We start from the raw sequence: 56401 nt of genomic DNA, 5'->3' as shown, positions 1-56401 counted from the left end.
CGCACTCGGCGCGCAGCCGGTCGGCGGACATGGCCTGCGGGAGCTGCCGCCAGACGCGGCAGACGTCGGTGACGGTGGGGTCCTCCAGGGCCGCCTTGAGTTCGGTGAGGCCGGCGCCCCGGGTGACCTTCAGGCCGGGCCGTCCGGCGAGGTCGGCGGCGCGGGCGGGCGACGGGTCGAGCAGCACGATGTGCCGGGCGGGGGCGGTGGTCTGCGGTGCGGGCAGGGCGCGGCGGACCCACTCGGGGCGGTGCAGGAACCGGCGGCGGCCGGTGCTGCCCTCGGGGCGGGCCAGCCGGACGCCGAGCAGTTCGGCGACCGGGTCGCCGTTCTCCAGGAGCAGCACGTCGGCGGTGCGGCGGTCCTGGTCGCCGTGCACCCGGGCGAGGACGCGCAGCTCCTCGCCGCGGGGCTTGCGAAAGTGGCGGACCGAGGCGACGTCGCGGGGCACGAACACCGGGCCCTCGGGGTCGAGGACGACGCACGCCTGGACGGCGGCCTCCACGAGCTCCGCCGGCACGTGTTCGACGGCGGAGGCGTTCCGGCCGGTCAGCTCCCCGGTGACCAGGCCGTCGGCGTGCCGGGCGGCACGCAGCAGCAGCCGCATCCGGGGGCCGTGCGGGCGGCCGACGGAGGCGAGGTCGGTGTAGATGTCCTCATCGTCGATCTGCGTTCTGGCGGGGGCGAGGCCCGCGTCCAGTTCGGCCAGTTCGGAGACGGGGACCACCGGTTCGGGGTCGGCGGCGATCACCGCCGTGGCGTGCACGTCCTCCTCCCCGCCGACGACCGTGAACACCGCCACCTCGGCGCCCCCGCCCGGCAGCGGCCGCCAGCGGGTGGTCAGGGCAATCCTGGTCTCGGCGGGAACGTCGAGCGGCGCGAGCAGCCGGAGGTCGCGCACGGCGGACCGGGCGTGGCCCCGGACCGCGTCCTGGACCGCGAACAACAGGTCGACGTAGGCGCCGGCAGGCAGGGTTGTGCGTCCGCCGTCGGCGAGGTCGGCGAGCGGGCCGAGGTCCTCGGCGGTGAACTCCGCGGTGAACTCCCGTACCCCCGAGGCGAAGCGCTCCTCGGTGCCGAGCAGCGGGTGGCGGGCGGTGCCGCCCGCGGCGGCGCGGCGCGGTCCGGCGGCCGGCAGCCAGTAGCGCTTGCGCTGGAAGGCGTAGGTGGGCAGGTCCGCCTTGGCCGGCACGGCGTGCCCGGCGTGGTAGCCGGGCCAGGAGACGGTGAGTCCGGCGGCGTAGTACTCGGCGAGTGCGGTCAGGGTGGTGGTGGCCGTCCGGTCCCGGCGGCGCAGGCTGGCCAGCCACAGGTGGTCCTCGGCGGCGACGCCGCGCCGGGCGAGCGCGGTCAGCGCGGCCTGCGGGCCGATCTCGATCATGGCGTGCCGGCCGCGCCGGGCCACCGCGCGGATGCCGTCCAGGAAACGCACGGGTTCGCCGATGTGCCGTACCCAGTAGTCGGGGGTGGCGATGTCGCGGAACCGGGCGAGCCGTCCGGTCACGTTGGAGATCAGGCTGATGGCCGGCTCGTGGAACTCGATGCCGTCGAGTGCGGCGCGGAAGTCGTCGTAGACCTCGGCCATCTGCGGGGAGTGGAAGGCGTGCGAGACCGCGAGCCGGTCCACGCGCACGCCGCGCTCCTTGAGGATGCCGCAGACCTCGTCCAGGGCGGGGAGGGCGCCGGAGACGACGCACTGGTCGGGGGCGTTGACCGCGGCCAGGGCGAGGTCGGGGCGGCTCGCCAGGAGCGGCTCGACGTCCTCGGCGGGGGCGGCGACCGCGGCCATGCCTCCCTCGGCGCGCACCGCCTGCATCAGCCGGGCCCGCGCGGCGACCAGCCGCACGGCGTCGGGGAGGCTGAACAGGCCGGCGACCGCGGCGGCGACGACCTCGCCGATGCTGTGCCCGACGAGCACGTTGGGGCGCACACCCCAGGCCATCCACTGCCGGGCGAGGGCGTACTCGAGGGTGAACAGGGCGGGCTGGGTGTACTCGGTGCGGTCGATCGCCCCGGGGTCTTCGGCGGTGCCGAGCAGCAGGTCGCGCACGGAGCGGTCCAGGTGCTCCGCGAACAGCCGGTCGCACGCGTCGACGTGGGAGCGGAACTCCGGGAGGGCCTCGTAGAGGGCGGCGCCCATGCCGACGTACTGGGAGCCCTGGCCGGTGAACATGAAGGCCGTCTTGCGGATGCCGCTGGGGCCCTCGTGGTCCTGGCCGGCCGCCCGGTCCAGGAGCCGGGCCAGGGCGGCGCGGTCGGCGACCGGGGCGGCGACGCGGTAGGGGTGGTGGGTGCGGGCGACGTTGGCGGTGTGGCAGAGGGCGTCGAGGGGGAGGTCGGGCCGCTCGTCGAGCAGCCGCCGGTGGTTCGCGGCCTGCTCGCGCAGGGCGGCGGAGCTCTTGGCGGAGAGGGTGAACAGCGGGGCGGCGGACGTGCCGGAGGACTGCGGCGCGGGGCTCGCCTGCGGTGCCTGCTCCAGGACCACCGCGCCGATGGTGCCGGCGAAGCCGAAGCTGTTCACGACCGCGCGGCGCACCTCGGCCCGCCACGGCTCGCAGGCGGTCGGCACGCGCAGCGGGTAGAGGTCCCAGGGGATGCGCCCGGACGGGGTGGTGAGGTTCAGGTGCGGGTAGATGGTGCCGGAACGCAGCTGCAGCACCGTCTTGATGACGCCGACGATGCCGGAGGCCGGCTCCATGTGGCCCAGGTTGGTCTTCACCGACGCGGTGAGCACGGGGTTGTCGGGGGTGTGCGACTCGGCGAACACGTCCCCGATGGCGCCGAACTCGATCGGGTCGCCGAGCGGGGTGCCGGTGCCGTGCGCCTCCACGTACTGGATGTCCTCGGGGGCCAGGCGGGCCGTGGCCAGCGCGGCGCGGATCACCTTCTCCTGCGCGGGGCCGTTGGGCACGGTCAGTCCGGCGCTGTCGCCGTCCTGGCCGACGGCGGTGCCGCGCACCAGGGCGAGCACCCGGTCGCCGTCACGCTCGGCGTCGGAGAGCAGCTTGAGGACCAGGACGCCACAGCCCTCGGCGCGCGCGTAGCCGTCGGCCGACTCGTCGAAGGTCTTGCACTGCCCGTCCGGGGCGAGCATCTGCGCGTTGGAGAACATCACCGGGATGCGCGGGTGGTGCAGGGCGTTGACGCCGCCGCACAGCGCGATGTCGGTCTCGCCGGAGCGCAGGGCCTGCACCGCCAGGTGCAGTGCGACCAGGGAGGACGAGCAGGCGGTGTCGACGCTCATGCTGGGTCCGCGCCACCCCAGGAAGTACGACAGCCGGCCCGACAGCGGGAACATCGTGATGCCGGAGGCCAGGTGGCCGTCCATCTCCTCGTACGGCAGGGACTCCAGCTCCAGCGCGTAGTCGATGGAGCTGGCGCCGACGTAGACGCCGCCGTTGCCGCGGCGCAGCGGTGCCGGGTCGATGTTGGCGTGCTCCAGGGCCTGCCAGGCGGTCTCCAGCAGCAGGCGCTGCTGGGGGTCCATGTACCGGGCCTCCTTCGGGGAGATGTTGAAGAAGGCGGCGTCGAAGAGGTCCACGCGGTCGAGGAAACCCCCCGCGGTGGTGTGGATCTTCCCCTTGTCCTCGGGGGTCTCGGGGGTGAACGCGGCCACGTCCCACCGGTCCTGCGGGATCGGGCCGATCCCGCTGCGCCCCTCCCGCAGGAAGGCGTCGAACTCGTCGGGCGAGGTGCTGCCGCCGGGGAATCGCAGACCGATTCCGACGATCGCGACCGGCTCGGGCGGCTGCTGGGATTCCGCACGCGGCATGGAGGGACTCCTTAGCTTTCCTGGGAGGAACTGTCCTGGACGGCCTGGGTCAGGTGGTCCACCAGATGGGCGACCGTCGGCTCGTTGAAGAGCACGCTGACGTTGATGGAGAGATCAAGGAGCCGCTCCAGGCTCTGACGTATCTCGGTCAGCCGCAGTGAGGTGAGTCCGAGATCGAAATAGCTGATGTCGAGCGGGAGGTCCTCGGATTCGTCCATGAGGAGAACCGCCCTGAATTTCTTCAGGACGATCGACTCGATTTCTTCGGCGAGTTCGGCGCGCGGCAGATCACGCAGGCGCTGAACAGTGCTGTCGACGGGTGGCATGCGGTCATGCAAGCAACGCGGGCTGACGCCCCACTGACGGACGGCTGGGTCGGCTTGGCTGAATCAGCCCCCTGTCAGCGCCGGGTCAGATTCCACTGCCACGCTCGCACTGCTTCGAAAAATCCGCTCGCCACAGGTGAAAGGCTGAAGATGCTTCGCGAAGCCGCGCAGGAGGAGAGTGCCGAGGCACCTTCCGATATCAAGAGCTACGACCTCTACATCGCGGGCAAGGATGTCGCGGGTGACGGGTGGGTGTACACCGTCAGCGGCCGGTCCCTGCTGGAAGACGTGTTCACCAGCGTGAGCCTGAAGCGCGCCCTGGAGCAGGACCCGGAGTCGGAGGCTGCCAGGCACCCGTACGTCGTCGGGCGCTGCGCGATCGCGGACGACGCGTCCATCGACCTGGCCACGCAGGCCGCGGCCGCCGCCGCACCCGACTGGGCGGCCGTGCCGCTGGAACGGCGGATGCGGCTGGGCACCCGGTTCCGCGAGGAACTCATCAAGCACCAGGACGAGTTCCTGCGCATGCTGGTCGCCGAGTCCCACCCGGTCAAGCTGGCCCGCTGGGAGCTGAGCTGCCTGCTGCAGATCTACTCCCCGGGTTCCCTGCGCTGGTACACCAAGCAGATGCGGGTGGAGAAGGAGTACGCCGGCCGCACGCTGGTGCTGCACCGCCAGCCCGACGGTGTGGTGGCCTTCAACCCGCCGCAGAACGCACCCCTGCCGAGCGCCGCCCTGTGCGTGCTGGCGCTGATGGCCGGCAACGCGGTGGTGGTGCGGGCGCCGCGCAGCATCGCGCTGAGCACCATGTGGCTGCTGCGGGACGTGGTGGCGCCGCTGCTGGAGGAGATGGACGCGCCGGCCGGGGTGCTCAACGCGGTGTGCAGCAACCCCAAGCAGACCATGGACCGCTGGATCGCGGACCCGCTGATCAACGACATCTTCTACATCGGTGGCAGCCAGGAGGGCCTGCGCTTCGAGCAGCAGTGCGTGGCGCACGGCAAGAAGCCGATCCTCGAACTGGCGGGCAACGACGGCATCGTGGTGTGGAAGGACGCCGACGTCAAGTGGGCGGCCGAGGCCATCACCGAGGCCTTCTACGGCTCCGGCCAGATCTGCATGGTGCCCAACTACGTGCTGGTGCACCCGGACGTCGCGGACAGCCTGATCGCCGAGGTGAAGGAGCAGGTCAAGGGCATCCGCCCGGGCCTGCCCGAGGAGGAGGACGTGCTGCTGTCGCCGGTGCGGCGCAGCGAGCGGTTCTTCCGGCTGCTGCGGCAGGCGCTGGACAACGGCGCCGAGCTGGTCACCGGCGGCCACCGCACCGAACTGGACGGCACGCCCTCGGAGACGGGGGTCTTCCTCCAGCCGACGGTGGTGCGCGTGGACGGCCTGGACCGGGCGCGCACCTACGACGTGGTGCGCGAGGAGACGTTCTTCCCGCTGGTGCCGATCGTGGTCCCCGAGCGGGAAGACGACGACGCCCTCCTGGAGGCGTTCCTGCGCTTCGTCAACAACAACGACTACGGGCTGCGCAACTCCCTGTGGTCGCGTTCCGACCACGTCATCGAGACCTTCGTGCGACGGGTCGTCAACGGCGGCCTGCTGAAGGTCAACGACTCCCACATCGGCTTCCTGCCCTACCTGCCCAGCCACGGCGGCACCGGCCGCACCGGCGGCGCCTTCGGCGAGGCCAACTACCCGATGCTCAAGACCTCCCACGTGCAGGGCGTCAGCATCGCCCGCGGCGTCAGCCCGTACGACGCGGTGTTCGGCGCCTGACCGCCCTCCGCCCCTGAACCCCGCCGTTTCCGCTGGAGGCTTCCGTTGCGTTCCCTCGACCTCGCCCGCTCCGTATGCGAGCGCTTCCACCCCGGTCTGCTCAAGGAGCTGGACCAGATCCCGTACACCGACCGCGAGCGGCCCGGCAGCCCGGTGATCGACCTGTTCCGCATCCACGGCGGGGTCGGTCTGCTGATCCCCGAGGAGTACGGCGGCCACGGCGCCGACGCCCTGGACGCGCTGCGGGTCCAGCTGGCCCTGGGCGCCGTGTCCCCGTCGCTGGTGGCGGCCGTGTCGATGCACCACTTCACCATCGCGATGCTGTACTCGCTGGCCGTGAAGAAGGGCCGGCTGACCGACGAGCAGACGGCCCTGCTGCGCCGGATCGTGCCCGACCAGCAGGTGATGGCGTCCGGCTGGGCCGAGGGCCGGACGGCGCAGAACATTCTCAAGCCGGCCGTGACCGCCCGCCCGGTGCGCGACGGGTTCCTGCTCACCGGCGCCAAGAAGCCGTGCAGCCTGTCCCGTTCGATGAGCCTGCTCACGGCGAGCGTCGCCATCCACGGCGACGACGGCGAGCCGGAGCTGGCGCTCGCCCTGGTGCCGGCCGACGCGCCCGGCCTGACCGTGCACCCGTACTGGGGCAACGACCTGCTGGCGGGCGCGGAGAGCGACGAGGTGCGGCTGGAGGACGTGTTCGTGCCGGCCGGCATGGTCGTGCGGGCCGGCGCCGACGACCCGCACCGCCTCGACGACCTCCAGTCGGCCGGGTTCGTCTGGTTCGAGATGCTGATCTCCGCCGGGTACGCGGGCGGTGCGCTGGCGCTGGTGGAGCAGGTGCTGGAGCGCGAGCGCGGCAGCGTGGCGGAGCGGGCCTCCCTCGCCGTGGACATGGAGGCCGCGGTCGCGCTGCTGGAGGGCGTCGCGCGGGCGACCGGCCCGGAGCCCGGTGACGAGGAGTCGGTGGCCCGCGTACTGGTGGCCCGGTACGCCGTGCAGAACGCCCTGCCCGACATCGCCTCCCGTGCCCTGGAGCTGCTGGGCGGCCTGGACTTCATCAGCGGCTCCGGTCCGGCACAGGTCGCGGCGGCGCTGCGGGCCCTCGCCTTCCACCCGCCGTCGCGCGCCGCCGCCGCCGAGCCGCTGCTGCGCTGGTTCGACGGCGGCGAGCTCGTCCTCGCCTAGGGCCGCGGCCGGGACGGTTCGCCGGCCGGTGAACCCCCGGTCACGGCACCACCGCCGCGGCCGGACAGGACCCCGGCCGCGGCACGGTCCCGGTCCTGTCCGCACGACCCCACGACCCCTTGGAGTGAGCCACACGTGACCGTCATCCAGGAATCCCCGGCGGCTTCGTCCGCCGACGCCGAGGCGGAGGTCCTCGGCCTGTACCGCGCGCATCTGAGCAAGGGCCGGGCCACGCTCGCCGAGCTGTTCGGCAGCCACATGGAGGTGGCGTCCGAGGGCGCCTGGCTCACCACCAGCGACGGTGAGCGCTTTCTCAACGCCGGCGGCTACGGCGTGTTCGTGATGGGCGCCCGCCACCCGATCGTGATGGAGGAGGTGGAGCGCCAGCTGCGCACCCACCCCACCGCGACCCGCATCCTGCTGGAGCCCACCGTGGCCCGCGCGGCCGAGGCACTGGTCTCGGTGCTGCCGCCCGGTCTGGACCGGGTGCACTTCGCGCTGTCGGGGGCGGAGGCGGTGGAGACCGGCCTGAAGCTGGCCCGCGCAGGCGGTTTCAAGCGCACGGTCTCCATGCGCGGCGGCTACCACGGCAAGACCCTCGGCGCGCTGTCGGCCACCGCCAAGGAGGTCTACCAGCGGCCGTTCCGCCCGCTGGTGCCCGACTTCCTGCACCTGCCCTTCGGTGACGCCGACGCCCTGGAGGCCGAACTCGCCGCCCACCCGGGCGAGGTGTGCGTCATCCTCGAACCGGTCCAGGGCGAGGGCGGTGTGATCATCCCACCGAAGGGCTACCTCAAGCGCGTCGAGGAGCTGGTGCGTGAGTACGACGGCTTCCTGATCCTCGACGAGGTGCAGTCCGGCTTCGGCCGGCTCGGCGAGTGGTGGGGCGCCGACATCGAGGGCGTCCTCCCGGACGTCCTGCTCGCCGGCAAGGCACTCGGCGGCGGGGTGATGCCGGTCTCGGCGGCCGTCGCCACCCGCAAGGCCTTCCGTCCCTTCGACAAGGACCCCTACGTCCACACCGCCACGTTCTCCGGCCAGCCGGTGCTGATGGCCGCGGTTCAGGGCGCCATCCGGGCCGTGAAGGAGGAGCGCCTGGTCACCAGGGCGCTGGACCTCGGCGCCCGGCTGCTGCCGGCGATCACCGAGATCGCGCGCCGCAACATCCCCGACCTCGTGGTGGACGTGCGCGGCCGGGGCCTGCTGATCGGCGTCGAGCTCGTCGAGGCCGGGCTGGCCGGCGAGCTGCTGATCGAACTGTTCAACCACGGCGTGGTCGCCAACCATTCGATGAACGGCAGCTCGGTGGTGCGGTTCACCCCGCCCGCCGTGCTCGGCGACACCGACGTGGACTTCCTCCTCAACTCCTTCGACCTGGCCACCCGCGACCTCGTACGGGGCGCGGCCAAGATGCCGGAAGGCGGTAACTGATCGTGAGGCACGTCGAACTCGATGCCCTGATACCCGGGGAGCAGGCCAAGACGGTCCTGCACGCCGTACGGCGCTGGGAGCGGTACCCGGACCTGGCGCCCCACGTCAACGCGACCACGGTGCACGCCGCCTACCCCGACCCCGCGGCCTCCTCCAGCTGGGAGCTGCACTTCCGCAGCGGCCTGCTGCGCTGGACCGAGGACGACACCGTGCTGCCGGGGCAGGGCGAGATCCGCTTCGAGCAGTCCGACGGGGACTTCGACTCCTTCTCCGGGACCTGGTCGGTGACGCAGGACGGCGACGACGTCGCGGTCCGCTTCGACGCCGACTTCGACTTCGGCATCCCGAGCCTGGAGGGCATCCTCGACCCGATCGCCGAGCGGGTCATCAAGGAGACCGTGGCCTGGGCGCTGACCGGTCTGTTCCCCGCCGTGCGCATCAGCGGCGGCATCGAACTCACCCCGCCCGCCGCGGTCGGCGCCTAGCGCATCAGGGAGCTGCTGACCATGGACCAGGCAAACCCGTTCGAGACACCGCGCACGTACTCGCTGCACCGCGCCGAGTACCTGGTGGGCTTCGCCGTCACCACCGGCCTGATGATCGCCCACTTCGACGAGATCCGCTGGCTGCCGGCGGTCGCCCTCTTCCTCTACATCGACCTGATCGGCTACATCCCGGGCGCGATCGCGTTCCGGCGCAGTGGCGGGCGGCCGATCCACAAGGCGTACTACGTCCTCTACAACGTGATGCACAGCCTCATCACCCAGGCCGCCGTGGCCGCGCTGTGGTGCTGGCTGGTGAAGCCGGAGTGGGCGCTGCTGGTGCTGCCCTTCCACCTCTTCGGCGACCGCGGGCTGTTCGGCAACTTCATGAAGTCCTTCGCGCTGCCCTTCGAGCCGGTCCGCCAGCCCGGCTACCTGCGGCTCTTGGACGACCTGGGCCTGCCGCACCCCAAGCCGGTCGGGCATGTGACGGACCCGGTGCCGGTCGGGCACGTCCCGGTCCGCAAGCCGGTGCCGACGCCGCGGGCGGACGCCGCCGCGGCGCAGGAGGCCCCGGCCCGGGCCGCCGCGGCCGGAGAGTCCGCGGCCCGGCAAGCGGAGGCGCTGCGATGAGCACCGCGACCGCGACCGCGACCGGCCCGCGCACGCGCCGGCCCGTCCGCCAGGACCCGGCCGAACGGCGCCGGGCGCTCTATCACCTGGCGTCCCCGGTGTCGGTGCTGACCACCGGCCCGGAGAGCCGGATGCACGGCACCACCGCGAGCACGGTCACCCTGGTCTCGCGCGAGCCGCTCCTCGTCGGCGTCGTGCTGCGGGCCGGGTCGTCCTTCGCGCGGCGGGCCGCCGCCGAGGGCCGGTTCGCGATCAACGTGCTGGGCGGTGACCAGGCGGAAGTGGCCCGCCGGTTCGCCGACAGCGGGCGCCCCGACGGCAGCGCCCAGTTCGCGGGCCTGCCCTGGACGGCGGACCCGTACGCGCAGGCCCCGCTCATCGCGGGCGCGCTCGCCCACTACACCTGCCGCTTCCACTCCGCCCACGCCGCGGGCGACAGCGAGCTGCTGCTCGGCCACGTCGTGCGCGCCAGGGCGGACGAAGGGCTCCCCCTGCTGAGTTACGCCGGCCGCCTGCACGCCGGCACCCTGCATCCGGCGAAGGAGGCCGCCGCGTCATGACGCAGTCCAAGGTACTCGTGGCCCCCGAGGCCGACTGGGACAAGGCGCCCGGTCTGCTGGACGGGGCGAAGGAACTCACCCTCGGTCCCGAGGAGTGCGACCTCGCCTACTGGATCACCTCGGTTGCCCAGGGCACGCTGCGCGACCGCGGCGTGACCGGCCACCACGACGACGCGATCGTCCCGGACTTCCTGAAGGAGCCGGGCCCGCTGCGCGAGGCGCTGGTGCTGGAGTTCGGTCTGCGCGGGCTGTCCGAGGAGCTGGCCACCCGGCTGCTCGGCCACTACGTGTCGATCGCGCCCGGCATCCCCGAGATGGAGTTCTACGCCACCCAGCTGCTCGACGAGGCACGGCACGCCCGCGTGTTCCGCAACCACCTGGTGGAGCTTGGCATCCCGGCCGACACGCTCCTGAAGAGCATCGACGAGATGGCCCGGGACTACCGCGCCCGGGTGCTGGACCCGGTGGTCGACTTCACCCTCGACATCGTCCGGGACCAGGCCGACTTCCCCGGCGGTGTCGCCGTGTTCGCCATCGTCATCGAGGGCGTGCTGGCACCGGCCGCCGAGCTGAGCGAACGCAAGTGGACTCCCCTGTCCCCGGCCACCGGCGAGATCTCCCGCGGCACCGCGATCGACGAGATCCGCCATCTGACGGTGGCCAGCACCATCCTGCGCGACCACGTGGCCGCGCACCCCGAGTACCGTCCGCGCCTGCTGGAGATCCTGCGGGCCGGCGTGCGGCTGTGGGACGAGATCCCCGACCGGGAGTTCGTGATCCACCGCGAGGAACTGTTCCAGGAGGGCATGCTCCGGCACGCCGACCGGATCGGCGACTACGAGATCTGGCCCGGCGTGCGGATGCTCGACACCACTCCCGAGCAGCGCTACGACATGGCCGAGCGGTGGACCGACGAGATGGCCGAGGCCCGGATGGCCTACATGGGCCTGCCCCTGGAGGTCCTCAGCAGTCCGGGGCCGGCCGCGTGAGCACCCGACGGGCCGCCGTGGTCTGCGGGATCGGGTCGTACGTCCCGCCCGACGTGGTCACCAACGAGGACCTGGCCCGGCGCCTGGACACCTCGGACGACTGGATCCGCTCGCGCACCGGGATCGCCCGGCGCCGTGTGGTCGCCCCGGGCACGGCGACCAGCGACCTGGCGGTCGAGGCGGGCCTGCGGGCGCTGAAGTCGGCGGGAGACGCGCGGGCGGGCGCGGTGGTGCTGGCCACCACCACCCCGGACCAGCCGTGCCCGGCCACCGCTCCGCAGGTCGCGGCGCGGCTCGGACTCGGCGAGGTGCCCGCCTTCGACGTGGCCGCCGTCTGCTCCGGCTTCCTGTACGGCCTGGCCGGCTCGGCGGGCCTGATCGCCGCCGGGGTGACGGACCGGGTGCTGCTGATCGCCGCGGACGCGTTCACGACGATCATCAACCCCGAGGACCGCACCACGGCGGTGATCTTCGCGGACGGCGCGGGCGCGGTGCTGCTGCGGGCCGGCTCCCCCGAGGAGCCGGGCGCGGTGGGCCCGCTCGTGCTGGGCAGTGACGGCGGGCTGAGCCATCTGATCGAGGTGCCGGCCGGAGGGTCGCGGCAGCGGTCGTCCGGCCGGGAGCCCGCACCGGAGGACCGCTTCTTCCGGATGGTGGGCCGCGACACCTACCGGCACGCGGTGGAGCGGATGACGGCCACCTCCACCGAGGCGGCCGAGCGGGCCGGCTGGCGGCCGTGCGACGTCGACCGGTTCGCCGCGCACCAGGCCAACGCCCGCATCCTGGAAGCGGTCTCGGAGCGGCTCGGCATCCCCGGCGAACGGCGACTGAGCAACATCGCACAGGTCGGCAACACCGGCGCCGCCTCACTGCCGCTGCTGCTGGCCGAGAGCGCGGCGGACGGACGGCTCACCGCCGGGCACCGGCTGCTGCTGACCGCGTTCGGCGGCGGGCTGTCCTGGGGCGCGACCACGCTGGTCTGGCCCGAGGTGCAGACCGTCTGACGTCCCGTCACAAGCGGGGCCCGGGCCGGCCCCTCCCACAAGCGCTGTCCGACACAGCGGAGAACGGGCGCTTGCGCCTTCGAGAGAACTGTCGAAAGGAACCGACATGCTGGAGCAGCTCAAGGAAATCCTGTCCAACAAGCTCAAGGTGTCGCCCGAGGCCATCACCCCGGAGGCCACCCGGGAGGACATCGAGCTGGACTCGCTGGCCGTGGTGGAGCTGTCGCTGCTGCTGAAGTCCGAGCTCGGCCTGGACGTCAGCGACGACGACCTGCTGGAGGCGGAGACCGTGGCCGACATGGTCCGGCTGATGGAGGAGCGGAGTGCGAAGGTCTGATGGCCGGCATGGACATCGCCGTCACCGGGCTCGGCCTGGTCACCCCGGGTGGTATCGGGGTCGGGCCGAGCTGGGCGGCGGTCTGCGACGGCAGGCCGGCCGCCGCCCTCGATCCGCTGCTGACGGATAACCCCGTACGTATCTCCTGCCGGGTGCCCGGATTCGACCCCGAGCGCCTGCTGAGCGCACGGCGGGCCCACCGCCTGGACCGGTTCGTCCAGTTCGCGCTGGTCGCCGCGCACGAGGCGGTGGCCGACGCGGGCCTCGATCCGCAGACGTGGGACGGGGCGCGGGTGGGCGTGGTGCTGGGCTGCGCAGACGGCGGCCCGGGCACCGTCGAGGAACAGCACCACGTGCTGCGCGAGCAGGGCGCCGACCGGGTCTCGCCGCTGCTGCTGCCCATGCAGCTGCCGAACATGCTGGCCGGGCAGACGGCCATCGAGTTCGGGGCGACCGGGCCCAACCTGGTGGTGGCCACCGCCTGCGCCTCGGGCGCGACCGCCATCGGCACGGCCCGGGACCTGCTCGCCCTCGGCCGCTGCGACATCGTCCTCGCGGGCGGCAGCGAGGCCATGGTCACCCCCCTGGTCATGGCCGGCTTCGCCCAGATGGGGGCGCTGTCGAAACGGCACGACGACCCGGCCTCCGCGTCCCGGCCGTTCGACGCCGACCGGGACGGCTTCGTCGCCGGGGAGGGCGCCGGCATCCTCGTCATGGAACGGGTGGCGGACGCCCGCGCCCGCGGCGCCCATGTGCACGGCCGGATCATCGGCTACGGCGCCACCGCCGACGCCCACCACATGACGTCGCCGCACCCCGACGGCGCGGGCATCGAGGCCGCCGTCCGTGCCGCGCTCGCCGACGCGGGCGCGGACCCGGACGACGTCCAGCACGTCAACGCCCACGGTACGTCGACACCGCTGAACGACCTGGCGGAAGCCCGCATGATCGGCCGGACGCTGCGCGGGGACCCGCTGGTCACGTCCACGAAGGGAGTCACCGGACACCTGCTCGGCGCGGCCGGGGCGGTCGAGGCCGCCTTCACCGTGCTGAGCGTCGAGCACGAACTCGTGCCCCCCACCGCCAACCTCGTCATGCCCGACTCCAGGATCGACATCAAACTCGCGCAGACCGCCACCTACATGCCCATCGACCTCGCCCTGAGCAACTCCCTGGGCTTCGGCGGCCAGAACACGGCCCTGGCCATCGCGCCGGCCTGAACGGCCCGGCCACGTACCGGCAGCCGCCCGCGGAGCACCTCCGACGGGCGGCTGTTCCCGTGCGGCACCCGGCCGCACGGCGCCCACCCCGCCGGTCCGCGGGCCACCCCACCCCGCCCCACGTCAGGAGTCCACCGTGCACGATCCCCAAGAACTGCTGAAGGACGGGCCGCAGGCCGTACGGCGGCTGGCCCGCCGTCGCCACGACCTCGACCCGGCCGCGCTGGCCGACGCCCTGCGCGAGCGCAACGGCGCGCAGGCGGAGGTGACCCGGCTGCGCACCGAGCTGAACCGCACGGCCAGGGCCCGCCGCTCCGGCCCGCCCACCGAGGAGGAGAAGGCGTCCGCCCGGGCGCTGCGGGCCGAGGTGCAGCGGGCCGAGGCCGCCGCCCGCACGGCCGCGGCACACCTGACCGAGCTGCTGCTCTCCGTCCCCAACATCCCCTTGGACGCGGTCCCGGACGGCGACTCGGAGAAGGAGGCCGTGGAGATACGCCGGGGCGGTCCCGCTCCTCGTCCGGCGGACGGCGCCCGCCACCACGCCGACATCGGGGAGTCCCTCGGCATCCTCGACGGCCCGGCCGCGGCCCGGCTGTCCGGTGCCCGCTTCGCCGTCGCCCGCGGGGCCGGGGCACGACTGGAGCGGGCCCTGCGCGACTTCCTCCTCGACCTGCACACCCGTGAGCACGGCTACACCGAGCAGTCGGTGCCGTTCCTGGTCGACCGCGACACCATGACCGGTACCGGGCAGCTGCCCAAGTTCGAGGACGACCTGTTCCGCACTCAGGTCGGTGAGCGGGAGCTGTTCCTGATCCCCACCGCCGAGGTCCCGCTGACCAACCTGGTGGCCGGCCGGCTCCTCGACTCCCGCTCACTGCCGCTGGCCTTCACCGCCTGCACGCCGTGCTTCCGGGCGGAGGCCGGGGCGTACGGCCGGGACACCCGCGGCATCCTGCGGCTGCACCAGTTCGAGAAGGTGGAGCTGGTGCGCGTCTGCGCCCCCGAGGACGCCCCGGCGCAGCTCGAACTCATGGTGAACCACGCCGAGGAGTGCCTGAAGCGCCTGGAACTGGCGCACCGCGTGGTGCTGCTGCCGGCCGGCGACCTCGGGTTCTCCGCCCGGATGACCTACGACGTCGAGGTGTGGCTGCCGGGCAGCGGCTCCTACCGGGAGATCTCCTCGGTCTCCGACTGCGGCACCTTCCAGGCGCGTCGCGCGGACATCCGCGTCAAGCGGCCCGACGGGAGCAGGACGCCTGCGGTCACGCTGAACGGCTCGGCGCTGCCGATCGGCCGCACGGTCGCCGCGCTGCTGGAGCAGGGCGTGCGGGAGGACGGCTCGGTGGAGCTGCCCGAGGCCCTCGTCCCCTACACCGGCTTCCGCCGGATCCTGCCGGGCGGGGACACCGCGTAGGCGCCGGCGGGCGCCACCGCGAAAGGGGTCCTTTCACTATGAGCGTCCGATCAGGTCGCGTGGTCTGGTGCCGTGCATCGCAAGGCGCCGGGGCGCCCTCGTGGCGGAGCCACGTGGGCGTTTCGGCAACGCGGCGAGGTGCGGCACCAGACCACGCGACCTGATCGGACGCTCATAGTGAAAGGACCCCTAAGGGGCGGGAGCCGGGTCCGCGACCCGGCTCCCGCCCCTTTCGCCGCGCCCGGCCCGGGGCTCAGGCGCCCATCATGTGCACCCCTCCGTCGACGTGCACGATCTCCCCCGTGGTGCGCGGGAAGAAGTCCGACAGCAGGGCGACGACCCCGCGGGCCGCCGGGTCCGGGTCGGTGGGGTCCCAGCCCGCCGGGGCCCGGTGCTCCCAGACCCCGGCGAGGTCGGCGAACCCGGGGATGGACTTGGCCGCCATGGAGCGCAGCGGTCCCGCCGCGACGAGGTTGCAGCGGACGCCGCGACCGCCCAGGTCCCGGGCGAGGTAGCGGCTGGTCGACTCCAGGGCGGCCTTGGCGACGCCCATCCAGTCGTAGCGCGGCCAGGCGACCGCGGCGTCGAAGGTCAGCCCGACCACCGAGCCGCCGCGCCGCTCCATCAGCGGCAGGCAGGCCGTGGTCAGCGACTTCAGGGAGTACGCCGACACGTGCACGGCGGTCGACACGTCGTTCCAGTCGCCGTCCAGGAAGGAGAAGGCGCCCTGCGGTCCGTAGGCGATGGAGTGAACCAGTCCGTCCAGGGTGTCGGTGTGCTCGCGGATCCGGTCGCCGAGGCCGTCCAGTTGCCGCTGGTCGGTGACGTCGAGTTCGAGCACCGGGGCCGGCTTCGGCAGCCGTCCGGCGACGCGCTCGATCAGGGAGAGGCGCCCGAAGCCGGTGAGGATGACCTCGGCACCCTCCTCCTGGGCGATGCGGGCCGTGTGGAAGGCGATGGACGCGTCCGTGACGACCCCGGTCACCAGGATCCGCTTGCCGGCGAGGAGTCCGCTCATGTCCGGGTCACCGCCTCGGGCAGGGCTCGCACCATCGGGGAGTCGTGGCCGAGGGCGCCGAGTGCGGAGGCACCACCGGGCGAGCCCACTTCGGCGAAGAAGTCGGCGTTGGAGGCGGCGTGGTCGCCCCACTCGGCGGGCACGTCGTCCTCGAAGTAGATCGCCTCGACGGGGCAGACGGGTTCGCAGGCGCCGCAGTCGACGCATTCGTCGGGGTGGATGTACAGGGCCCGGCGGCCCTCGTAGATGCAGTCCACGGGGCACTCGTCGATGCAGGAGCGGTCCTTGACGTCGACGCAGGGCAGGGCGATGACGTAGGCCATCGTCAGCTCCTCTTCGTCACGGGGGTGGTCGGGGGGCCGGGGACGCCGTCGACCGGAGCCCCGGTGGTGCGCTCGCCCAGCAGCAGGACGGTCGCCGCCAGGGCCGCCATCGCCGCGGCGATGACCCCGAACAGGGCGCCGGGGCCGTGCGCGTCCAGGACCGGCAGCAGGACGAACGGCAGTGCGGCAGCGCTGAGTTTGGACAGCGAGTAGGCGGCGCCGGACGCGGTGGCGCGGATCGCGGTCGGATACTGCTCGGAGAGGTACACGTGCGAGACGCTGGAGAAGACGTTGCTGCACAGGGTGTAGACGAAGCCGAACGCCACGATGAGCGCGGGGGATCCGGCGTAGGCGAAGCCGAGGCCGGCGACCATCATCGCCGCCGCGGAGGCCGCGACCAGCGTCCGGCGCTCGAACCGGTCGACGATCGGCAGGGCCAGCGCGGAACCGACCGGGTAGCCCAGGAAGGACAGCGCGGTGAAGCCGATGCCCGCGACGATGCCGTAGCCCTTGGCCGCGACGATCTGGGGGGCCAGCGTGCCGAAACCGTAGTAGCCGACCACGGACAGCACGCAGAAGATCCACAGCACCACCGTGCGGCGCCGCATGCCGCGGCCGAACACGTCGCGCACACGGTGGCGCACCGCGGCCGGTTCCACCGCTCCGGCGGTGTCCGCGGCCACCGGGCGCACCGACGCGGGACGGTCCGGGTAGGCCTGCTTCTCCATCTCGGCGACCAGCAGCTCGGCCTCCTCGGTGCGGCCCTGGGCGGCCAGCCACCTCGGCGACTCGATCAGCCGGCGGCGCAGCACCCACACCACGGCGGAGCCCAGCGCCCCGATCACGAACAGCCAGCGCCAGCCGTCGATGCCCAGCGGAGACAGGGGCACCAGCCACAGCGCGGCGAAGCCGACGGCGGGCACCCCGCAGAAGGCGACGGTGTAGGCCCAGGCGATGTACCGGCCGCGCCGCTTGGCGGGCAGCACGTCGGCCAGGTAGCAGTCGGACAGCACCTGTTCGGCACCGATGCCGATGCCGGCCATGAAGCGGGTGACGATCAGCCAGGCGGCGTTCGGCGAGAAGGCGCCCAGCAGGGAGAAGCCCGAGTAGATGGCGAGGTTGATCAGGAAGGCCTGGCGCCGGCCGAACCGGTCGGCGATCCGGCCGAGCACCAGCGAGCCGATGAACTGGCCGATGAACACCGAGGCCAGGACGAGTTTGAGCTCGGTCGCCCCGAAGGCGAAGTCGCTCTGGAGCACCTTGGCGATGGTGCCCGAGAGGTTGTTCTCGAACGTGTCGAAGAGCAGGCCGATGCCGATGACCATGGTGAGTCTTCGGTGCATCGGGGTGATCGGCATGCGGTCCAGGCGGACCCCGATCGCGGCGGGAGCGGTGACACCGCCCGCCACCGTGGTGGTCTGGGACATGGGGAGGCTCTCCTTGGACTCCTGGTTCTCAGGGACTCCGGTGAGGGAACCGCCCGGGCCGACGGCGGGCCCGGGCGTGCGGCCCGGGGGCCGGGGCTGTGGACGCGTGGGGGTGCGGGGGCCGTGCGGGACCGGAGCGTGGGGGGCCGGACCGGCGGCGACCGAGGGGCGCGGGCCGGGTCAGGCCACCTGGGCTGCCCGGCGCCTGATCTCCTCCTCCACGGTCCCGGCCCGCACCGGCTCACTGACCTCGTGCAGGTAGGAGGCGACCTCCCGGTAGGACGCCCAGAAGCCGACCTCGTGGTACGGCACCCCGCGCTCGGCGCAGTAGGCGCGGGTCAGTTCCCGGGCGCGCGCCAGGTGCTTCTGCGGCATGGCCGGGAACAGATGGTGCTCGACCTGGTAGTTGAGGCCGCCGTAGAGGAAGTCGACCACCGGGTTCGGGCGGATGTTGCGGGAGGTGAGGACCTGGCGCTCCAGCCAGTCCAGGGTCTCCTCCTCGCCGTCGCGGACGTCCATGCCCTTGTGGTTCGGGGCGAAGATCATGCCGAAGTAGACGCCCAGGGCGGCGTGCTGCACGAGGATGAACGCGACGGCGAGGACCGGCGAGAGCACCGTGAAGACCAGGGCGCAGTAGACCGCGGCGCGCAGCACGATCAGGAACGACTCCAGCACGGGCCGCTTGGTCTTGCCCTGCGCGATGGACACCACGGCCGTCCGGAGCATCTTGAAGCCCTCCAGGACGAGCAGCACGAAGAACAGCACGCTCTGGTGGCGCACGACGAACTTCTGCGTGCCCCGCCGGCTGGGGTACTGCTTGACGTCGAAGATGACGGTGCGCCGGCCGATGTCCGGGTCCTTGTCCAGGTGGTTGGGGTTGCTGTGGTGCCGGTTGTGGTGGTTGACCCACCAGCCGTAGCTGACCCCGTTGACGAGGTTGGCGTGGATGTAGCCGACGGCGGAGGCAGCCTTCTTGCTGCGGAACATGGCCTTGTGTCCGGCGTCGTGCCACATGAACGCCGACTGGCCGCCGCACAGCCCCATCCACAGGGCCGTCAGCAGCTGCCACCAGGAGTCGCCCAGGGCGAAGAACGCGGCGAATCCGATCAGCAGCAGGGTGGTGTTGATCGCGAGACGGCCCACGTAGTAGCGCGGGTCGAGGTCGAGGAGACCTTCCGCCTTGACGCGTTTGAGGAGCTCGGCGAACGTCGCCGAGGCGCCGGTGCGCGGGCCGGCCGCGGAGGCGGCTGCTGCCCCGGCTTCTTGTGTGTGCGGACGCTGCATGCGTTGCTCTCCTTGGGAGAAGTGCCCGGTTCGGGCGGCGGCGCCGCTGCCCCGCGGACCTGCGGGCGCCGCGAGTCGACAGTGCTCCCGCGGGCGGTCGGGAACGCGCGGGCGTGCCCGCCCGGCGGTCCGGGAACGCCGGAGCACAGTGCGGTACTCCGCCGGGGGACCACCGGACGAACACGTGTCCAGCGTGCTGCGCCGCGCTGATGTGCCACTGATGCCGGTCTGATCGGCGACGGCCGTCAGGCGGCGGGCTCGGCGCGCAGCCGTTCGTCGAGCGCCAGGACGGCGGCGTCCGCGTCGCGCGCCACGTCCTCGTCGTCGGGCGCGCCGATGACGGCCATCAGCCGCTCGACCACGGTGTGCTGGAGGACTTCGGTGCTGGTGTCGGGTCCGTTGTCGCTCATCGCTGGTTCTCCTGTTCCGGAAGACGGGTGGTGCGTGAGGGCGGTGCGGGGAGGTGACCCGCGGCGCGCCGCGGCGCCGTGCCCCGTTGCGGGCACGGTCGGTCCGGAGTGCTCCACTGCGGGCGTGACAGGTGCCGAATCGTCAGAACGCCTTGCAGGCACGGAAGACGTGGGCGAAGGACGCCAGCGAGGCCTGCGGGCCGTCGAAGGCGACGTACTCCGGGATGACCACGTCCGGAGCCCACTTCTGCTTGTACGACAGCTGGGTCTGCGCCGGGTACAGCGCGGCCCCCTCGGCCCACAGGGCGTGCATCAGCCACTGGAACGCCGGGCTGTGGCCGTCGATCTCGTGGCCGGCGTCGAGGCCGGTGAACGGAGTGAAGCCGAAGTGCAGCCACTCGACGCCCTCCGAACGGAACACCTCGACGGCGGTCGCGTTGATGGCCTCCATCAGTCCCGGGGAGCCGTCCGGGACGCGTCGGCTCAGGTCGTGCATCCAGCCGGCCCGGCCGCCGTACACCGGCGAGTAGGAGATGTACGCCACGGGGCTGCCGTCGATGGTGCCGGTGAACAGCCGGCGGTGCGCCTGGGCCGGCCCGCCGATCTGGCCGACCAGGAACTCCAGTTGCTGGGCGCCGCCCTTGGAGCCGAGCCAGGCCCGGTCGATGGCGGCGATCGCGTCCTGCCAGTCGTCGGCGGGGACCTCCTGGACGACCAGGCCGTTGCGGCGGGCCCGGGAGATCTTGTTGCGCAGCTGCATGAAGCGGGTGCCGCGCAGTGTGAAGTCCGGCAGGCCGACGGCCCAGGAGGCGCCGACCTGGTTGACGGTGAAGCCGCGGCGGGCGTAGTGCTCGGCGTCGGCGCGCTGGAGCTGGATGCCGACCAGGGTGCGGCCCTCGTCGCGGACGTGCCGGCGGAAGGCCTCCAGGAGCGGGTCGTAGTCGTCGGGGGCGGCGAAGGGGCCGCCGAACTGGACGGCGAACCGGCCCGTGCGGCGGTACACGACGACGCCGTCGGCACCGGGCAGTGTGAAGACGTCGTTTCCGCTATTGAGGGCCAGGAACGCGCTGGGGTTCTCGCTTGACGTATGGGTGCGTATCGCCTCGAGAACCGGGTTTTCCATGGCGGTCACGGTCATTGTTTTCCCCTTTCGGGTGCGTTTTCCGTCGTCCCGAGTAGAGCATCGAGGGCAGGTGCGGGAAAAGACCGGACGGGAATTCTCCGATCGAGTCAGAAAGACGTCAGCGCTTTGTCAGACCTCCCTGCCAATGTTGTTCTCGTGAACGGCACGGGAGACCGGAAGCCGGGATCGAGGGTTCGAATCCTGCCCTCTCCGCGAAAACGGCCACGCACCAACGGCCACACAAGGAGAGGTGCCCGGAGCGGCTCAACGGGGACCGGAGAGCAATCTCACGGTCGGGCCCACAAAGCCCACGCAGGTTCGAATCCTGCCCTCTCCGCTCGTCGTATACGCCCCGGCACCCGGCTTTCGGCGCGGCCCCGCCCCACCGGCCGCGCGGCCCCGGTGCCGCACGCACCGCCGGCGACCCCCCGCGCCGGCGGACACACGCGCCCCGGCGCACCGCCCGGCACTGGGCGGTGCGCCGGGGCGCAGACACGTCCGCATCCACCACCCCTTCCGCTTGACCTCTGCTGTCCGGCAACCGCACAGGTCAGCGCCCCTCTCGGCACACCTCGGACTCGTTCAGGAAAAAAATACCTTCTCAAAGGAATGATTCTGTGTCAGGATGGAGTCGGGAGGAAACCCCGGGACGGAAACCGGCCCGAGAGACCGCCACGCGGCCTCGGCCACAGAGACGGACCGCCGTGACCGGCCCCCCGACCACTCTCTGCCGCACTGATCGCCAAGGGGGAAACATGCTGAGGTTCTCGATCCTCGGGGCACTGCAGATCCGCACCGCGTCGGGGCCGGCCGAGATCTCCGGCGATCTGCAACGGACCCTGGTCCAGACGCTGCTGGTCAGCGAGGGGCAGTCGGTCTCCGGTGAGGCGCTGGTCGAGGAGATGTGGGGCGAGGGCGCCCCGGACAACCAGGCCAACGCCCTGCAGGCCCACGTCAGCCGGCTGCGCCGCAAGCTGCGCGGCCTGGAGCCCGACCGCACCACCTCGCGCGTCACCATCCACCCCTCGGGCTACCGCCTGACGGTCAACGAGGGGGAGCTGGACGCCGCCGAGTTCGTCAGGACGGTCCGCCAGGCCGAGACCCTCGGCTCGGGCTCACCGGAGGAGGCGGCCCGGTTACTGAGGCAGGCCCTGGCCATGTGGCGGGGGCCGGTCTTCGGCGGCTTCACCGGCGGGACCCTGTGCCAGCTCGCCGGTGCCCGCTACGAGGAGTACCGCATGCGGGCCATGGAGCTCCGCTTCGACGCCGAGCTGCGGCTCGGCCGGCACGCCGCCGTCCTGGCCGAACTCGCCGAGACCCACACGAGCCACCCGCTCAGGGAACGCTTCTGCGAGCAGCTGATGATCGCCCTGTACTGCGCGGGCCGCCAGGCCGACGCCCTGGACGTGTTCCGCCGTATGCGCCGCCACCTCGCCGACGAACTCGGCATCGAGCCCTCCCCCGCGCTGCGGCAGGTCGAGAGCGCCATCCTGTCCCACGACCCGGCCCTGTCCGGTGACGTGCGCGCTCCCCTGCTCCAGCTCACCTGACGCCACCGGTCCCGACGCCGCGTAAGCGGCACGTCAGCCGCTGATCAGCACTGCCTGGAACGATCCGGATCGGAAGTGGAAACCGCCCCCCGACCTTTGGAGAACCACATGACCACGAGCCAGTCGCCGGCCCGCGCCGTGACGACCCAGGGGCGCGCGGAGGCCGCGCGTCCGTTACGTCTCTTCCTCGGCCTCGACGCCGTCGTGACCGGCGGCAACGGCCTCATCTACCTGTTCGCCGCCGGCCCGGTGGGGGACCTGCTCGGCCTCGACACCGGCTTCCTCCGCGGCATCGGCGTGTTCCTCACCGTCTACGGTGCACTGGTCGCCGTACTGGCCAGCCGTCCGGTGCCGTCCACCGCGGCCACCAAGGTGGTCATCGAGGCGAACCTGCTGTGGGCAGTCGCGAGCGTGGCCGCCGTGGTCTTCGGCTGGCTGGACCCGAACACCGTCGGCACAGTGTGGACCCCGCTCCAGGCGGCCGTCGTCGCGGCCTTCGCCGTGCTCCAGATGAACGGTCTGCGCCGGCTCGGCAACTGACATCCCGTCCCATCAGGGGGAGACATGAGGTCCCACGTCGCGGAGCTGGCCGGGATACGCCGCCAGGTGCTGGCCGGCCCGAGCGAGAAGGCGACGCGGGCGCAGCACGCCAAGGGCAAGCTGACCGCGCGCGAGCGCATCGGCCTGCTGTTGGACGAAGGCTCGTTCCGCGAGGTCGAGCAGCTGCGCCGGCACCGGGCGACAGGATTCGGCCTGGAGGCCAGGAAGCCGTACACGGACGGTGTGATCACCGGCTGGGGCACGGTGGAGGGCCGCACGGTGTTCGTCTACGCCCACGACTTCCGGATCTTCGGCGGTGCGCTGGGCGAGGCCCACGCCACCAAGATCCACAAGATCATGGACATGGCCATCGCGGCGGGCGCACCGCTGGTCTCCCTCAACGACGGCGCCGGCGCCCGCATCCAGGAGGGCGTCACCGCGCTCGCCGGCTACGGCGGCATCTTCCAGCGCAACACCCGGGCGTCCGGCGTCATCCCGCAGATCTCGGTGATGCTCGGCCCGTGCGCCGGAGGTGCCGCCTACTCCCCCGCACTCACCGACTTCGTGTTCATGGTCCGCGAGACGTCGCAGATGTTCATCACCGGACCGGACGTCGTCAAGGCGGTCACCGGTGAGGAGATCACCCAGAACGGCCTCGGCGGCGCGGACGTGCATGCCGAGACCAGCGGCGTCTGCCACTTCGCCTACGACGACGAGGAGACCTGCATCGCCGAGGTCCGCTACCTCCTGTCCCTGCTCCCGCAGAACAACCGGGAGAACCCGCCCGCGGTGCCGTGCGACGACCCGCACGACCGTCGCTGCGACATCCTCGCCGACCTGGTCCCGGCGGACGGCAACCGGCCCTACGACATGGCGGAGGTCATCGAGGAGATCGTCGACGACGGCGAGTACCTGGAGGTCCACGAGCGCTGGGCGCGCAACATCATCTGCGCGCTGGCCCGTCTCGGCGGGCAGGTGGTGGGCGTCGTCGCCAACCAGCCCCGGGTGCTCATCGGCGCCGACCTCACCTACGCCTGGCCGACGAACGAGATCGCCGTGATGGGCGCGGAGGGCGCGGCCAACGTCATCTTCCGGCGTCAGATCGCCGAAGCCGAGGACCCCGAGGCCATGCGGGCGCGCATGGTCAAGGAGTACAAGTCCGAGCTGATGCACCCGTACTACGCCGCCGAGCGCGGTCTGGTCGACGACGTCATCGACCCGGCCGAGACCCGCGAGGTCCTCATCCGCTCACTGGCGATGCTGCGCACCAAGCACGCCGACCACCCCGCCCGCAAGCACGGCAACCCCCCTCAGTGACGGCACGGCCGCCCCATAGTGACGGAGGTCCTATGCTCACTCCCCCGCCCCCCATCCGCATCGAGAAGGGCCAAGCCACGGACGAGGAACTGGCCGCCCTCACGGCCCTGCTGCTCAGTCGTGCCGCCCGGGCCGGCGTCGACGCGCAGGCGTCCACCCCCGGCACCACCTCCTGGCGCCCCCACCCCTTCCACGCCCCGCACAGCTGGCAGACGCCCTGAGCGGTGACGCGCCGAAGCGCCGGACCGGCCCCCTCCCCCCCGAGGGGGCTGGTCCGGCGCTTCGGCACACCCGGCTCCCGCCGGGACACGGGCGGCCCCCGTTCGCGCGGTCTCGTGCCGCGGACGGGTCAGGCCCTGGGGCTGACCACCGTGAGGGAGCTGTCGGCGCGCACCACGGCGTACTGGTCGGGGTAGTTGACCGACCGCAGCGACCTGGTGACGTGGGTGGGGACGGGCCGCGCTCTCGGCTCCAATAAGCGTGGGGTCGGCGTGGCAGCTCGCCCCGCCGCTGCTCAGGTGCAGCAGGACGCCCGCACCGGACTCCTCGCCCCGTGCCGATGGGTCCGGTCCACACGGCCCTCCGCCGAAGAGGTCCGGGAGGACGAGGCTTCCGCTTCGTGCGTCATCCGAGCGTCAAGAATCTCCGAACGAGGCCTTGAAGACGTCGCCGATACAAGCGCCTCCCTCATGAATGCGCAGGTCAGGGAGCTTTTGAGGGGCGCCCCGTCCACTCGAACCGCTGCACGGAGGGAAACAGGTCGAGCAATCCCACCCGGGCCACAAAACCGCAGGTCAGGCACTCTTGTCCGCAGGCTCCAAAATCACCACGCACTCCACGTGCGACGTCATCGGAAAGGTGTCCCGGCAGGATGGATCTCGCATAACACCAGGTCAGAAGCGGTTTTCTGCTCCGCCGAAGGGCTCTTCGTGCGCACGGAGCGTCAAACGGGCGTCACGCCCAAGGACCACGACCCGGTCGGTCATTGCTGGGGAATTTATGACCCCTGCCAGTACAGCCAGCCGCTTGGCCTCCACGGCCCGGTGGCCGGACCGCCCGATGAGCGAAGTGGTCAGTCGTCGGGCTTCTTCTTCGAGCGCCGAGGGGCGGCGGCCCGGGTGGGGCGAGCGCCGGCCTCGGTCTGCTGGGCGTACACGGCGTTCGTCACGAGCTCGCGCGCGTATGCGGCGTCCAGTCGGCCGGGGCGGAAGAGGATGCGGTACATGATCGGCGCCACGACACGGTCGATCAGCAGTTCCGTCTCGGGCACCGGCTCCCCCCGCTGCACCGCACGGGCCAACACGACGTCGATCTGTTCTGCGGCATACGCCGAACACTGACCGGCATTGGTTCCGTCGGGGTCGCCGAGCAGGGCGTCCCGGATGTAGGCGCGCCCGGGCGGCGAGGCCATCTCGTCGACGAACTGTTCCGCCCACGCGTCGAGATCGGCCCGCAGGCTTCCGAGATCGGCTGGATCCGTTTCCGGGCGCAGTCGTTCGACGGCCACGTCCGACAGGAGTTCCTGCAGGTCGCCCCAACGACGGTAGATCGTGGAGGGGGTCACGCCCGCCCGAGTGGCCACCATCGGGACGGTGAGCGCGTCGCGGCCCACCTCCCCCACGAGTTCACGTACCGCCGCATGGACGGACTCCTGTACGCGTGCGCTGCGCCCGCCGGGGCGGACCATGGGCCTGGGACTCATGCGATCCACCTTAATGCGATTTTGTTGCTTCTAGGCGGTGGCCGGCGTCGGCGGCCCGCGGGGCTACGTGTCCGGGCGGCCGAGCACGGCGGACGCCCCTGCGGCGACGCGACCGCATGCCGGCTGGAACGTCCGCCTTCCCTCAGGCAGCGAGGGGAGCAAGCCGCCCCGCGCCGGCCACCGACTCCTCGTAGACCCGGCCCACACGGAGCACCGTCGCGTCGTGGAAGGGGCGCGCCATCAACTGCATACCGATCGGCAGTCCGGCGCGGTCGTGACCAACCGGCAGGGTGAGGGCCGGGACGCCGGTGATGTTGGCCGGGGCACAGAGGCGGACGTAGCCGTCCGACACGGTCTCGGTCGTGCCATCGGCCCACTCGACGGCTTCCTGCCCCGCCTCGGTGGCGGTCATCGGCACCGTCGGCGCGGCGAGGACGTCGATTCCGTCGAACATGCGAGCCCAGGCGTCTCGCATCATGGTGCGGGCCCGCTGGGCGCGGAGGTAGTCGCCCGCAGAGGTGAGTGCGCCGGCCTCCAGCAGGATGCGAACGTCCGCCGCGTACAGGTCGGGGGTGGCCCGCAGCGACCGCTCGTGGTAGGCGGTGGCCTCGGGAACCATCAGCCCCCACTGGACGGCCTGGATATAACGCGCCATCGGGATCTCGACGTCGACGAGCTCCGCCCCCAGCTCCGCCAGCCGCTCGATCGCGCCGCGTACGGACTCCTCGACCTCGGGCGTGACCCGGTCGAAGTAGTGGTTCCGCGGTACGCCGACCTTCAGTCCTCGCAGGTCGCCTCCCGGGAAGCGGTCCGGCATCGGGCCGGACACGCTCGCCGGGTCGCGCGGGTCGTGGCCGGCGGTCGCCGACAGCACCAGCGCGGCGTCCTGGACGGTGCGGGTGAGAGGGCCCACGTGGTCCAGGGACCAGGACAGCGAGGTCACGCCTGTGCGTGGGACCAGGCCGTAGGTCGGCTTGAGGCCCACCACGCCGTTCAGGGCCGCGGGGACCCGGATGGAACCGCCCGTGTCCGTGCCCATGGCGAACGTCGCCCCGCCGGCGGCGACAGCCACCGCCGAGCCGCCGCTCGACCCGCCCGCGACCCGGCTGTGGTCCCAGGCGTTGTTCGTCTGCGGAGTGGTCAGGCCGTAGGCGAACTCGTGCGTGTGCGTCTTGCCCAGGAGGACGGCCCCGGCGGCGCCGAGCCGTTCGGCCACCCGGCTGTCGCGTTCCGCCACGTGCCCTGCCCGGACGTGCGAGCTCGCCGTGGTGGGCATCCCCTCCGCGTCGATCAGATCCTTGAGCGCCATGGGGATCCCGTGCAGCGGCCCGCGCGGTCCGCTTCCGGAGATCTCCCGCTCGGCGCGGACCGCTGCGGCCAGGGCCGCCTCGGCGGCGACGGTGACGTAGGCGCCCAGTCGTCCTTCGACGGCGGCAATACGGGCGAGCACCGATTCGGTGAGTTCGACGGGGGACAGCTCCCGTGCGCGCACCGCACGGGAGGCTTCGGTCAGCGACAGCTCAAACGGTTGCATCGGCGTTCCCCCGTCCGGCTCGGTAGGAGGACGCGGGAGGGGTCTCGCCGAAATCGAGCTCGCGCAACGTGCTGATCACGGAGTGGATGTAGTTGGCCGTCATGGCCACTCCTTCGTGTCGGCCGTCCCCGAGGGGGAGCCCCGCCCGCAGCGCCCCTCGGGCTGCCTCTTGGGGGGTGAGTTCGCTGGTCATGGCTTCCTTCCGGAGCTGTGCGGCGTGACGGGCCGGGGCAGGTGCAGGTGCAGGACCCCCGACCACCGCAAAAGCGAATCGTTTGCTTTAGTCGATCGTAGGATCTACGGTGCCTTAAAGCAAACCAATCGCTTTTAGCACGGGAAGGACTCTCATGCGGAGCGTCCCCTCGGGCCTCGCGCCTCCCCGCACCTCCCCCTCCGGACGTCTGCCGTTCGCACTGCACGCCTCGATCCTGATCGCGCTGCTCGCCGCATCCAGCGCGCCGACCCCGCTGTACCCCCACTACCAGGCTCAGTGGCAGTTGTCGTCCCTCGACATCACCGTGGTCTTCAGCGCCTACGCTCTGGCGCTCCTGATCGCACTGCTGACGACCGGAACCCTTTCCGACCATGTCGGACGCCGCCCCGTGCTCCTGGGCGCGCTCGCGGTCCAGGTCGCCTCCATGGCACTGTTCGCGACGGCCGACGGCCTGACCACCCTGATCGGCGCCCGCGTGCTGCAGGGCATCGCGACCGGCGCGGCGACCAGCGCGGCAGGTGCGGCTCTCCTCGACCTGGAGGATCCCGCCCGGCCGGGTCGCCCCGCTCTGGCCAACAGCATCGCGCCAATGACGGGCATGGCGGCCGGCGTCCTGGCAGCCACCCTCATGGTGCGCTTCGCCCCCGTTCCGACGATCACGGTGTACGCGGCCCTGATCGTCGTGTTCGCCGCGCAGGCCATCGCCCTCGTCCCGACGTCCGAGACCGTCCGCCGCCGTCCCGGAGCACTGCGCTCGACGCGGCCCCATCTGGCGCTGCCGTCGGCGGCCGCCCACGCTCTCCTGCTCAACGGCGCCGGCGTCGTCGCCGTCTGGGCGCTCGGCGGCTTCTACTCGTCCCTGGGACCGGGCTTCACACGGCTCGTCTCCCCCGGCGGACCCGAATACGCCGGCGGCATGGTCTTCTTCACGCTGACGGCCGTCGCCGCCCCGACGGTGTACTTCACGCGCAGGATGCGTGCCGACGTCTGCGCTCTTCTCGGGAGCTGCGCGGTGATTCCGGCGGCCGTCCTGACCCTGGGTGCCCTCCATCTCGCCGGCCCCGTACTTCTCTTCGCCGGGGCGGCGCTGGCCGGGTTCGGCTTCGGAGCCGTCTCCCAGGGTGCGCTGCGCGCGGTCGTCGACTCGGTCCCGGCACGGGAGAAGGGCGGCACGCTCGCCTCCTATCACGTACTCAGCTACCTGGCGATGAGTCTGCCCGCCATCGGCGCCGGCGCCCTCGCCGCCGGCTTCGGGCTGCGTGCGGCGGCACTGGTCCATGCCGGCTGCGTGGCCGTACTAGCGACCGTCGCAGTCACGACGCTGACCGCGTCGCTGCGCAGTCGGCGCCGGACCCCGTCCCCGGACGCCCACTCCCGCCCGGCGACGAGCAACCGCACATCCGCCTCACCCGACACACCCGCTCCGGACGTCTCCGTCCTCGCGACCCATGACAGGTAAGGAAGATCGCTGTGTTCACCTCATCGCAAACGACCAAGTCCACTACTCCCCCCGCCTCTTCCTGGACGGTGGGCGACCACACCGTACGACGCATCGATGAAGTGGTCCTGCCCGCCCGGACCGGTCCGTGGCTGCTGCCCGGGGCGACCACCGACCTCGTGCACCGGACCCCCTGGCTGAGCCCCGAATTCGCCGACGAACAAGGCGTCCTGCGCCTGGCGAGTCACAGCTTCGCCGTCGAGGTGGACGGCATGCGGGTGCTGGTGGACACCGGCATCGGAAACGGGAAGCGGCGCGCCAACCCCGCCTGGCACGACCTGAACAGCGACTACGAAGCACGGCTACGGGCGGCGGGCTTCGCGCCGGAGAGCGTTGACGTCGTGGTCCTGACCCACCTCCACGCCGACCACGTGGGGTGGAACACGCGTGCCGAGGGCGACGCCTGGGTGCCCACCTTCCCGAACGCGCGCTATCTCACCTCACGCACCGAGTGGGACTACTGGGCGGGGGTCGACATGGAGGAGGCGCGCCGGCAGATGTTCCGGGACTCGGTCCATCCCGTCCGGGAAGCAGGTCTGTTCGACCTCATCGATGTCGCCGACGAGGGCACGGACGTCGCGCCGGGCATCCGTCTGCTGCCCACCCCCGGCCACACACCGGGGCAGGTGGCGGTGGAACTGAGCAGCCGTGGCGAGACCGCATTGGTCACCGGCGACAGCATCCACCACCCGGTCCAGATGGCGCATCCGGAGCTCTGCAGCTGTGTGGACGTCGCTCCCGAACTCGCGGCCAGGACCCGGAACCAGGTGCTCGGCTCACTGGCCGGTACGTCAACCCTCCTGCTGGGGAGTCACTTCCCGCCGCCGACCGCCGGACACGTGCTACGCGAGGACGGCGGGTACCGACTGGTCCCGGCTCCCTCAGGGGCCACTCCCATCGGCGGCTGAAGCGGATCGGAGCACCCGGGACGTGCCGCGCCCCGAGTCGCACCGGGTCCGTGCGGGTGACGTCCCGGGCGTCCGCGACCGGACGGCCCGGGAGCGGCTGTGAGACTCCTCCGGCATGCGCCCGTCGTCACCGACGGGGCCGGACGGCGTTGTGACCGATCGCCGGCTTGCGCCCTTTGCGTAAGCCGGCTGTCGGCCGTCCCTCGTGGGCGACGGTCACGCCGACGCGTCGCGAACGAGGGCAACCCGCCGGCCCCACTCTCCCGTCGCCGGCCGAACAGCGCGGCCCCGCTTCAGTCTCACGAATCGAGCGTCAACAATGACGAACGCACGTCGCCGACATCATTCGTACGAACCCCGCCACACCCTGTAACCACAGGTCAGGCGAGTTTGAACAAGCAGTGGGTCTACCCGACCCGCTGTACTGAGGAAAACAGGTCGAGCGACCCACCTGGGCCGCGCAACCGCAGGTCAGACGTCCTTTGCGGCAGGTTCAAGAATCGCCACGCACTCCACGTGGTGCGTCATCGGAAAGGTGTCGGCCTGAGCGCGTCACAGAAAGACCAGGTCAGAGGCGCTTTCTCGGCTCGCCGCCCTGCGTGCGGGCGCCCAGAGCGTCAAACGAGCGTCACAGCTGTCGGCCCGTCCCGCTCACTCGGGGCGGCCGAGCTGCCACGACCAGATCCCCCTGCAGGCTCCGTCCCGCTCGCTCCAGCCACCGGCTCGCTCATCATGCCCCGCGCCACTTCTCCGGACGTCATAATGGGGTCATGGCCTTCAGCCCACAGCATCGTGCACCCACGCCGAGCGACCTCTCGGGTGCGGTCGCCGAGGACCTCGCGCTGTACCGGGAGAAGTTCCGCCGCCGCCTGCCGGAGTCGCTGGACGAGCTGCGCGGGCCGACCCACGGTGTCGTGGAGCTGCCGCTGCACATGGCCTGGTCCGGGATGACCTCATACGACCTGAGCAAGCCGCGCCAGCGTATGGGCCTGTACCGGACCGTCCTGCACGAGGGCCTGCACGGTGACCTGCCCCGCTACCTCAACCAGGACCTGCTCCTCCAGCTGTGGCCGGTGCTGCGCACCCTCGTCGGCCGCAGCGTGCGCGCCGTATGGGAAGACGCCTTCCCCCAGTTCGCCTCCCGCACCCGGGCAGCCGCGTGACGGACATGCCGGAGCTGCATACGCGGCTCCTGGCGGATGTGATCGCACTCGGTTCCCCGTATCCACTGGTACTCACCGGTGGATACGCCGTGCGGGCACACCGCCTCGTGAACCGCCCCAGCCAGGACCTCGATGTCGCCACCGAGAATCCGGCGCCCATGGCCGACATCGCCGCCACGCTCCGCACCGGCCTCGAAACCCGCGGCTGGAAGGTGCACGCGCTGGAGACTGCCCCGCTGTCCGCTCGCTTCACCGTGGCCGACCCGGCCACCGGGCAGGAACGCGAAGTCGACATCCTCAAGGAGATCTTCTGGCGGCCGGTCACCCAGAGCCCGTACGGGCCCGTCCTCGCGGAAGAGGACGTGATCGGGGCCAAGGTCCGCGCCCTCGCCGACCGCGGAGCGCCCCGCGACCTGATCGACGTGTTCGCCGCCTCCCGCCGCTGGACCAACGCCGAGCTCGAGGAGTTCGGCCGCCGCCACGCCCGCGGCCGCTTCGAGCACGAGGATCTGCAGGCGAACCTCACGGGCGCCGAGTGGACCGACGACGAAGCCTTCGCCGCCTATGGCCTCGACGAGTCCACCGTCACCGCTCTCCGCTCCTGGGCCGTGGAGTAGGCCGACGACCTCGCAGCCCGTCTCCTCGAAGAGGCCGACGATCTCGACATCGACTGATCGCGTCCGGATGAGATCACGCCTGCGATCGATCAGAGCAAGAACCAAGAACTGGTCCGGCCCGGGCGGCGTCCGGGGTGCTGCGCCTGTGGGTGGTCTGCCGTGTGCACGGACACCGGCCGTGGCACACCAGCGTGGACGTGCTCCCGACCAGGATGTTCTCGCCACCATCGGGAAGGCGGCCGGCTCGGACGGTGGCGGCTGCTTGGCAGCGCAGCATTACCCGGCCGGCCCATGGTCTAGCAGGCTTCGGCATTGCCGCCCTCGGGCCTGAAGAAGGCAACGACGGCCCTGCACAGCTGCGTAGCCAACTTGTAGGCGTCGCGGAGGTGACTGAGTGCTGCTTCGGCCTCCCTGTACGTCTTGGTCACCCCGCGCAGCGTTCTCGTCACCTTCTCACTGAACTGGGCCAGACGCTCGAGAAGCTCGATGCATGAGGACACGATGGAGGGGCGGGGTTCTGCAGCCACGCGAACAGTCTTGTCGCCCGTTGGGCATCTTGTCCGGGCATTGCGTAATGAGACGCCCCCCGGTGCCACAGTAGGCGCAGCGCACCCAGCACCTCTTTTCTCGAGGAACCGACTGTGGCCCAGAGCGCGAGCTTCCGGACCAGCATCGAGCAGGACACCCTCGCCGACCACCTTGTGAAGTATCTCAGCCTGGTCTCCCTTGCACTCCGGAACTTGGCCGGCCCGGCTGACCACGCCGCGAAGACGGTACGGAAAGCGGACGCGGCACGGCGAAGCTGAACCGGCACATCCAGGTAGCCCTGCCACGGCCAGCAGCGGCACCGGCCACCAGCTGGGCGTGCCATGGGAGCCCACTCATCCCTGCCCCCGCATACCTCGACACTCCCTATAGGACGACCACCTGGCACTCCGTCAGAAAGAGCGTCGAACGAGCGTCACGGCGGCATCGTTCCTACTGCGAGCTGCAACAGACAGCCCACAACGGATCCTCCCCCACCCCGGGTACGCGTTGGAGACCGCCCCACGAGCGGCGCCCGTGCCGCCTGAAGCAGGGTTGCTGTCGAGCGCCTCGACCAGCCGGACGCCTTCCCGAACGCCACTCACGCCTGGGCGACAGTGAGTGGGAGGGCCCCGATGGCTGCAAGGTCGCCTACCTGCTGGCCTGTCCATGCGGCGGATCGCTGATCTCAACCCCGGGTGAGGCGAAGACCGACGCCAAGGACGCCGCCGTGATCACCGACGCAGCCGGCACTGTGCCGCGCACTCTGCGCTCATCGAACTGACCGACGAGACCCTCGGCCGCGAGGTCCCGGTCGAAGCCCACCAGCACGGTCAGCTGGACAGTGCTGGCCCGACAACGGATCAACGTGCTCTTCGCGATGCTCCGCGACGGCACCTTCCATGAACCCCGAACTCCACGCCTCGCTCGACGAAAGGCAGAGAGGGACCTCCCGGCCCTGCCCAACGGGCCCCTCGCTCGCCTCACCTACGGCCGGGGCTCCTTGCCGACCGCCCCGACTGCGGTGTGCTGACCGTGACCAGGCGGACGACTCCGCCTGCCGGAGGTCCATCGGCCATGCGGCCGGGCCAGAGCCAGCATGGGCGGGAAAGCGGAGGAGGTGTTCGCATCGTCCGACTCATTGACACGGCTTGCTGCCCCGCCTCGAGCGAGCGGCTATGCGGACAGTCGACGGAGCCATTCCGCCAAGAGTTGCTCTTCGGCTTTACTCAGGGCGTTCTGGCTGGGCAGCGCGGCACGCAGGGCGCGGGCCGCGCCGGCCGCGCCCGGTTCCTGGATGGCCGGTTCGCGGGTGGTGACAGTGGTCATCATGGATTCGCGCACTGCGACGAGGAGTGCGGGTTCGCGCTGGGCTTCGGGCACCGACAGCCATGTCAGGATGGCGCCGCTGGCGGCGGCGTGGACGATCTGGACCGCCAGGCGCTCTTCGACGCGCAAGAGTCCTGCGGCGGCGATGCGGCGGATCCGGTCCATGAGGTGTTCGAGGCCGATCCTGATGACGGCGGTGGACCGGGTGGGCTCGCCGTACATCAGCAGGTACAGCGCGGGATTGGTCACCCCGAACTCGACCACGGCGTCCCAGCCGTCGCGCAGTTCCCTGATCGGGTCCCCCGAGGCGGATTCGAGCTGCTCCTTGGCTGCCAGGAAGCGGGTGAAACCGCGCTCCGCCACCGCGTCCAGCAGCCCTTCCTTGTCGCCGAACAGCCGGTAGAGGGCCGGTGGCTGCAGTCCGGCGGCGTCGGCTACCGCCCGGGTGGTGACCGCGTCGCGGCCGCCGCGCTCCAGCAGGTCCATCGCGGCGTCGACGACCCGGCGGCGCGTCTGTTCACGCGCCGTGGCGCCGGGCTCCGCGGCACGCCGCGCAAAGGTCGGTTCAACAGGCATGGCCCAACGATAGCGCCATCACACCGACAACAGAATCAACGTTATCGGATGCTTGATTTCGTCGATACTATCAATGATAACGTTTGAATAGTTCCAATGGAAACACAGGGGGGAACCGTCATGCTCGACCGTTTGCGCATAGTCGGAGTAGAAGAGACCGTCGTCGTGCCGGCTGTCTACGAGGCTTACGAGCGGGTGGGATCGCCCCAGATCCCGGCGCGTGGCTTCGGGGACAGTCCCGTTGCAAAGAATCTGCACGTGGTCGGTGAGCAGCGGCTGGCCCACATGGACGATCAGGGCATCGACGTCGCCGTGCTGTCCCTGTCGTCTCCGGGCGTGCAGGACCTGCCGAAGGCCGACGCCGTCGCGGTGGCCCGCGAGGCCAACGACCAACTCGCCGAGATCGTCGCTTCCCGGCCCGACCGTTTCCAGGCGTTCGCCGCGATCCCCACCCAGTCACCGGCCGCGGCCGCGGCGGAGCTGGAGCGCGTGGTGATCGAGCTGGGCTTCCCCGGCGCCATGCTCTACGGCCGCACCGGGGACAAGCTGGCCGACCACCGGGACAACGACGAGCTGTACGCGATGGCCGAGAGGCTGGGAGTGCCGCTGCACTTCCACCCGCAAACGCCGGTTCAGCCCGTCATCGACGCCTACTACTCCGGCCTTCCGGCCCCCATGGGCCCGGTGCTGGCCGGAGCCGGCCTCGGCTGGTACTACGACCTCGGCGTCCAGTACCTCCGCATGATCTTCTCGGGGGTCTTCGACCGGTTCCCCGACCTGCAGGTGATCGCCGGGCACTGGGGCGAGGTCGTGATGTTCTACCTCGACCACACCGGCTTCTTCGGCGAGGCAGGCCGTCTGCGCCAACCGCTCGCCGACTACTTCAAGCAGAACTTCTGGGTCGCGGGCAGCGGCACCAACAGCCCCCGCTACCTGCGCTGGACCGCCGAAGTGATGGGCACCGACCGGATGCTGTACTCCACCGACTATCCCTTCACCTACGGCTTCCGTCCCGGCGGCTTCCCCTACGTCGACACCAGCAACGGCGAAGCCCGCTCCTTCCTGGAGAACTCGCCCTTCACCGACGAGCAGAAGGCCGACATCGGCCACCGCAACTGGGAACGCCTCACCGCCCGCGCCAAGCGCCCGTCCGCCTGAAGCGCTACCCACATGGGCCGACCGGAATGCCACCGCACCCTCCGGCGGGCCCGCCGTCAGTCCCCGGTACCTGCCGAAGCGCACGTGTCACAGCACCCTTCCTCACCTCCAGCCGGGTTCGGCGCAGGGCGCCGGCGCCCGGGTGGAGGCGGTGAAGGTGTAGCGGCCGAGCAGGTTCAGGTTGCGGTGCTTGAGCGGGGAGAGCCAAGCAATGTCCTCGTCGCAGATCTTGTGGTCCTCGGTGCAGAGCTGGGGACGGATGATCGCCCTCGAGTGGGACCTGAACCGCCGGTCGGCGGCGGTCCGGCGGCTGATGCGCCGGTATGGCCGGGCCTGGCAGTCGCCCGCCCGCCGGGACCTGGAACGCGATGAGCACGTTGTGTCACATCGCGACCGGGCAGCACCGCTGACGGGTGGGGGTCAGTTGTCGAGCGGTACGACTTCACCGTCGGTCACGAGGTGAGGTGTGATGCCCCGCTCATGGGCGGCGCGGCCGAACCGCTCGGCTATGTGGGGCTGTTCGGCGTACGCGGGAGGGTTGTCGAACAGTTCGTAGTGGATCGCGCAGGCTGCTGTGGCGCCGAGAGCCGCCGCGGCTTCCACGGCCTGTTCGGGCGTCAGTGTGACGGGCACGTTGGCCTCGTAGCCTTCGAACCTGGCGATCACGCCGTTGACGGGCAGGAACGCCACGTCGAACGGGCCGTGGTCGCGGGCGATCTGCCACCAGTTGCCGTGCCACATGGTGTCCCCGCAGTGGATGATCCGTCTCCCGGCCCCCTCCACGACCCACGCGACCTGGTCGCAGTCGCTGCCACGCCAGTCCAGCGACGCGACGGGGGTGACGGTCAGCCCGCCGATACGACGCGGTTCCCCCAGTTCCTGCGCCTCGGCCGTGATGCCGTCCTCCGCCAGCACCGAGGCGGTGGGAGAGTGGCAGCCGATGGTCCCCGAGACGGCCAGGCGCGCGATCAGCTCGCGGTCGTAGTGGTCGGGGTGCACGTGTGTGATGAGGGCGTGCGTTCCCGCCGGGGCGTCGACGGGCGGCAGCGGCCGCCGGGGCGGACCCATGACGGGCGCGAGCGGAGCGGTGTTCTCGAGCGGGTCGATCAGCAGGAGTGTGTCGCCCAGTCCGATCTCGATGCCCGCCCACCCGAGTCGGCGCAGGCGCAGAGTGTCAGTGACGGTGTTCGTGGTCATGGTGAACCTCCTCGTGCGGCTGGTCGCCGCTCGTGCGGACAGGGGGTCCTGCCGTGCCGGCAGGAGTCACGGTGATGAGTACGGTCAAAGCCGAGAGCCCGAGAACGGCCATGACGGTGGCCATGGGTACGGCGCTGTGCGCGGTGGTGAGCCCTACGAGAGGCGCGGCGAGTCCGCCGAACAGGAACTGGCCGCAGCCGAGCAGTGCCGCTGCGGCGCCGGCGTTCGGTTCACGGTGCCGTAGGACCAGCGCGGGAGCGTTCGGCAGGACCAGTCCTACGTGGGCGATGGCGACGAAGAGGGCCGCCAGGATCGGCCACAGTCCCAGACCCGCGACCGTGAAGACCAGCAGGACGACACTCGCGACCGCCGTGCCCGTCACGCCGGCACGCAACAGCAACCCGGCGCCGAAGCGCCCGACGAGCGCTCCCCCGGCCGCCGCCGCGGCGACGAGCCCGAGCGCGTTCACCGCGAACACCAGGCTGTACTGCTGAGGGCTGAGTCCGTACAGGCTCTGCAGGACGAACGGGGAGCCCGAGATGTAGGCGAACGTCAAGGCGTTGGCGAGGACGGGGCCGACCAGAGCACGGTCCCGCAACAGGCCTCCGTACACCGAACCCGTCCTGCGCCACTCCCACGGTGGGCGCAGGCGCGGCGGACGGCTCTCCGGCAGCGCTCCCGCACAGGCGACGAGGACCAGAGCGCCGAACGCCGCGACGGTCACGAAGACCGCCCGCCAACTCCACGCGTCGAGGATCCGCGCTCCCATCAGCGGAGCGAGCACCGGTGCCAGGCCGGTGACAAGGGTCAGCAGGGAGAAGTAGCGTGCCGCCGCCCTCCCCTCGTGCAGGTCGCTGACGTACGCGTAGGCGATCACCAGGGCGAAGGCGCCGCCGAGTCCCTGCACCCCGCGCATTACGATGATGAGCCAGACGTTCGGAGCTAGCGCACACAGCGCTCCCGCCGCCGTGCAGAGGGTGAGCCCGAACAGCAGTGGTCCGCGCCGGCCCAGCGCGTCACTGAGCGGGCCGGCCAGGAGCTGCCCGATCGCCAGACCCGCCAGACATGCCGTGACGGTGAGCTGGACCGCCCACGCCGGGCTGTGCAGGCTGTCGGCGATCCGGGGCAGACCGGGTATGTAGGCGTCTATGGACAACGGCCCAAGAGCGGTGAGGGCGGCCAGGAGCACCAGTACGCAGATCCTGCGGACAGCCCCTCCTGGGCTGCCGGCCCGGGTGGCCACCGCGTTCTCCATGGCCACCGGGTCAGGACTTCCGGGCCGCGCGCACCACGTCCGCGAGGGACCTCGGCTCGCGACCGGTCAGGTCGCCCACCGCGCCGCTGACACGGGCAAGAAACCCGCCGCGCGTCGACGCACCGAACGAGGTGAACAGTTCCGACACCGGATCCGGCAGGCCGGCTTCCTTGAGTCCGGTGGCGAACGCGTGGTCGTCGACGTCGACGAGTTCGACCTCGTGCCCGCCGATCTCGCGCGCGAGGTCCGCCAGATCGCGGGCGGTGACCGCCGCCGGGCCGGTGATGTCCAGGGCCCGGTTCTCGTACCCGTCCCGGGTGAGGACCGCCGCAGCCGCCGCCGCGCAGTCCTCCCGCGCGACGTACGCTGCTGCGCCGTCCCCGCTGTTGGTCACCAGCCGGCCCGTGGTGATGGCCTGTTCGATAACAGGGATCTGCAGGTGCGCGTACAGGTTGTTGCGCAGCATGGTCCATCGCAGCCCGCTCTCCCGCAGTGCCTGTTCCGTGCCGGCATGGTCGGCGACCACCACGGCGGGGTTGGCGGGCACCGGCTCGGGAACGGAGGTGTACGCGATGTGCGAGACCCCCGCCTCGGCCGCCGCCGCGACGGCTGCCCGATGCTGGTCGAGCCGGGAGCCCACCGCGTCGGTGGAGATGAGCAGGAGCCGTTCGACACCGGCGAACGCGGCCGCTGCGGTGCGAGGTTCGCCGAAATCGGCCTGCCGCACCCGCGCCCCGCGGTCTGCGAGGTCGGCGAGAGCATCGGGCGTACGCGTGGTGAGGACGACCTCACGCGGATCGAGGGCCCGCAGCACCAGTTCGGCGGTGGCGCGTCCGAGGGGGCCGGAAGCACCGGTGATGCCGATCATTGTTCCGCACCAATCTGTAGTCATTACAGTTACGATTTGAACTGTAGCCATGATGGCTACGGAATGGCAAGATGGTCGTATGGCCCGCTCCACCAACACCCAGTTCGCCGTCGCCGTTCATGTGCTGACCTATCTGGCCGACGTCACGGAGGGCCGCACCGTGAGCTCCGAGGAGCTCTCCGAGAGCACCAACGTCAACGCCGTCTACGTACGCCGCGTGCTCGGCCCGCTGCGGGACGCAGGCTTGGTGCGGTCACGGCCCGGCATCCACGGGGGCTGGCAGCTCACAGTGGACGCCGCGGACATCCGGCTCGACCGCGTCTGGTCGCTGCTCCAGGGAACCGACCGGGTACTCGGTCGGCACGAGCCTGCCCCGACCTGTGCGGTGGGCCGCACCGTACAGGGGAGTCTGGACACGCTCGACCGAACGGTCGCCGATGCGATGACGACCGAACTCGGGCGATTCACCGTCCGCGACGTACTGAGAGGACTGCCCACGCCGAAGCCATCGCCGCAAGGCGAGTAGCCTCGACAGGAGGTTCGACTTCCTCGACTTCACGGCTCGCCGGACGGACAGCTGCGTGTGGGTCTGTCAAACGAGCGGGTCTGTTCCGTAGTCGGTGGTGACGGTGGGTGCTCGTCTGTGATCATTGAGCGTGCATGATGCGAACACGCTTGTAGGGACGGTGTTTTCGGGGTTGTCGGCGTTGGTCATCGAGGATGTGGCGGACGGTGGCGAGATAGTCCGGGTTTCGGCTCGGACTCGGGATGTTCCCGTTCCCTGTCCGGTGTGCGGGGTGGTGACGGGGAAGGTCCACGGGTATCACGGCCGGACTGTGCGGGATGTGCCGGTCGACGGTCGGCAGGTCGTGGTCCGGGTGAGGATACGACGGCTGGTCTGTCCGGTCCTGGGCTGCAGGCGGCAGACCTTCCGAGAGCAGGTCCCCGGGCTCCTGGAGCGCCATCAGCGCCGCACCACACGCCTGACCGGTCAGCTCTCCGAGCTGGTCAAGGAGTTATGCGGCCGGGCGTCCGCCCGACTCGCCCGATCGCTGGCCGTGCCCGTGTCGTACGCCTCCGCCTTGCGGCTGCTGCGGCGGGTGCCCGTGCCGGCGGTGCGGATGCCGCGGGTGATCGGGGTCGACGACTTCGCCCTGCGGCGCCGGCAGAGCTACGCCACGATCGTCATCAACGCCGAGACCGGCCAGCGGATTGAGGTACTGCCTGGCCGCGAAGCCGCCACTCTGGAAGCCTGGCTGCGCGGGCATCCGGGCATCGAGGCCGTGTGCCGGGACGGATCGGCCACCTACGCCGAGGCGGTCCGCCGAGTCCTGCCCGATGCGGTCCAGATCAGCGACCGCCGGCATCTGTGGCACAACCTCGCCGAGGCCGTCCGCAAAGAAGTCGCAGAGCACAGCACCTGCTGGGCGAAAGCGGGCCCGCCCCCGGCCGAGGGGAGACAGGCCGCCACCACCCGCGAGCGCTGGCAGCAGGTGCACGCCCTGCGCGAGCGCGGAGTCGGCCTGCTGGAATGCGCACGGCGCCTGAACCTCGCCTCGAACACCGTCAAGCGCTACGACCGTGTCGCCGAGCCCGAGCGCCTCGTCCGTGCCCCCAAGTACCGGCCCACCCTCGTGGATCCCTACCGCGATCACCTGCGCCGACGCCGGCTGGAGAATCCGGCCGTCCCCGTCACCCATCTCCTCCAGGAAATCAGGGAACTGGGCTACACCGGCAGCTCGAACCTCTTGGTCCGCTACATCAACCAGGGCCGCGTCGAGGCCGACCGGCCCGCCCTCTCGCCCCGGCACCTGGCCCGCTACCTGCTCACCCGCCCCGACCGCCTCAAGAGTCACCAGCGGGAACGTATCGAGGCCGCCCGCGCTGCCTGCCACGAGATGACCGCTCTGGCCGACCTCATCCACCACTTCGCCGCGCTGCTGGATCCCGCCGACGGCAATGCCGTCCTGCTGAGCGCCTGGATCGCCTCGGCCCAGGCCGAGGACCTGCCCCACCTGCATGCCTTCACCCGGGGCCTGGAGAAGGACCGCGCCGCAGTCGACGCCGGCCTCACCCTGCCGCACCACAACGGCGGCACCGAAGGCGTGAACAACAAAACCAAGCTGATCAAGCGCCAGATGTACGGCCGCGCAAGCTTTCCCCTCCTCCGCCACCGCATCCTCCTGGGCTGACCACACCCACCGTCACCACCGACTACGGAACAGACCCGCTCGTTTGACAGACCCTCTGGTGGACAGGGCACAGCACGACATCGACCGCGCACTCGCCGACGATCTCAACGAGCGCTGACGACCCGGCTGACTGTTCATCGGCGTCGCCGCGGCCGTCCTGAACCGGCCGCGCCTGACAACCCGCGGCGCGCCACTGCTGTGCGCGGGCATGCACCACCGCGCCGCTGAGTTCGCCGTTGTCATCGCGACAGGAGTGGTGGCTACCCGACCCCGTAGAGAGTCGCCAGATCAACCAGGAGCAGATCTTCGCGGCCGGCCGCGGACTCGATCAGGTCCGGGTAGAACCCGTGCAGGGAGAACAGGGCCAGCGTGGTGCCCGTGGTGTCGTAACCCTGATCGGTGAGCAGACCGCGGATGTGCTCCAGACGTTGCAGATCGCCGGTGCCGCGGCGGGCGGCGGTGGCCTTGGCCTCGCCGAGGAGCGCGATCCGGGCGCGGGGGGCCTGCGGGCGTTCACCCAGGGCCAGGGCGATGACGTCCACCTCGTGCTTGGTGCGGGCCGCGGGGTCGGCCACTTCGGTGGTGCCGACCGGGCCGGGCAGACCGCCGGGAAGCAGGGTGTGGGCGTAGCGGCGGGTGAAGGTGCGGGCGAGGTCCTCAAAGTGCGGGCCGAGGATCTTGGAGTTGAAGGTCGGCGCGGCGGCCTGCCACGCCTCCTCGGCGAAGCCCTGTTCGACGATGGCCGCCTGCGGCAGGGTGATCAGCTGATTGAAGCGGATGACGGGGTCGGCCAGGGTGATGACGGGGTGGCGGGGACGCAGGATGTCCTGCTCGCGCTGGATGTAGCCGGTGGACTCCAGGACGTCGAGCGGGTGGGTGACGGCATTGCGCTGTCGTTCCAGGGCCGCGCCGATCTTGGTGGGGGTGGTGGCGCCCTGGGCGATCGCCGTAAGGATGTCGTAGTAGAGGGTGTGCTGGGTGATCCGCGGATCCTCGCGCAGCAGATACTCCGTCTCCGTGCGCGAGTACACCGCCCGCCCCGGGTCCAGGAGCGTCCGCGTCAGCCAGGAGGCGAAGCCATCGTTCGGGTGCGGGCGGGCCGCCACCGGCCGGTAACCGGGAGCGCCACCGAGGACGGCGTGCACCCGCAGGGCGGTCAGCGGATCGTCGATCCGCCAGAACGCACGGCTGGCCCGGTAGTCGAAAGCCCCCAGCCTCAGATCGATCACCGCACGGCCGCGCAACGGTTTCGTCCCCGACAGCAGTTCATGCATGACGCTCATCGCGGACCCGCACAGGATCACCCGCGCTCCGGGTCCGGCCCCGGCGCCCCGCTGACGCTCGTCATAGAGCTGCTGCAGCAGGCCAGGGATCTCAGGAGAGTGCTGGAGGAGATACGGCAACTCGTCGATCACCAACAACGGAGTCCGCGAACGCGCAGTGACATCGAGGGCGTTGGACAGGACCTCACGCCAGTCGGTCAACCGAAGCGTGCCGGGCCGCAGACCCGCGTGGGCCGCGATGGCGTCGCTGAACCGCCGGATCGCCGGCAACCGCCCTTCCTCCCGCACCGCGGTGACGTACAGACCCCCGACCCGTTCCGACAGCGCCTGCAGGAGATACGACTTCCCGTGCCGCCTGCGCCCCGACACGATCCCCAGACGCATCGCCGGATCCGGGTCCGTGACGAACTCGGACAGCAGATCCCACTCACGATCACGGTCGACCACGTCCCCGGGCTTGGCAAGCACGCTCTCGTCCACCGGAACTCCCCACCAGCCTGGATCGACCACGACATGTCTAAGTCTACTTAGACAGAATCCGTCCAGCTTGACTTTACTGTGCCCGACAGCAGAGATCACTGGCGGTGATCGTCGCAGAGCTGTGTCAGCGGCTCCCGAATCACGGCTACTGGCGAGGACAGCCGCTCGACATCGTCGACGTAGCGGCGTCCCACGTACAGATGCGCCTCGTCGCCGAGACTGCCGAGACGTCGTGACACCTGCACGGCCAGCGGGCTCAGACCGAAGTAGCTGCTCCTGGTGCTGTCGAACGTCTGTGCCGCGGTTCTCACTCCACCACACTCAGGACACTCCGCATCGAGGTACTGAGCGGTGGTGGAGCCCGGTCGTCGGGAGATTCCCGGACGCCTGCGCGGCAGGGGTGCCTATGCCTTGCGTACGGCGTTCAGGCAGCGGGCGGCGTGGGCGTGCAGGGCGTCGGTGAGTTCGGGTGGTGCGTCGGTGAGAGTGAAATCGGCGTCGACCGAGGTGATCATCCAGGCGAGGTCACGGGGGTTGTCGGCGCCCAGGTGCAGTAGGCAGCTGTCATCGTCGACGGGTTCGACGACGCCCATGCCGGGCCAGATGCGGTCGGTGACCGCTGCGGCGGACTCGTGCAGGGTGATGGTGGCCTGGAACGGCCAGGTCCGCGATGACAGCTGGTGGGCCAGATAGGTGGCCACGTCGGTGTCGGGGAGTTCGCGGGGGGTGAACCGCGGTCCAGTCGGCGTGCGCGGAGTGAGTCTGTCGACGCGGAAGGTGCGCCAGTCGGTGCGGTCGGTGTCCCAGGCGACCAGGTACCAGTGGCGGTCGAAGCTGACGAGACTGTGCGGCTCGACCAAGCGCGTGCTGCGGCTGCGGCGAGGGCTGACGTAGTCGAAGCGCAGTCGCTCGCGTCGGCGGCACGCCTCTGCGATGGCCATGAGGGTGTCCGCGGAGACCTTGGGAGTCGGGGCTGCGCCGGCCCGGACAGTAGCGGTGTGCAGGGTGCTCACTCGGTACCGCAGCCGGGGTGGGAGCATCTGCTCGAGCTTGGCGAGCGCGCGCATCGAGGACCCTTCGATGCCGGCGACCGAGCCACCGGCCGACGTGCGCAGGCCGACGACGACGGCGACGGCCTCGTCGTCGTCGAGCAGCAGTGGCGGCAGCGTGGTCCCGGCCCCGAGCCGGTAGCCCGCAGTGCCCTGGGTGGCGTGCACCGGGTAGCCGAGCACACGCAGCCGCTCCACATCACGGCGCAGGGTGCGCCGGCTGACGCCGAGGCGTTCGGCGAGTTCGGCCCCGGACCGGTCGCGGTGGGTCTGCAACAGGGAGAGCAGCTTCAACAGCCGCCCGGAGGTCTCCAGCATGCCGTAAGACTGCCGGAAGGTGAGGACCGAAACTGACCTAAGCGAGTCCTAGTGTCGCAGCCATGGCGAACACGACACCCAGCAGTATCCGCTCCTTCCACCTCGACATACCGCAGGCCCAGCTCGATGATCTGCAAGCCCGCCTGGCCGCCACCCGCTGGCCGGATGAGCTGCCCGGTGTCGGCTGGAGCCGCGGCGTTCCGGTGGACTACCTGAAGGATCTGGCCGAGTACTGGCGCACTGCCTACGACTGGCGGGCGCACGAGGCGGAACTCAACACGTTCCCTCAGTACATGACCGCCATCGACGGGCAGAACATCCACTTCCTGCATGTGCGCTCTCCCAGGGCCGATGCCACACCGCTGATGCTGCTGCACGGCTGGCCGGGCTCGGTGGTGGACTTCCTCGACGTCATCGGGCCGCTGTCCGGCCCCGGTACGCACGGAGGTGCTCCGGCCGACGCGTTCCACCTGGTCATCCCCTCGCTGCCGGGATTCGCCCTCTCCACCCCACTGGCCGGACCGGGCATGGACACGGCTCGGATGGCCGGGGCGTTCACCCAGCTGATGGCCCGCCTCGGCTACACGCGCTACGGCGTTCAGGGCTACGACACCGGCTCATGGGTCGCCCTGGAGATGGGCAAGCAGGCACCGGACCACGTGATCGGCGTCCACGTCAACGCCATGATCACATTTCCCGCCGGGGCAGAGGGCGAGATGGACGGCCTGACGGAGGCCGAACAGCGACGATGGCATCGGATGCAGAACTTCAACGACGGTTACCTGCAGTGCAACTCCAAACGACCGCAGACCGTGGCTTACGCCCTCACCGACTCCCCTGTCGGCCAGCTGGCTTGGACCGTGGAGAAATTCAAGGAGCTCACCGACCCGGAAGACGCACTGCCCGAGAACAGCATCCACCGGGACCGCATCCTGACCGAGGTCTCGCTGTACTGGCTGACCGCCACCGCCGCCTCAGCAGCCCAGGTCTACTACGAGGAGATGTCCGCGAGCACCTGGAGCGAAGCCGCAGCCGACGACTGGACTGCCCCCGGCACGGCGCACGACGCCGGGTGGAGCGACGGTCAGGACGGCTGGGCAGCCGGTCCACAGGGGACCGTGCCCACCGCCGTGCTGCTCTCCGCCCACGATGTGACCATCCGCCGCTGGGCCGAACGCGACCACAACATCGTGCGGTGGACCGAACTCGACCGTGGCGGCCACTTCCTCGCGATGGAAGCCCCGGAACTGCTCGTCGGCGACGTCCGCGAGTTCTTCGGCAAGGTGCGCTGACAGGGAGGGGCCATCCCTTCCTGGGTGTCCGTGCCGCCGCGGTCGATGCGTTCAGGGGCGCAGGGACAGTGGTCGGCTGTCCTGTGGCGATCGACGGTCGGGTCGGTTCATGCCTGGAACTCGGTGAGGTCGATGGCGTGAACGCGCAGTGGACAGCCGTACACCGGGTGGGCCGTCTCCCGCTCGGGCGCCATGCCGAGCTTGCGGATGACGTTCTCGGAGGCGTTGTCCCCCACCCGGCTGATGCTGATGACACGGTCCAGGCCGCGGTCCTGGAGTGCGAACTCCAGTGTGGCGTGCGCGGCTTCGGACGCGTATCCCTGGCCCCAGAACGGTGAGCCGAGCCGCCAGCCGATCGCCACGGCGGGCATCACCTCCGGCAGGAACCCGGGCACGGACAGCCCCGTGAAACCGATCAGTTCGCCCGAGGCCAGCAGCTCGACGGCGAAGAGCCCGAAGCCCTCCTCGTCCCACTCCTCCTCCCACCGCTCGATGTCCTCGGCCGTACGGTCCAGGTCGCGCACCGAGCCGTCGTCGACCCAGCGCATGACCCGTGGGTCCGCGTTGATGTCCGCCATCGGCGCGAGGTCGTCGTCGTGCCAGCTGCGGAGGAGAAGACGGGGTGTGCGGATCTCGGTCATGCGCCCATCCTGCCGAAGGCGGGCACCGCATCGGTAATCCGGCGCTCGCCCGCCCTGCCGCTCCGGAACCGCAACGCGTCAGGCCCTTGCACCGCACACCGTGGCGGGGGAAACGTCGGGCCGACGGCCGGGCGGACGACGTGCCGCTTCGACAGCGCGGTCGAGGGGCCAGACCCGATTTCAAGGAGCGCCATCATTCTGGCGGCTCCCAGGACAACGAGGCCGACGCAATCAGCACACGTCAACCCGAGACCTGTCGCCGTATGACCCGAGCCCGAAGAACAGCCCTGACGCGCTGCTCGACGGATTGAGCCCGGCAAGTCGATCCACCCGCGCCACTTGATCCAGGGCGACCACCCCACGCTCCGTCAGGAACAGCGCCGAGCGAGCGTCAAGACATTTCCCGAACCCGTCTCGTACGGAGTTGAGGCAGAACGTTCCAGCCCCCGCCCCCGCTGCGAAACCGCAGGCGGGTCACGTGGCTGGAACCTACGACATGCTCCACGCGGTGGACTTCGGAGAACAGGTCGAGCACCACCGACCACACTGGAAGGCCCAAGGAAGTCGCAGGTCAGAGCCCCTTTGTAGCAGGCTCCAGAATTGCCACGCACTCCACATGGTGCGTCATCGGGAACAGGTCGAACACCCGCAGCGTCCGCACCCGGTACCCCCCGTCCCGGAAGTACGCCAGGTCCCGTGCCAGCGCCGCCGGGTCGCAGGCGACGTACGCGATGCGGCGGGCGCCCAGGGAGGACAGGTGCTGCACCGTCTTGCGGCCGGCGCCCGCGCGCGGCGGGTCGAGGACGACGAGGTCGACCTCGTCGATCCCCGTGCGGGGCAGGACGGACTCGACCTTGCCCTGTTCGATACGGACGCGGGGGAAGTCCGCGAGGTTGTGGCGGGCGTCCTCGACCGCGCGCTTGCCGGACTCGATGCCGAGCACCGCGCCCGCCTCGCCGACCCGGTCGGCCAGGGCACCCGCGAACAGGCCGACGCCGCAGTAGAGGTCGAGGGCCATGTCGCCCTTGCGGGGCAGCAGGCCCTGCATGACGGCGGTGACGAGGGTGTCGGCGGCCTTCGGGTGGACCTGCCAGAAGCCGCCGCCGGCGACCCGGTGGGTGCGGCCGTCGGCGCGTTCGCGGACGAAGGGGCGGCCGTGGACGCGGTGGAGCTGTCCGGAACGCTCGTCGACGCGCATGACGGAGACCGGGCGGTCGAGTTCGACCAGGGGGAGGCGGGCGCCCGGCTTGGGGGTGAGGACGACCTGGCGGTCCTGGGAGCCCGTCGCGGCGATCGCCTCGACGGAGTCCATGCCCGTCCAGTCCCGCTTCTCGATGCCCAGCTCGCTGACCCCATCCGCGGCGATCATGCAGTGGTCGATCGGCTCGACCTCGTGCGAGCGGTGCCGGCGCAGTCCCGCGCGGCCGTCGGCGGTGACGGCGTACTGCACGCGTGTGCGCCACGCCGGGACCTGGCCGGCGGGGACCTTGTCGCCCTCGGCCGGCATCACCGTGCCGTCCCAGCCGGCCTCCTCGGGGGTGAGCCCGGCCAGGCGCTGGAGCTGCTCGGCGACGACCTCGCCCTTCAGTCGACGCTGGGCGCCCGGCTTGGCGTGCTGCCAGTCGCAGCCGCCGCAGCGGCCGGGACCGGCGTAGGGGCAGGGGGCGTCGATGCGGTCCTTGGAGGCGTCCAGCACCCGCACCGCGTCCGCGCGGAGGAAGCGGGCCCCCTCCTCGCCCTCCGTGACCTGCGCGACGACCCGTTCGCCGGGCAGCGCGTGCCGGACGAAGAGGACCTGGCCCTCGGAGGTGCGGGCGATGCAGTGGCCGCCGTGGGCGACGGGGCCGATCTCGACCTCGTACTCCTCCCCCACCAGTGATTTCCTCGGTTCTGCCTGCATGGCGGGGTGACTCCACAACATCGAGAGCGGAAAGGCCCGTGCGGGCCGGGACGACAGCCCACCAGTCTACGTGTGCGAGGAGGAGTCCTTCGCCCGCTCCGCCGGACCGCGGCGCACCGAGCCGGGGGCGGCCCAGTCCTGCCGCCGGCGGGCGCGCTGCTTGGCCGCCTCGGAGGACTGGAGCTGGTACGGCACCGAGGTCACCATCACGCCGGGCGTGAACAGCAGCCGGCCCTTGAGCCGCAGCGCGCTCTGGTTGTGCAGCAGGTGCTCGTACCAGTGGCCGACCACGTACTCGGGGATGATCACGGAGACCACATCGCGCGGGGACTCCTTGCGCAGGCCCTTGACGTAGTCGATGACCGGGCGCGTGACCTCGCGGTACGGCGAGTCGAGCACCTTCAGGGGTACGTCGATGCCGCGCCGTTCCCACTCCGCGCGGAGCGCCTTGGTGTCGGCCGGGTCCACGTTGACGCTGAGCGCCTCCAGGCTGTCGGAGCGCATCAGCTTGGCGTAGCCGAGGGCGCGCAGCGCGGGCCGGTGGATCTTGGAGATCAGGACGACCGAGTGGACGCGGGAGGGCCGTGCCAGGTCGTCACCGGGCGTCTCCGGGGCGGCGATCTCCTCGGCGACGCGGTCGTAGTGCCTACGGATCGCCGTCATCGTCGCGTAGAAGATGCACATGCCGAGCAGCGCGACCCAGGCGCCGTGGGTGAACTTGGTGACGAGGACGACGACCAGGACCAGGCCGGTGAAGAAGGCGCCGAAGGTGTTGATGGCCCGGGAGCGGATCATGTGGCGACGCTTGGCCTGGTCCTTCTCGGTGGTCAGCAGCCGGTTCCAGTGACGGACCATGCCGGTCTGGCTGAGCGTGAAGGACACGAACACGCCGACGATGTAGAGCTGGATCAGCCGCGTGGAGTCCGCTCCGTAGACCCACACCAGCAAGGCGGCGGCGCCGGCGAGCAGCACGATGCCGTTGGAGAAGGCGAGGCGGTCGCCGCGCGTGTGGAGCTGGCGGGGGAGGTAGCGGTCCTGGGCGAGGATCGAGCCGAGCAGCGGGAAGCCGTTGTAGGCGGTGTTCGCGGCGAGGAACAGCACCAGTGCGGTGGCGGCGGCGAGGATCATGAACAGGAGGCTGCCGTGGCCGAAGACGGCCTCGGCGACCTGGGAGATCACCGGGTCCTGGACGTAGCCCGCGCCGAGCGGGGCGCCGTCGTGGATCAGGTCCTTGGCGGGGTTCTCGGCCATGCGGACGTCGGTGGCGGCGGCCAGCGCGATGATGCCGCAGAACATGGTGACGGCGAGCAGGCCCATCATGGCGAGCGTGGTCGCGGCATTGCGCGACTTGGGCTTGCGGAAGGCCGGTACGCCGTTGGAAATCGCCTCGACGCCGGTGAGCGCGGCGCAGCCGGAGGAGAAGGCGCGCAGGAGGAGGAAGACCAGGGCGAAGCCGGCGAGTCCGGGGTGTTCGGGCTTGATCTCGAAGTCGGCGGTCGGTGCCCGCATGTCGTCGCCGAGCACGATCCCGCGGAAGGCACCCCAGGCGATCATGGTGAAGACGCCGGCGACGAAGACGTAGGTGGGGATCGCGAAGAGCGTGCCCGACTCCCTGACCCCCCGCAGGTTCATCAGCGTCAGCAGCACGATCACGCCGATCGCGCAGGCCACCTTGTTCTCGACGACGAACGGGATCGCCGAGCCGAGGTTCTCGATGCCGGAGGAGATCGACACGGCGACGGTGAGGACGTAGTCGACGAGCAGGGCGCTGGCGACGGTCAGTCCGGCCCGGGGGCCGAGGTTGGTGGTGGCCACCTCGTAGTCGCCGCCGCCGCTCGGGTACTCGTGGACGTTCTGGCGGTAGGAGGCGACCACGGTGAACATCAGCACGACGACCGCGACGGCGATCCAGGGGCTGAAGTGGTACGCCGACAGGCCCGCGATCGACAGGACCAGCAGTACCTCGCCGGGGGCGTACGCCACGGAGGAGAGCGGGTCGGAGGCGAAGACGGGCAGGGCGACACGCTTCGGCAGGAGCGTTTCACCCAGTCGGTCACTGCGCAGTGCGCGCCCGATAAGAATCCGTTTGGGCACGTCGGTCAATTTGGACACAGCAGTGGATCGTAAGCCTTCGGACCGGGGGCGGCCCAACCACCACCCCATATCCATACGGCTTCCATACGGCCTCTGCTCTCCGGGTGAAATCACCGGTGACCGGACCGGGGATTCGGCAGGTCGGGGCAGTTCCATGCCTATATGACCAGTCCGGCCGTAGTCGCCACGCCCCGTGGAGGTTCTCATGTATCCGACCGCAGAACTGATCGGCGCCGCGGCCGCCCTCGTCGGTCTCGGGATCCTCACGCTGGCGAGCGTGCGCAGCATCACGCGCCGCTGACCGCCCGGGGGACCTGTCCGGCGACTCCTGCGAGCAGTTCCTCCGGTCCGATGGCGGCCACCCGCGTCGACGGCACCGTGCAGGCGTACGCCCCCGCCACCGCCCCGAGCCGGGCGCAGTGGAGGGCGTCTTCGCCACCGAGCCGGCCGTACAGGAAGGCGGCCGCGAAGGCGTCGCCGGCCCCGTTGGAGTCGACGGCCGGTGCCGGGGGCTCGGCTGCGGGGACGTGGGTCAGCTCGTCGTCGGCGAGCAGGTACGCGCCCTCGGCGCCCGCGGTGGCGACGACGGTCCGGGCCCGGCCCCGCGCGGCGATCCGGCGCATGACGGGCTCCGGGTCGGCCAGGGCGGCGGCGGAGAGGAAGACGAGGTCCGCGACGAGGGCGAAGGGCTCGTGGTAGGGGTTGACGCCGTCCCAGTCGTGCAGGTCGGTCGAGATCGTCACGCCCGCCTCGCGCAGCAGGGGCAGGGCGTCGGCGCACGGCTGGGTGATGACGACGTGGGCGTGCCGGCTGACGGCGGCCAGTTCGCGCACCGTCTCCTCGGGCAGCCGGTCCGTCTCGGACCAGCGGGTCGCGTCGTACAGGGAGAGCCTGCGGCCGTCGGGGCCGACCAGGTTGACGGCGCGCTTGGTGCCGCACGGCTGCGGTACGGCGGTGAGCGCGATGCCGTGGTCGCGGTGCAGGGCGCGGACGAGGTCGCCCTCGTGGTCGTCGCCGATCAGGTCGAGGTGGTGGGTGCGCAGGCCGAGGGCGCTGGTGCCGAGGGCGACGAAGTCGCCGCTCTGTCCCGCGCGGGTGACGATGCCCGGCCGGATCATGTGGCTGTCGGCGGGCGGTACGGGCAGTTCGGGCACGTGCACGATCGTGTCCACGCCCGCGCCGCCCAGGACGAGGACGTCGATTTCGGCGGTCATGGCCGGCTCTCTCCTTGCTCCGGGCATCGGTCGCGCCCGGGTGGTGCGGATGCGTCGGACCCGGCGCGCACGCGGCGACCGGGCCCCGGAGGGCGTCGGGACCGCGATCCCCCGGCATGATGTTGCCTGGCGGCCCGTACTCAGGCCGCGATGTTTGCCTGGCGAGCCGAAAGAGAGACATGAGCACGAAGGTCATGAAGGTCGAACGGCCTGCAGGAAGCGCGGTGTGACGCGATGCATATTGTCATCATGGGCTGCGGAAGGGTGGGTTCCGACCTGGCCCAGACCCTGGAGGAACAGGGACACACGGTCGCCGTGATCGACCAGGACCCCACCGCCTTCCGCCGGCTGGGCTCCTCGTTCGGCGGCCGCCGGGTCACCGGGGTCGGTTTCGACCAGGACACCCTGCGCGAGGCGGGCATCGAGGAGGCGGGCGCCTTCGCCGCCGTCTCCAGCGGCGACAACTCCAACATCATCGCCGCGCGGGTGGCCCGCGAGATGTTCGGCATCGAGAACGTCGCCGCCCGCATCTACGACCCCCGCCGCGCGGAGGTCTACCAGCGCCTGGGCATCCCCACGGTGGCGACCGTGCGCTGGACGGCCGACCAGATGCTGCGCCGGCTGCTCCCCTCGGGCGCCGAGCCGCTGTGGCGCGACCCCACCGGCGGGGTCCAGCTCGCCGAGGTGCACACCTCCACGGCCTGGGTGGGACACAGGATCAGCAGGCTGCAGGACGAGACCGGCGTGCGTGTGGCCTTCCTGACCCGGCTCGGCGAGGCGATGCTGCCGAGCTCGCAGACCGTGCTGCAGGAGGGCGACCTGGTGCATGTGATGATGCGCACCGACGAGATCGACCGCGTCGAGGCGGCGTTCGCCAAGGGTCCCGAAGAGGAGGGCGGTCACTGATGAGGGTCGCCATTGCCGGAGCCGGCGCCGTCGGCCGCTCGATCGCGGGCGAGCTGCTGGAGAACGGCCACGAGGTCCTGCTGATCGACAAGGCGCCGACCGCCATCTCGGTGGAGCGCGTGCCGCAGGCGGAGTGGCTGCTCGCCGACGCCTGCGAGATCACCTCCCTGGACGAGGCGGCGCTCCAGCGCTGCAACGTCGTCATCGCCGCGACCGGCGACGACAAGGTCAACCTGGTCGTCTCGCTGCTCGCCAAGACCGAGTACGGCGTCCCGCGCGTCGTCGCCCGGGTGAACAACCCGAAGAACGAGTGGCTGTTCAACGAGTCCTGGGGCGTGGACGTCGCCGTCTCCACCCCGCGTCTGATGTCGGCCCTCGTGGAGGAGGCGGTGAGCGTCGGTGACCTGGTCCGGCTGCTGCGCTTCAGCCACGGCGACGCCAACCTGGTCGAGCTGACCCTGCCGGAGGAGTCGGCGCTGGCCGGCACGCAGGTCGGGGACGTCCAGTGGCCGCAGGACACCTCGCTGGTCACCATCATCCGCGGTACGCGCGTCCTGACGCCGACCCGGGACGACTCCCTGGAGGCCGGCGACGAACTCCTCTTCGTGGCCGCCCAGGCGCGTGAGGAGCAGCTGGAGGACCTGCTCTCGGTGCGCAAGGAGCCGTAGAGGAAGGGGGCGCCCGGAGAACTCCGGGCGCCCCCTTCTTTCGTACGGAAGTACGGAAGTGTGGAAGTACGGACTAGGACTCGCGGCGGTGACGGCCGGCCGTCGTCGTCCCGCCGTTCTCCCGCGCGGCGGCGGCCTTGCGCTCCTCCTCCGCGCGTTCCTCCGCCTCCATCTCGGCGAAGACGTCGATCGGCGGCGGCGCCTTCGCCAGGAACACCCAGGTCAGGTACACCGCCAGCAGGAACGGCGGGATCTTCAGCGCGATCAGCACCCAGCCCAGCTGGGTCGTGTCCGCCCACCAGTACAGCGGGAACAGGATCGCGCTCTTGCCGAGCAGGATCAGCCCCCACGCCCAGCTGGCCTTGGTGTACGCCTTCTTGCGGCCGGGGTTGCGGGTGCGCCAGGAGAGGTTCTCCTTGAAGACGGGGCCCAGCATCAGACCGATCAGCGGGACGCCCGCCAGCGCCGTGACGATGTACGCCAGGGCCAGGCCCAGCGTGTACAGCATGCCCGGCAGGTAGAAGTCCTTGGCGTTGCCGGTCATCATCGCGAAGACCACGCCGAAGGCCACGCCGAAGACGCCGCTGAAGGCGTGCTTGACGGTGTCCTTCATCGCCAGCCGGACCACGACCATCACCAGCGCCACGGCGAGGGCCGCGATCGCCGACATGTGCAGGTCCTTGTTGACCGTGTAGATGCTGACGAAGAGCAGCCCGGGGAGCACCGTCTCGACCATGCCCCGCACCCCGCCGAACGCCTCGAAGAGGGCGGCTTCGGTCACCGCCCTGGCGTCGTCCGCGGATGTGTCTTCGGTTGTCGGCTTGTCGAGTGACGTCACCGGCTACTCCCGTCCGAGGGGTCTCAGTTCGTATTTCGGATTGAACAGCACCCGGCGGCCCTGGCTCATCGAGATCCGGCCTGATGCGATCAGCTTGCGCCCCGGCTCTATCCCTACGATGGAGCGCCTGCCGAGCCACACCACGTCGAGCGCGGCGGAGCCGTCGAACAGCTCGGCCTCCAGGGCCGGAACCCCCGCGCGCGGCCGCAGCGTGACCGTGCGCAAGGTACCAGTAACCGTGACGATCTGCCGGTCGCGGCAGTCGCCTATCCGCGTACAGCCGGCCGTCTCGGCGTCCTCGCGCAGCTCCTCGGACTCCAGGTCCTCCTGAGACGAGGAGAGCCGGTCGAGCATGCGCCGGAACCGGCCTGCCGGCTTCTCGGATCGAGGAACAGCACTCATATCTGAAGCGTACCGGGGTGCACTGACGGTCACGTACCCCCTGCCGCCCCGCTCCGAACGGCCCTTTCCCGGCCACCCCGCGCGGGGACGCCCCTGACCTTCACTTCTCGAAGCGGTACCCCATGCCCGGCTCCGTGATCAGGTGCTTCGGATGTGACGGATCCGCCTCCAGCTTCCGCCGCAGCTGCGCCATGTACACGCGCAGGTAGTTCGTCTCCGTGCCGTACGACGGCCCCCACACCTCCTTCAGCAGCTGTTTCTGCGCCACCAGCCGGCCGCCGGCCCGCACCAGCACCTCCAGCAGATGCCATTCGGTGGGGGTCAGCCGTACGTCCCTGCCGTCGCGGTTGACCTTCTTCGCGGCCAGGTCGACGGTGAACCCGGCGGTCTCCACCACCACGTCCCCCCCGTCGCCGGCGGGCTCCGCGCGGCGCACGGCGGCCCGCAGCCGGGCCAGCAGTTCGTCCATGCCGAAGGGCTTGGTGACGTAGTCGTCGGCGCCCGCGTCCAGCGCCTGGACCTTCTCGCCGGAGGCGTGCCGCGCGGACAGCACCAGGACCGGCACCCGGCTCCAGCCCCGCAGCTCCCTGAGCACGTCGACCCCGTCCATGTCGGGCAGGCCGAGGTCGAGGACGACGACGTCGGGATGGCGGGCGGCGGCCGCGCGGAGGGCGCCGGCGCCGTCGTGGGCGGAGTCGACCTCGTACGAGCGTGCCCTGAGGTTGATCACCAGGGCGCGCACGATGGCCGGGTCGTCGTCGACCACCAGGACACGGGTCATGAGGGCTGCCTTTCGTGTTCCGCGGTCTCTTCCGCGACTGCCGGTGCTCCCGCGGCGTACAGGGTGAGCGCCATGGTGAGGCCGCCGCCGGGGGTGTCCTCGGCGTTCAGCGTGCCGCCCATGGCCTCGGCGAAGCCCCGGGCGACCGCCAGGCCGAGACCGACCCCGGCCCCGCGCGGGGCGTCGCCGTGCCGCTGGAAGGGTTCGAAGATGCGGTCCTTGGCCTCGTCGGGGACGCCGGGGCCGCGGTCCACCACCCGCACCTCGACCCGGTCGGCGAGGGCGCTGGCGGCGACCAGGACGGACTGGCCGGGGGGACTGTACTTGACGGCGTTCTCGATCACGTTGGCCATCGCCCGCTCCAGCAGTCCCGGGTCGACGGCGACCATGGGCAGGGCCTCGGGGATGTCCAGGGCGACGCTGCCCTCGGGCACCCCGCCGAGCGCCCTCGGCACCACCTCGTCCAGGTCGATCTCACGGATCAGGGGGGTGACCGTGCCGGTGTGCAGCCGGGACATGTCCAGCAGGTTGCCCACCAGGTGGTCCAGGCGGTCGGCGCCGCCCTCGATGCCCTCCAGCAGCTCGGCCCGGTCCTCGGGGGACCACTCGACGTCCTCGGAGCGCAGCGAGGAGACGGCGGCCTTGATCCCGGCCAGCGGGGTGCGCAGGTCGTGGCTGACGGCGGCCAGCAGGGCGGTGCGGATGCGGTTGCCCTCGGCGAGGGCGTGGGCCCGCCCGGCCTGCTCGCGCAGCCGGCGGCGGTCCAGGACGACGGCGGCCTGCGCGGCGAAGGCGGCCAGCACCCTGCGGTCCTCGGCGGGCGGCACCCGGCCGGTCAGCGCCAGCGCCATGTGGTCGCCGACCGGCACCTCCACGTCCGCGTCCTCGGGCCGTTCGACCGGGCGTCCGCGCCCCGCCCGGCCGGCGCAGGTCCACGGCTCGACGTCGCCCGCGCGTTCGAGAAGGGCGGCGGACTCCATGCCGAAGGTCTCCCGGACCCGCTCCAGCAGGTCCTCCAGGCCCGTCTCGCCGCGCAGCACGTTCCCGGCGAGGAAGGACAGGATCTCCGACTCGGCGCGCAGCCGGGCCGCCTGGTGGGTGCGCCGGGCCGCGAGGTCCACCACGGACGCCACCGCCGCGCCGACCGCGACGAAGATCACGATGGCGACGATGTTCTTGGGGTCGGAGACGGTCCAGCGGTGCAGGGGCGGGGTGTAGAAGTAGTTCAGCAGCAGTGAGCCGACCGCCGCGGAGGCCAGGGCCGGCCAGAGCCCGCCGAGCAGGGCCGCCGCCACCGTCAGGGCCAGGAACAGCAGCATGTCGTTGGCGAGCCCCAGGTCCACGGCGCTGAGCAGCACCGCCACCGCCGCCGGTCCCGCCACGCCGACCGCCCAGCCCCAGGCCAGCCGGGAACGCCCGAGCCGCGCGCCGCGGGCGCCGGGCAGCCCGCGGCCCTTGGCGACCTCCTCGTGGGTGACGATGTGCACGTCCAGGTCGGGCCCGGAGTCCCGGGCGACGGTCGCGCCGACGCCGGGTCCGAGGACGTACTGCCAGGCCGGGCGGCGCGAGGAGCCGAGCACGATCTGGGTGGCGTTGGCCCCGCGGGCGAAGGCGAGCAGGTCGGCCGGGATGTCGTCGCCGACGACGTGGTGGAAGGTGCCGCCGAGGTCCT

The 56401-nt window shown here is 71.2% G+C and carries 53 protein-coding genes and 2 pseudogenes (2 of these 55 cut by a window edge); 27 read left to right on the top strand and 28 right to left on the bottom strand.

Going from position 1 to position 56401, the window contains the following annotated elements; genetic code table 11:
* Both IH50_RS0117255 and IH50_RS0117250 read right to left on the bottom strand, forming a co-directional pair.
* Positions 1 to 3772: the 5' portion of a type I polyketide synthase gene (locus IH50_RS0117255; protein WP_030862360.1), read on the bottom strand. Its footprint begins 1937 nt before the window's first position; 3772 of the gene's 5709 nt are visible here — the first part of the coding sequence; its start codon is at positions 3770 to 3772; the stop codon falls past the left edge of the window.
* A gap of 11 nt (positions 3773 to 3783) precedes the next feature.
* The gene (locus IH50_RS0117250; protein WP_030854101.1) at positions 3784 to 4098 is read right to left on the bottom strand and encodes an acyl carrier protein; all 315 of its coding nucleotides are present in this window, start codon (positions 4096 to 4098) and stop codon (positions 3784 to 3786) included.
* A 150-nt stretch (positions 4099 to 4248) separates the two neighbouring features.
* Here IH50_RS0117250 and IH50_RS0117245 point away from each other — a divergent pair, with 150 nt between their 5' ends.
* From IH50_RS0117245 to serS, 11 genes are all read left to right on the top strand, one after another.
* The gene (locus IH50_RS0117245) at positions 4249 to 5880 is read left to right on the top strand and encodes an aldehyde dehydrogenase family protein (RefSeq protein ID WP_030862358.1); all 1632 of its coding nucleotides are present in this window, start codon (positions 4249 to 4251) and stop codon (positions 5878 to 5880) included.
* A 45-nt stretch (positions 5881 to 5925) separates the two neighbouring features.
* Positions 5926 to 7065 carry an acyl-CoA dehydrogenase family protein gene (locus tag IH50_RS0117240; RefSeq protein ID WP_030862355.1) on the top strand — a complete coding sequence of 380 codons (1140 nt, stop codon included), beginning with the start codon at positions 5926 to 5928 and terminating at the stop codon, positions 7063 to 7065.
* Between the two features lie 135 nt (positions 7066 to 7200).
* Positions 7201 to 8496 carry an aspartate aminotransferase family protein gene (locus IH50_RS0117235; protein ID WP_030862352.1) on the top strand — a complete coding sequence of 432 codons (1296 nt, stop codon included), beginning with the start codon at positions 7201 to 7203 and terminating at the stop codon, positions 8494 to 8496.
* A 2-nt stretch (positions 8497 to 8498) separates the two neighbouring features.
* Positions 8499 to 8981, top strand: coding sequence for a type II toxin-antitoxin system RatA family toxin (locus IH50_RS0117230; RefSeq protein ID WP_030862351.1), 483 nt, complete (start codon positions 8499 to 8501; stop codon positions 8979 to 8981).
* A gap of 21 nt (positions 8982 to 9002) precedes the next feature.
* Complete coding sequence (locus tag IH50_RS0117225; protein ID WP_030862348.1) at positions 9003 to 9611, top strand: hypothetical protein; 609 nt, start codon at positions 9003 to 9005, stop codon at positions 9609 to 9611.
* Positions 9608 to 10171, top strand: coding sequence for a flavin reductase family protein (locus IH50_RS0117220; RefSeq protein ID WP_030862345.1), 564 nt, complete (start codon positions 9608 to 9610; stop codon positions 10169 to 10171). The genes IH50_RS0117225 and IH50_RS0117220 overlap by 4 nt, the downstream gene beginning before the upstream one ends.
* Positions 10168 to 11160, top strand: coding sequence for a VlmB-like protein (locus tag IH50_RS0117215; RefSeq protein ID WP_030862342.1), 993 nt, complete (start codon positions 10168 to 10170; stop codon positions 11158 to 11160). Before IH50_RS0117220 ends, IH50_RS0117215 begins: the two co-directional genes overlap by 4 nt.
* Positions 11157 to 12164, top strand: a complete 1008-nt coding sequence (locus IH50_RS0117210) for a beta-ketoacyl-ACP synthase III (protein ID WP_030862339.1) — start codon at positions 11157 to 11159, stop codon at positions 12162 to 12164. The genes IH50_RS0117215 and IH50_RS0117210 overlap by 4 nt, the downstream gene beginning before the upstream one ends.
* A 106-nt stretch (positions 12165 to 12270) precedes the next feature.
* A complete protein-coding gene (locus tag IH50_RS0117205) occupies positions 12271 to 12501 on the top strand; it encodes an acyl carrier protein (protein ID WP_018888444.1) in 231 nt (76 codons plus the stop codon).
* Positions 12501 to 13721 carry a beta-ketoacyl-[acyl-carrier-protein] synthase family protein gene (locus IH50_RS0117200; RefSeq protein WP_030234941.1) on the top strand — a complete coding sequence of 407 codons (1221 nt, stop codon included), beginning with the start codon at positions 12501 to 12503 and terminating at the stop codon, positions 13719 to 13721. The genes IH50_RS0117205 and IH50_RS0117200 overlap by 1 nt, the downstream gene beginning before the upstream one ends.
* Positions 13722 to 13857: 136 nt before the next feature.
* Entirely contained in the window at positions 13858 to 15135 is a 1278-nt protein-coding gene (serS, locus tag IH50_RS0117195) for a serine--tRNA ligase (RefSeq protein WP_030862335.1), read from the top strand.
* A 253-nt stretch (positions 15136 to 15388) separates the two neighbouring features.
* Here serS and fabI read toward each other — a convergent pair whose 3' ends face one another.
* From fabI to IH50_RS0117165, 6 genes are all read right to left on the bottom strand, one after another.
* Positions 15389 to 16153, bottom strand: a complete 765-nt coding sequence (gene fabI / locus IH50_RS0117190) for an enoyl-ACP reductase FabI (protein WP_030862333.1) — start codon at positions 16151 to 16153, stop codon at positions 15389 to 15391.
* A complete protein-coding gene (fdxA, locus tag IH50_RS0117185; protein ID WP_030862331.1) occupies positions 16150 to 16476 on the bottom strand; it encodes a ferredoxin in 327 nt (108 codons plus the stop codon). The genes fabI and fdxA overlap by 4 nt, the downstream gene beginning before the upstream one ends.
* A gap of 2 nt (positions 16477 to 16478) precedes the next feature.
* Positions 16479 to 17903, bottom strand: coding sequence for an MFS transporter (locus tag IH50_RS0117180; RefSeq protein ID WP_051767345.1), 1425 nt, complete (start codon positions 17901 to 17903; stop codon positions 16479 to 16481).
* A gap of 180 nt (positions 17904 to 18083) precedes the next feature.
* Positions 18084 to 19187: a fatty acid desaturase family protein gene (locus tag IH50_RS0117175; RefSeq protein WP_030862313.1), complete on the bottom strand. Its 1104-nt coding sequence runs from the start codon at positions 19185 to 19187 to the stop codon at positions 18084 to 18086.
* Positions 19188 to 19432: 245 nt separating this feature from the next.
* Entirely contained in the window at positions 19433 to 19597 is a 165-nt protein-coding gene (locus tag IH50_RS42045; protein WP_199822097.1) for a hypothetical protein, read from the bottom strand.
* 142 nt (positions 19598 to 19739) lie between these two features.
* Positions 19740 to 20735 (bottom strand): DUF2156 domain-containing protein, encoded by a 996-nt coding sequence (locus tag IH50_RS0117165; RefSeq protein WP_030862309.1) that lies wholly within the window; start codon positions 20733 to 20735, stop codon positions 19740 to 19742.
* A 229-nt stretch (positions 20736 to 20964) separates the two neighbouring features.
* On the opposite strand from IH50_RS0117165, the pseudogene IH50_RS41670 reads away from it, so the two are divergent.
* The 5 genes and pseudogenes from IH50_RS41670 to IH50_RS0117145 all read left to right on the top strand — a co-directional run bounded on the left by IH50_RS41670 (position 20965) and on the right by IH50_RS0117145 (position 24348).
* A pseudogene (locus IH50_RS41670) lies at positions 20965 to 21057 on the top strand.
* A gap of 418 nt (positions 21058 to 21475) precedes the next feature.
* Positions 21476 to 22270: an AfsR/SARP family transcriptional regulator gene (locus IH50_RS0117160; RefSeq protein ID WP_030862306.1), complete on the top strand. Its 795-nt coding sequence runs from the start codon at positions 21476 to 21478 to the stop codon at positions 22268 to 22270.
* Between the two features lie 108 nt (positions 22271 to 22378).
* A complete protein-coding gene (locus tag IH50_RS0117155) occupies positions 22379 to 22810 on the top strand; it encodes a hypothetical protein (protein ID WP_030862303.1) in 432 nt (143 codons plus the stop codon).
* Between the two features lie 24 nt (positions 22811 to 22834).
* Positions 22835 to 24127: an acyl-CoA carboxylase subunit beta gene (locus IH50_RS0117150; protein WP_030862300.1), complete on the top strand. Its 1293-nt coding sequence runs from the start codon at positions 22835 to 22837 to the stop codon at positions 24125 to 24127.
* A 32-nt stretch (positions 24128 to 24159) separates the two neighbouring features.
* A complete protein-coding gene (locus IH50_RS0117145; protein WP_030862297.1) occupies positions 24160 to 24348 on the top strand; it encodes an acyl-CoA carboxylase epsilon subunit in 189 nt (62 codons plus the stop codon).
* A gap of 128 nt (positions 24349 to 24476) precedes the next feature.
* On the opposite strand, the gene IH50_RS43175 is transcribed toward IH50_RS0117145, so the two are convergent.
* The 4 genes from IH50_RS43175 to IH50_RS0117130 all read right to left on the bottom strand — a co-directional run bounded on the left by IH50_RS43175 (position 24477) and on the right by IH50_RS0117130 (position 27556).
* Entirely contained in the window at positions 24477 to 24602 is a 126-nt protein-coding gene (locus IH50_RS43175) for a hypothetical protein (protein WP_267883274.1), read from the bottom strand.
* Between the two features lie 597 nt (positions 24603 to 25199).
* Positions 25200 to 25814: a TetR/AcrR family transcriptional regulator gene (locus tag IH50_RS0117140; protein WP_234328182.1), complete on the bottom strand. Its 615-nt coding sequence runs from the start codon at positions 25812 to 25814 to the stop codon at positions 25200 to 25202.
* 157 nt (positions 25815 to 25971) lie between these two features.
* Entirely contained in the window at positions 25972 to 27363 is a 1392-nt protein-coding gene (locus IH50_RS0117135; protein WP_030862292.1) for an Asp-tRNA(Asn)/Glu-tRNA(Gln) amidotransferase GatCAB subunit A, read from the bottom strand.
* Positions 27350 to 27556: a hypothetical protein gene (locus tag IH50_RS0117130; RefSeq protein WP_030862290.1), complete on the bottom strand. Its 207-nt coding sequence runs from the start codon at positions 27554 to 27556 to the stop codon at positions 27350 to 27352. Before IH50_RS0117130 ends, IH50_RS0117135 begins: the two co-directional genes overlap by 14 nt.
* Before the next feature lie 154 nt (positions 27557 to 27710).
* Here IH50_RS0117130 and IH50_RS0117125 point away from each other — a divergent pair, with 154 nt between their 5' ends.
* The 4 genes from IH50_RS0117125 to IH50_RS37765 all read left to right on the top strand — a co-directional run bounded on the left by IH50_RS0117125 (position 27711) and on the right by IH50_RS37765 (position 31763).
* On the top strand, positions 27711 to 29036 hold the full coding sequence (locus IH50_RS0117125; RefSeq protein WP_030862287.1) for an MFS transporter: 1326 nt from the start codon (positions 27711 to 27713) through the stop codon (positions 29034 to 29036).
* A 68-nt stretch (positions 29037 to 29104) separates the two neighbouring features.
* Positions 29105 to 29983: an MBL fold metallo-hydrolase gene (locus IH50_RS0117120; RefSeq protein WP_051767344.1), complete on the top strand. Its 879-nt coding sequence runs from the start codon at positions 29105 to 29107 to the stop codon at positions 29981 to 29983.
* A gap of 770 nt (positions 29984 to 30753) precedes the next feature.
* Complete coding sequence (locus IH50_RS0117115) at positions 30754 to 31146, top strand: hypothetical protein (protein WP_030862281.1); 393 nt, start codon at positions 30754 to 30756, stop codon at positions 31144 to 31146.
* A gap of 5 nt (positions 31147 to 31151) precedes the next feature.
* A complete protein-coding gene (locus IH50_RS37765; protein WP_199822096.1) occupies positions 31152 to 31763 on the top strand; it encodes a nucleotidyl transferase AbiEii/AbiGii toxin family protein in 612 nt (203 codons plus the stop codon).
* Between the two features lie 296 nt (positions 31764 to 32059).
* On the opposite strand, the gene IH50_RS0117105 is transcribed toward IH50_RS37765, so the two are convergent.
* Entirely contained in the window at positions 32060 to 32290 is a 231-nt protein-coding gene (locus tag IH50_RS0117105; RefSeq protein WP_030862278.1) for a hypothetical protein, read from the bottom strand.
* Positions 32291 to 32925: 635 nt separating this feature from the next.
* Here IH50_RS0117105 and IH50_RS43320 point away from each other — a divergent pair.
* Positions 32926 to 33063: pseudogene (locus IH50_RS43320) on the top strand (IS110 family transposase); the annotation flags it as partial.
* 401 nt (positions 33064 to 33464) lie between these two features.
* On the opposite strand, the gene IH50_RS0117090 reads toward IH50_RS43320, so the two are convergent.
* The gene (locus tag IH50_RS0117090; protein ID WP_030862271.1) at positions 33465 to 34193 is read right to left on the bottom strand and encodes a TetR/AcrR family transcriptional regulator; all 729 of its coding nucleotides are present in this window, start codon (positions 34191 to 34193) and stop codon (positions 33465 to 33467) included.
* Between the two features lie 120 nt (positions 34194 to 34313).
* Between IH50_RS0117090 and IH50_RS0117085 the strand changes: the two genes are divergently transcribed.
* The gene (locus tag IH50_RS0117085) at positions 34314 to 35351 is read left to right on the top strand and encodes an amidohydrolase family protein (RefSeq protein ID WP_030862269.1); all 1038 of its coding nucleotides are present in this window, start codon (positions 34314 to 34316) and stop codon (positions 35349 to 35351) included.
* Positions 35352 to 35771: 420 nt separating this feature from the next.
* On the opposite strand, the gene IH50_RS0117080 is transcribed toward IH50_RS0117085, so the two are convergent.
* The 3 genes from IH50_RS0117080 to IH50_RS0117070 are packed head-to-tail and all read right to left on the bottom strand — an operon-like array spanning position 35772 to position 38695.
* Positions 35772 to 36548: an MBL fold metallo-hydrolase gene (locus tag IH50_RS0117080; RefSeq protein ID WP_030862265.1), complete on the bottom strand. Its 777-nt coding sequence runs from the start codon at positions 36546 to 36548 to the stop codon at positions 35772 to 35774.
* Positions 36526 to 37803 carry a multidrug effflux MFS transporter gene (locus IH50_RS0117075; RefSeq protein WP_107062078.1) on the bottom strand — a complete coding sequence of 426 codons (1278 nt, stop codon included), beginning with the start codon at positions 37801 to 37803 and terminating at the stop codon, positions 36526 to 36528. Before IH50_RS0117075 ends, IH50_RS0117080 begins: the two co-directional genes overlap by 23 nt.
* A 10-nt stretch (positions 37804 to 37813) precedes the next feature.
* Positions 37814 to 38695 (bottom strand): NAD(P)H-binding protein, encoded by an 882-nt coding sequence (locus tag IH50_RS0117070; protein ID WP_234328181.1) that lies wholly within the window; start codon positions 38693 to 38695, stop codon positions 37814 to 37816.
* A 55-nt stretch (positions 38696 to 38750) separates the two neighbouring features.
* Between IH50_RS0117070 and IH50_RS0117065 the strand changes: the two genes are divergently transcribed.
* Together IH50_RS0117065 and IH50_RS0117060 are read left to right on the top strand one after the other, a co-directional pair.
* Positions 38751 to 39197 carry an Rrf2 family transcriptional regulator gene (locus tag IH50_RS0117065; RefSeq protein ID WP_030862259.1) on the top strand — a complete coding sequence of 149 codons (447 nt, stop codon included), beginning with the start codon at positions 38751 to 38753 and terminating at the stop codon, positions 39195 to 39197.
* A 130-nt stretch (positions 39198 to 39327) separates the two neighbouring features.
* The gene (locus tag IH50_RS0117060; protein WP_030862257.1) at positions 39328 to 40863 is read left to right on the top strand and encodes an ISL3 family transposase; all 1536 of its coding nucleotides are present in this window, start codon (positions 39328 to 39330) and stop codon (positions 40861 to 40863) included.
* A 260-nt stretch (positions 40864 to 41123) separates the two neighbouring features.
* On the opposite strand, the gene IH50_RS0117055 is transcribed toward IH50_RS0117060, so the two are convergent.
* From IH50_RS0117055 to IH50_RS0117045, 3 genes are all read right to left on the bottom strand, one after another.
* Positions 41124 to 42626 carry an AAA family ATPase gene (locus IH50_RS0117055; RefSeq protein WP_030862256.1) on the bottom strand — a complete coding sequence of 501 codons (1503 nt, stop codon included), beginning with the start codon at positions 42624 to 42626 and terminating at the stop codon, positions 41124 to 41126.
* Between the two features lie 95 nt (positions 42627 to 42721).
* Positions 42722 to 42937 (bottom strand): hypothetical protein, encoded by a 216-nt coding sequence (locus IH50_RS0117050; protein WP_030862252.1) that lies wholly within the window; start codon positions 42935 to 42937, stop codon positions 42722 to 42724.
* Positions 42938 to 43030: 93 nt separating this feature from the next.
* Entirely contained in the window at positions 43031 to 43993 is a 963-nt protein-coding gene (locus IH50_RS0117045) for a helix-turn-helix transcriptional regulator (RefSeq protein WP_030862247.1), read from the bottom strand.
* Positions 43994 to 44055: 62 nt separating this feature from the next.
* Between IH50_RS0117045 and IH50_RS0117040 the strand changes: the two genes are divergently transcribed.
* Positions 44056 to 45285, top strand: a complete 1230-nt coding sequence (locus IH50_RS0117040) for an epoxide hydrolase family protein (RefSeq protein ID WP_030862245.1) — start codon at positions 44056 to 44058, stop codon at positions 45283 to 45285.
* Positions 45286 to 45392: 107 nt separating this feature from the next.
* Here IH50_RS0117040 and IH50_RS0117035 read toward each other — a convergent pair whose 3' ends face one another.
* The 4 genes from IH50_RS0117035 to IH50_RS0117015 form a co-directional block, all read right to left on the bottom strand.
* Entirely contained in the window at positions 45393 to 45926 is a 534-nt protein-coding gene (locus IH50_RS0117035) for a GNAT family N-acetyltransferase (RefSeq protein WP_030862242.1), read from the bottom strand.
* Positions 45927 to 46497: 571 nt separating this feature from the next.
* Positions 46498 to 47826, bottom strand: a complete 1329-nt coding sequence (locus IH50_RS0117030) for a class I SAM-dependent RNA methyltransferase (RefSeq protein ID WP_078913996.1) — start codon at positions 47824 to 47826, stop codon at positions 46498 to 46500.
* A 66-nt stretch (positions 47827 to 47892) separates the two neighbouring features.
* The gene (locus IH50_RS0117025) at positions 47893 to 49938 is read right to left on the bottom strand and encodes an APC family permease (protein WP_030862237.1); all 2046 of its coding nucleotides are present in this window, start codon (positions 49936 to 49938) and stop codon (positions 47893 to 47895) included.
* A 269-nt stretch (positions 49939 to 50207) separates the two neighbouring features.
* Complete coding sequence (locus IH50_RS0117015; RefSeq protein WP_030862234.1) at positions 50208 to 51134, bottom strand: PfkB family carbohydrate kinase; 927 nt, start codon at positions 51132 to 51134, stop codon at positions 50208 to 50210.
* 234 nt (positions 51135 to 51368) lie between these two features.
* On the opposite strand from IH50_RS0117015, the gene IH50_RS0117010 reads away from it, so the two are divergent.
* Positions 51369 to 52040 carry a potassium channel family protein gene (locus IH50_RS0117010; RefSeq protein ID WP_030862231.1) on the top strand — a complete coding sequence of 224 codons (672 nt, stop codon included), beginning with the start codon at positions 51369 to 51371 and terminating at the stop codon, positions 52038 to 52040.
* Positions 52040 to 52708 carry a potassium channel family protein gene (locus IH50_RS0117005; RefSeq protein WP_030862227.1) on the top strand — a complete coding sequence of 223 codons (669 nt, stop codon included), beginning with the start codon at positions 52040 to 52042 and terminating at the stop codon, positions 52706 to 52708. Before IH50_RS0117010 ends, IH50_RS0117005 begins: the two co-directional genes overlap by 1 nt.
* A gap of 73 nt (positions 52709 to 52781) precedes the next feature.
* Here IH50_RS0117005 and IH50_RS0117000 read toward each other — a convergent pair whose 3' ends face one another.
* From IH50_RS0117000 to IH50_RS0116985, 4 genes are all read right to left on the bottom strand, one after another.
* Positions 52782 to 53546 carry a DUF3159 domain-containing protein gene (locus tag IH50_RS0117000; protein WP_030862224.1) on the bottom strand — a complete coding sequence of 255 codons (765 nt, stop codon included), beginning with the start codon at positions 53544 to 53546 and terminating at the stop codon, positions 52782 to 52784.
* Positions 53547 to 53549: 3 nt separating this feature from the next.
* Complete coding sequence (locus IH50_RS0116995; protein WP_078913995.1) at positions 53550 to 53948, bottom strand: OB-fold nucleic acid binding domain-containing protein; 399 nt, start codon at positions 53946 to 53948, stop codon at positions 53550 to 53552.
* 100 nt (positions 53949 to 54048) lie between these two features.
* On the bottom strand, positions 54049 to 54729 hold the full coding sequence (locus IH50_RS0116990; protein WP_030862218.1) for a response regulator: 681 nt from the start codon (positions 54727 to 54729) through the stop codon (positions 54049 to 54051).
* Positions 54726 to 56401, bottom strand: partial view of a sensor histidine kinase gene (locus IH50_RS0116985; protein ID WP_030862215.1) — the 3' portion only. It continues 868 nt past the right edge of the window; the window shows 1676 of its 2544 coding nt (coding positions 869–2544); the start codon falls outside the window, past its right edge — the gene reads right to left on this strand; it ends in the stop codon at positions 54726 to 54728. The genes IH50_RS0116990 and IH50_RS0116985 overlap by 4 nt, the downstream gene beginning before the upstream one ends.

Source organism: Streptomyces sp. NRRL S-37, from assembly GCF_000721605.1.
Classification (GTDB): Bacteria; Actinomycetota; Actinomycetes; order Streptomycetales; family Streptomycetaceae; genus Streptomyces.
This window is presented reverse-complemented; position numbering and strand designations above follow the sequence as displayed.

Coding starts and splice junctions, on each gene's coding strand:
- IH50_RS0117250 (WP_030854101.1), bottom strand. CDS start 4,098: ATGCCACCCGTCGACAGCACTGTTCAGCGCCTGCGTGATCTGCCGCGC.
- IH50_RS0117245 (WP_030862358.1), top strand. CDS start 4,249: ATGCTTCGCGAAGCCGCGCAGGAGGAGAGTGCCGAGGCACCTTCCGAT.
- IH50_RS0117225 (WP_030862348.1), top strand. CDS start 9,003: ATGGACCAGGCAAACCCGTTCGAGACACCGCGCACGTACTCGCTGCAC.
- IH50_RS0117220 (WP_030862345.1), top strand. CDS start 9,608: ATGAGCACCGCGACCGCGACCGCGACCGGCCCGCGCACGCGCCGGCCC.
- IH50_RS0117215 (WP_030862342.1), top strand. CDS start 10,168: ATGACGCAGTCCAAGGTACTCGTGGCCCCCGAGGCCGACTGGGACAAG.
- IH50_RS0117205 (WP_018888444.1), top strand. CDS start 12,271: ATGCTGGAGCAGCTCAAGGAAATCCTGTCCAACAAGCTCAAGGTGTCG.
- IH50_RS0117200 (WP_030234941.1), top strand. CDS start 12,501: ATGGCCGGCATGGACATCGCCGTCACCGGGCTCGGCCTGGTCACCCCG.
- fabI (WP_030862333.1), bottom strand. CDS start 16,153: ATGAGCGGACTCCTCGCCGGCAAGCGGATCCTGGTGACCGGGGTCGTC.
- fdxA (WP_030862331.1), bottom strand. CDS start 16,476: ATGGCCTACGTCATCGCCCTGCCCTGCGTCGACGTCAAGGACCGCTCC.
- IH50_RS0117180 (WP_051767345.1), bottom strand. CDS start 17,903: ATGTCCCAGACCACCACGGTGGCGGGCGGTGTCACCGCTCCCGCCGCG.
- IH50_RS0117175 (WP_030862313.1), bottom strand. CDS start 19,187: ATGCAGCGTCCGCACACACAAGAAGCCGGGGCAGCAGCCGCCTCCGCG.
- IH50_RS42045 (WP_199822097.1), bottom strand. CDS start 19,597: ATGAGCGACAACGGACCCGACACCAGCACCGAAGTCCTCCAGCACACC.
- IH50_RS0117165 (WP_030862309.1), bottom strand. CDS start 20,735: ATGACCGTGACCGCCATGGAAAACCCGGTTCTCGAGGCGATACGCACC.
- IH50_RS0117160 (WP_030862306.1), top strand. CDS start 21,476: ATGCTGAGGTTCTCGATCCTCGGGGCACTGCAGATCCGCACCGCGTCG.
- IH50_RS0117155 (WP_030862303.1), top strand. CDS start 22,379: ATGACCACGAGCCAGTCGCCGGCCCGCGCCGTGACGACCCAGGGGCGC.
- IH50_RS0117150 (WP_030862300.1), top strand. CDS start 22,835: ATGAGGTCCCACGTCGCGGAGCTGGCCGGGATACGCCGCCAGGTGCTG.
- IH50_RS0117145 (WP_030862297.1), top strand. CDS start 24,160: ATGCTCACTCCCCCGCCCCCCATCCGCATCGAGAAGGGCCAAGCCACG.
- IH50_RS0117140 (WP_234328182.1), bottom strand. CDS start 25,814: ATGGTCCGCCCCGGCGGGCGCAGCGCACGCGTACAGGAGTCCGTCCAT.
- IH50_RS0117135 (WP_030862292.1), bottom strand. CDS start 27,363: ATGCAACCGTTTGAGCTGTCGCTGACCGAAGCCTCCCGTGCGGTGCGC.
- IH50_RS0117130 (WP_030862290.1), bottom strand. CDS start 27,556: ATGACCAGCGAACTCACCCCCCAAGAGGCAGCCCGAGGGGCGCTGCGG.
- IH50_RS0117125 (WP_030862287.1), top strand. CDS start 27,711: ATGCGGAGCGTCCCCTCGGGCCTCGCGCCTCCCCGCACCTCCCCCTCC.
- IH50_RS0117115 (WP_030862281.1), top strand. CDS start 30,754: ATGGCCTTCAGCCCACAGCATCGTGCACCCACGCCGAGCGACCTCTCG.
- IH50_RS37765 (WP_199822096.1), top strand. CDS start 31,152: ATGCCGGAGCTGCATACGCGGCTCCTGGCGGATGTGATCGCACTCGGT.
- IH50_RS0117090 (WP_030862271.1), bottom strand. CDS start 34,193: ATGCCTGTTGAACCGACCTTTGCGCGGCGTGCCGCGGAGCCCGGCGCC.
- IH50_RS0117085 (WP_030862269.1), top strand. CDS start 34,314: ATGCTCGACCGTTTGCGCATAGTCGGAGTAGAAGAGACCGTCGTCGTG.
- IH50_RS0117080 (WP_030862265.1), bottom strand. CDS start 36,548: ATGACCACGAACACCGTCACTGACACTCTGCGCCTGCGCCGACTCGGG.
- IH50_RS0117075 (WP_107062078.1), bottom strand. CDS start 37,803: ATGGAGAACGCGGTGGCCACCCGGGCCGGCAGCCCAGGAGGGGCTGTC.
- IH50_RS0117070 (WP_234328181.1), bottom strand. CDS start 38,695: ATGACTACAGATTGGTGCGGAACAATGATCGGCATCACCGGTGCTTCC.
- IH50_RS0117065 (WP_030862259.1), top strand. CDS start 38,751: ATGGCCCGCTCCACCAACACCCAGTTCGCCGTCGCCGTTCATGTGCTG.
- IH50_RS0117045 (WP_030862247.1), bottom strand. CDS start 43,993: ATGCTGGAGACCTCCGGGCGGCTGTTGAAGCTGCTCTCCCTGTTGCAG.
- IH50_RS0117040 (WP_030862245.1), top strand. CDS start 44,056: ATGGCGAACACGACACCCAGCAGTATCCGCTCCTTCCACCTCGACATA.
- IH50_RS0117035 (WP_030862242.1), bottom strand. CDS start 45,926: ATGACCGAGATCCGCACACCCCGTCTTCTCCTCCGCAGCTGGCACGAC.
- IH50_RS0117030 (WP_078913996.1), bottom strand. CDS start 47,826: ATGCAGGCAGAACCGAGGAAATCACTGGTGGGGGAGGAGTACGAGGTC.
- IH50_RS0117015 (WP_030862234.1), bottom strand. CDS start 51,134: ATGACCGCCGAAATCGACGTCCTCGTCCTGGGCGGCGCGGGCGTGGAC.
- IH50_RS0117010 (WP_030862231.1), top strand. CDS start 51,369: ATGCATATTGTCATCATGGGCTGCGGAAGGGTGGGTTCCGACCTGGCC.
- IH50_RS0117005 (WP_030862227.1), top strand. CDS start 52,040: ATGAGGGTCGCCATTGCCGGAGCCGGCGCCGTCGGCCGCTCGATCGCG.
- IH50_RS0116995 (WP_078913995.1), bottom strand. CDS start 53,948: ATGAGTGCTGTTCCTCGATCCGAGAAGCCGGCAGGCCGGTTCCGGCGC.
- IH50_RS0116990 (WP_030862218.1), bottom strand. CDS start 54,729: ATGACCCGTGTCCTGGTGGTCGACGACGACCCGGCCATCGTGCGCGCC.